General features: G+C 42.1%; 47 protein-coding genes (2 of these 47 cut by a window edge). 29 read left to right on the plus strand and 18 right to left on the minus strand.

The annotated features are described in order from the left end of the window. Together BW976_RS24960 and BW976_RS24965 are read left to right on the plus strand one after the other, a co-directional pair. Positions 1–1,138, plus strand: partial view of a RagB/SusD family nutrient uptake outer membrane protein gene (locus tag BW976_RS24960; protein ID WP_076377683.1) — the 3' portion only. The gene continues 377 nt to the left of window position 1, outside the view; only the last 1,138 of its 1,515 coding nucleotides appear in the window; the start codon falls outside the window, past its left edge; it ends in the stop codon at positions 1,136–1,138. 179 nt (positions 1,139–1,317) lie between these two features. Next, positions 1,318–1,548, plus strand: a complete 231-nt coding sequence (locus tag BW976_RS24965) for a hypothetical protein (RefSeq protein ID WP_076377685.1) — start codon at positions 1,318–1,320, stop codon at positions 1,546–1,548. Between the two features lie 370 nt (positions 1,549–1,918). Here the strand turns inward: BW976_RS24965 and BW976_RS24970 are convergent, their stop codons facing one another. The 4 genes from BW976_RS24970 to BW976_RS24985 form a co-directional block, all read right to left on the minus strand. After that, positions 1,919–3,535 carry a Na+/H+ antiporter gene (locus BW976_RS24970; protein ID WP_076377687.1) on the minus strand — a complete coding sequence of 539 codons (1,617 nt, stop codon included), beginning with the start codon at positions 3,533–3,535 and terminating at the stop codon, positions 1,919–1,921. Positions 3,536–3,878: 343 nt separating this feature from the next. Then, positions 3,879–5,318 carry an alpha/beta fold hydrolase gene (locus tag BW976_RS24975; RefSeq protein ID WP_076377689.1) on the minus strand — a complete coding sequence of 480 codons (1,440 nt, stop codon included), beginning with the start codon at positions 5,316–5,318 and terminating at the stop codon, positions 3,879–3,881. A 67-nt stretch (positions 5,319–5,385) separates the two neighbouring features. Beyond that, complete coding sequence (locus BW976_RS24980) at positions 5,386–6,192, minus strand: helix-turn-helix domain-containing protein (RefSeq protein WP_076377691.1); 807 nt, start codon at positions 6,190–6,192, stop codon at positions 5,386–5,388. Between the two features lie 518 nt (positions 6,193–6,710). After that, positions 6,711–8,261, minus strand: a complete 1,551-nt coding sequence (locus BW976_RS24985; protein WP_076377693.1) for a DHA2 family efflux MFS transporter permease subunit — start codon at positions 8,259–8,261, stop codon at positions 6,711–6,713. A 298-nt stretch (positions 8,262–8,559) separates the two neighbouring features. On the opposite strand from BW976_RS24985, the gene BW976_RS24990 reads away from it, so the two are divergent. Further along, positions 8,560–9,900 (plus strand): sugar porter family MFS transporter, encoded by a 1,341-nt coding sequence (locus BW976_RS24990; RefSeq protein ID WP_076377695.1) that lies wholly within the window; start codon positions 8,560–8,562, stop codon positions 9,898–9,900. 264 nt (positions 9,901–10,164) lie between these two features. Beyond that, a complete protein-coding gene (locus BW976_RS24995; RefSeq protein ID WP_076377697.1) occupies positions 10,165–13,014 on the plus strand; it encodes a hypothetical protein in 2,850 nt (949 codons plus the stop codon). A gap of 5 nt (positions 13,015–13,019) precedes the next feature. Here the strand turns inward: BW976_RS24995 and BW976_RS25000 are convergent, their stop codons facing one another. Next, on the minus strand, positions 13,020–13,388 hold the full coding sequence (locus BW976_RS25000) for an RNA recognition motif domain-containing protein (RefSeq protein WP_076377699.1): 369 nt from the start codon (positions 13,386–13,388) through the stop codon (positions 13,020–13,022). Between the two features lie 455 nt (positions 13,389–13,843). Between BW976_RS25000 and BW976_RS25005 the strand changes: the two genes are divergently transcribed. The 10 genes from BW976_RS25005 (at position 13,844) to BW976_RS25050 (ending at position 23,214) form a co-directional block, all read left to right on the plus strand. Further along, positions 13,844–15,406: a M20/M25/M40 family metallo-hydrolase gene (locus BW976_RS25005; protein ID WP_084192350.1), complete on the plus strand. Its 1,563-nt coding sequence runs from the start codon at positions 13,844–13,846 to the stop codon at positions 15,404–15,406. Between the two features lie 103 nt (positions 15,407–15,509). Next, a complete protein-coding gene (locus tag BW976_RS25010) occupies positions 15,510–15,974 on the plus strand; it encodes a RidA family protein (protein ID WP_076377830.1) in 465 nt (154 codons plus the stop codon). Positions 15,975–16,090: 116 nt separating this feature from the next. After that, entirely contained in the window at positions 16,091–16,816 is a 726-nt protein-coding gene (locus BW976_RS25015) for a DUF2306 domain-containing protein (protein ID WP_076377701.1), read from the plus strand. A gap of 24 nt (positions 16,817–16,840) precedes the next feature. Beyond that, positions 16,841–17,866: a sensor histidine kinase gene (locus BW976_RS25020; RefSeq protein ID WP_076377703.1), complete on the plus strand. Its 1,026-nt coding sequence runs from the start codon at positions 16,841–16,843 to the stop codon at positions 17,864–17,866. Beyond that, complete coding sequence (locus BW976_RS25025; protein ID WP_076377705.1) at positions 17,863–18,576, plus strand: LytR/AlgR family response regulator transcription factor; 714 nt, start codon at positions 17,863–17,865, stop codon at positions 18,574–18,576. Before BW976_RS25020 ends, BW976_RS25025 begins: the two co-directional genes overlap by 4 nt. 113 nt (positions 18,577–18,689) lie before the next feature. After that, positions 18,690–20,936, plus strand: coding sequence for a TonB-dependent receptor (locus BW976_RS25030; protein ID WP_076377707.1), 2,247 nt, complete (start codon positions 18,690–18,692; stop codon positions 20,934–20,936). A gap of 22 nt (positions 20,937–20,958) precedes the next feature. After that, positions 20,959–21,603, plus strand: a complete 645-nt coding sequence (locus BW976_RS25035) for a hypothetical protein (RefSeq protein WP_139332419.1) — start codon at positions 20,959–20,961, stop codon at positions 21,601–21,603. A gap of 24 nt (positions 21,604–21,627) precedes the next feature. Next, the gene (locus BW976_RS29565; protein ID WP_076377711.1) at positions 21,628–21,876 is read left to right on the plus strand and encodes a hypothetical protein; all 249 of its coding nucleotides are present in this window, start codon (positions 21,628–21,630) and stop codon (positions 21,874–21,876) included. 140 nt (positions 21,877–22,016) lie between these two features. Then, positions 22,017–22,385, plus strand: a complete 369-nt coding sequence (locus tag BW976_RS25045) for a nuclear transport factor 2 family protein (protein ID WP_076377713.1) — start codon at positions 22,017–22,019, stop codon at positions 22,383–22,385. A gap of 52 nt (positions 22,386–22,437) precedes the next feature. Then, positions 22,438–23,214 (plus strand): SDR family oxidoreductase, encoded by a 777-nt coding sequence (locus BW976_RS25050; RefSeq protein ID WP_076377715.1) that lies wholly within the window; start codon positions 22,438–22,440, stop codon positions 23,212–23,214. Positions 23,215–23,243: 29 nt separating this feature from the next. Here BW976_RS25050 and BW976_RS25055 read toward each other — a convergent pair whose 3' ends face one another. Continuing rightward, a complete protein-coding gene (locus tag BW976_RS25055; RefSeq protein WP_076377717.1) occupies positions 23,244–24,404 on the minus strand; it encodes a trans-sulfuration enzyme family protein in 1,161 nt (386 codons plus the stop codon). 2 nt (positions 24,405–24,406) lie between these two features. After that, positions 24,407–25,744 carry an APC family permease gene (locus tag BW976_RS25060; RefSeq protein WP_076377719.1) on the minus strand — a complete coding sequence of 446 codons (1,338 nt, stop codon included), beginning with the start codon at positions 25,742–25,744 and terminating at the stop codon, positions 24,407–24,409. Between the two features lie 280 nt (positions 25,745–26,024). Between BW976_RS25060 and BW976_RS25065 the strand changes: the two genes are divergently transcribed. The 9 genes from BW976_RS25065 to BW976_RS25105 all read left to right on the plus strand — a co-directional run bounded on the left by BW976_RS25065 (position 26,025) and on the right by BW976_RS25105 (position 41,055). After that, positions 26,025–27,068: a LacI family DNA-binding transcriptional regulator gene (locus BW976_RS25065; RefSeq protein WP_076377721.1), complete on the plus strand. Its 1,044-nt coding sequence runs from the start codon at positions 26,025–26,027 to the stop codon at positions 27,066–27,068. Positions 27,069–27,700: 632 nt separating this feature from the next. Continuing rightward, complete coding sequence (locus BW976_RS25070; RefSeq protein WP_084192351.1) at positions 27,701–30,955, plus strand: SusC/RagA family TonB-linked outer membrane protein; 3,255 nt, start codon at positions 27,701–27,703, stop codon at positions 30,953–30,955. 27 nt (positions 30,956–30,982) lie between these two features. Continuing rightward, positions 30,983–32,473, plus strand: a complete 1,491-nt coding sequence (locus BW976_RS25075) for a RagB/SusD family nutrient uptake outer membrane protein (protein ID WP_076377723.1) — start codon at positions 30,983–30,985, stop codon at positions 32,471–32,473. An 18-nt stretch (positions 32,474–32,491) separates the two neighbouring features. Continuing rightward, entirely contained in the window at positions 32,492–33,181 is a 690-nt protein-coding gene (locus BW976_RS25080) for a hypothetical protein (protein WP_076377725.1), read from the plus strand. Between the two features lie 24 nt (positions 33,182–33,205). After that, positions 33,206–34,174 carry a DUF5007 domain-containing protein gene (locus tag BW976_RS25085; protein ID WP_221283442.1) on the plus strand — a complete coding sequence of 323 codons (969 nt, stop codon included), beginning with the start codon at positions 33,206–33,208 and terminating at the stop codon, positions 34,172–34,174. 130 nt (positions 34,175–34,304) lie between these two features. Beyond that, entirely contained in the window at positions 34,305–34,982 is a 678-nt protein-coding gene (locus tag BW976_RS25090) for a basic secretory protein-like protein (protein ID WP_076377727.1), read from the plus strand. Between the two features lie 17 nt (positions 34,983–34,999). Beyond that, positions 35,000–36,406, plus strand: coding sequence for an alpha-L-fucosidase (locus BW976_RS25095; protein WP_076377729.1), 1,407 nt, complete (start codon positions 35,000–35,002; stop codon positions 36,404–36,406). A 62-nt stretch (positions 36,407–36,468) separates the two neighbouring features. After that, positions 36,469–38,754 carry a GH92 family glycosyl hydrolase gene (locus BW976_RS25100; protein ID WP_076377731.1) on the plus strand — a complete coding sequence of 762 codons (2,286 nt, stop codon included), beginning with the start codon at positions 36,469–36,471 and terminating at the stop codon, positions 38,752–38,754. A 9-nt stretch (positions 38,755–38,763) separates the two neighbouring features. Next, complete coding sequence (locus BW976_RS25105) at positions 38,764–41,055, plus strand: GH92 family glycosyl hydrolase (protein WP_076377733.1); 2,292 nt, start codon at positions 38,764–38,766, stop codon at positions 41,053–41,055. Positions 41,056–41,274: 219 nt separating this feature from the next. Here the strand turns inward: BW976_RS25105 and BW976_RS25110 are convergent, their stop codons facing one another. Then, the gene (locus BW976_RS25110; RefSeq protein WP_076377735.1) at positions 41,275–44,190 is read right to left on the minus strand and encodes a glycoside hydrolase family 38 N-terminal domain-containing protein; all 2,916 of its coding nucleotides are present in this window, start codon (positions 44,188–44,190) and stop codon (positions 41,275–41,277) included. 195 nt (positions 44,191–44,385) lie between these two features. On the opposite strand from BW976_RS25110, the gene BW976_RS25115 reads away from it, so the two are divergent. Further along, positions 44,386–44,766 (plus strand): hypothetical protein, encoded by a 381-nt coding sequence (locus BW976_RS25115; RefSeq protein ID WP_076377737.1) that lies wholly within the window; start codon positions 44,386–44,388, stop codon positions 44,764–44,766. Positions 44,767–44,828: 62 nt separating this feature from the next. Here BW976_RS25115 and BW976_RS25120 read toward each other — a convergent pair whose 3' ends face one another. Beyond that, entirely contained in the window at positions 44,829–47,153 is a 2,325-nt protein-coding gene (locus BW976_RS25120; RefSeq protein WP_076377739.1) for a family 20 glycosylhydrolase, read from the minus strand. 230 nt (positions 47,154–47,383) lie between these two features. On the opposite strand from BW976_RS25120, the gene BW976_RS25125 reads away from it, so the two are divergent. The 5 genes from BW976_RS25125 (at position 47,384) to BW976_RS25145 (ending at position 51,631) form a co-directional block, all read left to right on the plus strand. Further along, positions 47,384–47,752: a nuclear transport factor 2 family protein gene (locus tag BW976_RS25125; protein WP_076377741.1), complete on the plus strand. Its 369-nt coding sequence runs from the start codon at positions 47,384–47,386 to the stop codon at positions 47,750–47,752. Between the two features lie 169 nt (positions 47,753–47,921). Next, positions 47,922–48,326: an EVE domain-containing protein gene (locus tag BW976_RS25130; protein WP_076377743.1), complete on the plus strand. Its 405-nt coding sequence runs from the start codon at positions 47,922–47,924 to the stop codon at positions 48,324–48,326. Next, complete coding sequence (locus tag BW976_RS25135) at positions 48,326–49,471, plus strand: carbohydrate-binding family 9-like protein (RefSeq protein WP_139332420.1); 1,146 nt, start codon at positions 48,326–48,328, stop codon at positions 49,469–49,471. The genes BW976_RS25130 and BW976_RS25135 overlap by 1 nt, the downstream gene beginning before the upstream one ends. A 5-nt stretch (positions 49,472–49,476) precedes the next feature. Beyond that, on the plus strand, positions 49,477–50,559 hold the full coding sequence (locus BW976_RS25140; protein WP_139332421.1) for a family 10 glycosylhydrolase: 1,083 nt from the start codon (positions 49,477–49,479) through the stop codon (positions 50,557–50,559). Between the two features lie 88 nt (positions 50,560–50,647). Next, positions 50,648–51,631, plus strand: a complete 984-nt coding sequence (locus BW976_RS25145; protein ID WP_076377747.1) for an aldo/keto reductase — start codon at positions 50,648–50,650, stop codon at positions 51,629–51,631. A 120-nt stretch (positions 51,632–51,751) separates the two neighbouring features. Here BW976_RS25145 and BW976_RS25150 read toward each other — a convergent pair whose 3' ends face one another. From BW976_RS25150 to BW976_RS25185, 9 genes are all read right to left on the minus strand, one after another. Beyond that, the gene (locus tag BW976_RS25150) at positions 51,752–52,201 is read right to left on the minus strand and encodes a MarR family winged helix-turn-helix transcriptional regulator (protein WP_076377749.1); all 450 of its coding nucleotides are present in this window, start codon (positions 52,199–52,201) and stop codon (positions 51,752–51,754) included. Positions 52,202–52,285: 84 nt separating this feature from the next. Next, entirely contained in the window at positions 52,286–52,462 is a 177-nt protein-coding gene (locus tag BW976_RS29570; RefSeq protein WP_175614177.1) for a C1orf53 family protein, read from the minus strand. Between the two features lie 373 nt (positions 52,463–52,835). Then, entirely contained in the window at positions 52,836–53,771 is a 936-nt protein-coding gene (locus BW976_RS25155) for an MBL fold metallo-hydrolase (protein ID WP_076377751.1), read from the minus strand. Between the two features lie 95 nt (positions 53,772–53,866). After that, a complete protein-coding gene (gene coaE / locus BW976_RS25160; RefSeq protein ID WP_076377753.1) occupies positions 53,867–54,499 on the minus strand; it encodes a dephospho-CoA kinase in 633 nt (210 codons plus the stop codon). A gap of 108 nt (positions 54,500–54,607) precedes the next feature. Continuing rightward, positions 54,608–55,555: a CdaR family protein gene (locus BW976_RS25165; RefSeq protein WP_076377755.1), complete on the minus strand. Its 948-nt coding sequence runs from the start codon at positions 55,553–55,555 to the stop codon at positions 54,608–54,610. A 137-nt stretch (positions 55,556–55,692) separates the two neighbouring features. Further along, on the minus strand, positions 55,693–56,022 hold the full coding sequence (gene yajC / locus BW976_RS25170; protein WP_076377757.1) for a preprotein translocase subunit YajC: 330 nt from the start codon (positions 56,020–56,022) through the stop codon (positions 55,693–55,695). 14 nt (positions 56,023–56,036) lie between these two features. After that, a complete protein-coding gene (locus BW976_RS25175; protein WP_076377759.1) occupies positions 56,037–56,492 on the minus strand; it encodes a DUF1573 domain-containing protein in 456 nt (151 codons plus the stop codon). Positions 56,493–56,503: 11 nt separating this feature from the next. After that, positions 56,504–57,451, minus strand: a complete 948-nt coding sequence (locus BW976_RS25180) for a transcription antitermination protein NusB (protein ID WP_076377761.1) — start codon at positions 57,449–57,451, stop codon at positions 56,504–56,506. A gap of 48 nt (positions 57,452–57,499) precedes the next feature. After that, positions 57,500–57,671: the 3' end of a Glu/Leu/Phe/Val family dehydrogenase gene (locus tag BW976_RS25185; RefSeq protein ID WP_076377763.1), read on the minus strand. The gene runs 914 nt beyond the window's last position; 172 of the gene's 1,086 nt are visible here — the last part of the coding sequence; its start codon lies beyond the right edge, outside the window; its stop codon occupies positions 57,500–57,502.

Below are 57,671 nucleotides of genomic sequence, written 5' to 3' on the forward strand. Positions count from 1 at the left end.
GGATGGCTCCCTTAAAAACCGTTACCTGGGCGAAGCCTATTTTTTAAGCGGTTTGATGTATTTTCAAATGGCTTATAACTATGGTGATGATCGCGCCGGGTTACCCATCATTACCCGTGCTAACAACAACGACCCAAATCCTACACCAAGGGCGGCTAACGTTACTGAAAACTATAATTACATTGAAGGTGAGCTGAAAAAAGCGGCTAACCTGCTACCATATTTCGATCAATTGAGTTTAGCTGATCAAGGCAGGCCACATAAGGTAGCTGCCTGGGCTTATCTTTCAAAAATGTACCTGTTCAAAAAGGATTATGCCAATGCCCAAAAATATGCCGACTCGGTGATTAACCAGGGCAAACGTGCCTTACTGCCTAATTTTGCCGATGTTTTTAAAGCGGCCAATAACTTCAGTACAGAATATATCTGGTCGGCGGTGAGTACGGCGAAGGGTTCCAGCGGCTGGGGCAGTATACTGCCTGGCGTTATGCTGGAGAACAAGGGTTGGGGACTATTTAACGGCTGGGGCTACTATCAACCCACCAAAGAACTGTATGATGCCTTTGAGGCAGGTGACAAACGTCGCGAAGCCACTATCCTGAAACCGGGCGACGTGTTTCAGTATTTTGGTGCGCCAAAAACGTATGCTTCGGTAAACAGCTTATCCGGTTACCAGTTCAACAAGTATATGGAGCCATTCTCCTATGCCAATCCGGTAGGCTCATCTATCAGCCCTAATGGTGATCACCCGACCACCAACCTGAACGTACCGTTGATGCGTTATGCCGAGGTTATCCTGATTAAAGCGGAAGCCGAACTGATGCAAGGAAAAAATGCCGACGCCGAGATCAACATGATCCGTCAGCGCGCGGGTTTGAAAGCTATTCAGGGGGCTACCATGGCCGATCTGAAAAACCAACGCCGCTGTGAACTGGCCGGCGAATGGGCCGACCGTCACCGCGACCTGGTACGCTGGGGTGATGCCGCAGCCGCCTATGCCAAACCGCTGCACGGTTATACCGGTTCGGTGATATGGCCTGCACGTAACTTTAACCCAGCCGTAAATAATGTTTGGGCAGTACCCCAAAAAGAAATTGACCGCAGTAACGGTGTTATCAAACAAAACGCCGGCTGGTAATAAATAAAAGGGGAGGCTATGTGCGAATCCCCTCTGAAGAGTAATAGCCCATCAATAGACATTTTCCTAAAAAGGGTGTCATGCTGAGCACCGTCGAAGCATGGTGGGCAGGCCTCTACGCACGCCCTTCGACGGTGCTCAGGGTGACAGCCCGTCTTTTGTGATATTATTGATGTACTATGTCTACTCATGGGTTATTACTCTCAAGAGGGGAGCTGAAACACATAACAAAGGCCGCCGGTTATCCGGTGGCCTTTGTTGTTGATTACGGTGGCGATTTTTTTCTTTCTCTCAGCAGAACAGCTTCGGACGAAAGCAGGCAGAACAATGCAGGCCCGGTGCGGTTGCAGTGGCATAGCAAGTTTTTGCTGAGGCGTTGGGAAATGTGCGAACGAAGTGGAGCAAAATAATTGCAGCCTGTGGTTCTGTCGGCTTTGCAGGGCAAAGGCCTTGTGCGGCAAAGAAGCATTTCTACTGAAAGCCTTTTTGGATACTTTTGTGGCGACAAAAGTATCTGGCCCTCCCCGCAATGTCATTAAGTTAAGCACATGGAGCCCCACCTAAATCCTCCCCGGTAGGGAGGACTTTAAAAAATTGAAGCTAAGTCTCCCCTTCCGGGGGAGATTATTACATGAGGGCTTCGCCGTTTAGAGGGGGCTTTTGCGGAATTGCTTTTGCGTTTCCCCTTAACTTAATGACATTGCCCGCGGCCAAGAGCGGGTATACGCCTGATAAGTAGTTTGTACAGTTTAGAAATTACTTTACTTCTTCGCAATCCAATCACTCATCATCAAAAGAAAAATGCTGCCGCAGTTTTTCCTGCTCCAGATCAAGTAAGGCCAGTTGCTGCTTGATAATATCGTCATTGATGTTTTCCTTTTTGTTCAGTGTTTTCAGCAGGTCACGCTGCTCCTGCATCATATCTTCCAGGATCATGATATAGTCGCGGTAAAAGGCTTCTGCGCGGCCTTTTCCATCGGCCTTGTCCCAGTCGGCCAGTAGCTCCATGTCGGCATCTATCTTGATCTTGATCGCTTTCACCATATCGTTTTCTTTGAGGTGTTTGGCGTATTTTTTTTGGAGCAGATTCAATGTTACCACCGCAAGTTTTTTCCGTACCAGTTGTCGTTGCTGTTCAAAGGAAACGGTATAGTCTGGGTCAGGCATATCAACCCATTTAATCAATAGGGGTAAGGTAAGCCCTTGCAGGATGAGCGTAACCAGGATAACCGAAAAAGTAATAAACAAAATAAGGCTGCGGTTGGGGAAAGGCGCGCCCGAATGAAGCGCCACCGGAATACTGAGCGCTGCTGCTAGTGATACCACACCCCGCATACCGGCCCAGCCCAATAGCAAGGGCCCTTTCCAGCCTGGACGGTTATCGGCAGTGGTAATATACCGGCTGATGAATACAGTAAACACCGAAGCGCCAAAGGTGCTGGCCAAACGGGTAACGATCAAAACAGCCGAAATAATGGCACTGTAACGGATAGCCGGCGCCAGTCCGTTGGGTCCAAGGTCTTTAATGATCACCGGAAACTCCAGGCCGATCAATATAAATACAAAGCCGTTCAGTACAAAGGCCACTGCTTCCCAAACATTGATGCCCTGCAGCCGGCTACGGTGGGTTAAAAAACTGTCGCGCCTGATAGAAAGGAATAAGCCCCCGCTTACCACCGCCAGTACGCCCGAAAAATTAAAGGCCTCAGCGGCCATATACATGGCGTAAGGGGTGATAAAGGTAAGGATGATATCAATATTGGTAGTAGTGGGCAGCCAGCGGTGAATGGCATAAAACACCAGGGCTATGGCCAGTCCAATCAGTATGCCCATCACAATCACCAATGCAAAACTCAGGGTAGCGTGGCCAATGGCAAAAGAACCCGTAACAACGGCCGCCGCCGCAAACCTAAAGATCACCAAACTGGCTGCATCGTTCATGAGGCTTTCACCTTCCAGTATGGTGACGAGGCGTTTAGGGACTTTTACATTTTTAAGAATGGTGGTGGCTGATACCGCGTCGGGTGGGGATACGATACCACCCAGCAAAAAGCCCGCTGCCAGTGTAAAGCCGGGAATCACGTTGCTGGATACCAGGGCCACAACCCCGGCAGTCAAAATAACAATAATGAACGCGAAACTGCTGATCACCCGTCGCCATTTCCAGAAATCTTTCCAGGAGGTGCTCCAGGCCGCCTCATATAAAAGCGGTGGTAAAAAGATCACAAATATCATGTCGGGCTCAATCTCAATACCCCTTAGTCCGGGTACAAACCCCAGGCCCAATCCGGCTATAACCAGTAATATAGGATAAGCAATCTTGATTTTCTGAGCCAGCATCACTATCGCGATGATAATGGCCAGCAGGCAGGTATATTGAATAATAAGATGGTGCATGTAAGTTTAGATGAATTACTAAAATACAATAATATCTTAAAGGTGCACCTGCATAGGCTGATGAAATAAAACCCTTGTGGTAGCGAGGGTAAAGTAAAAGACAAAAAAACACGTCATTGCGGGGAACGAAGACAACCGACCGGAGGGAGCTCATTAATACCGATAAAAACAAACACAATATTAATAATCTCTACATAGGCAGGTCGGCAATGCTTGTTTGCTCTGTACAGTATAGAGATTGTTTCGTACCTCAGCAATGACGCTTGGTACAAAGGACCAAAGCTGAAGAGAGGGAGCCGACAAGTGCAGCGATGCCGGGGTGAGTTGTAACACAGGCATTCCATCACTCCACAATCAAATTTTTAGATTGTGATACGAGTTGCTTGTATGGATTGGCTAAAAAAAGTTTCACGTAATCCGTTCCTTCAACAGAAAAACCCGGGGCATGCCCCTTATTGTGTATAATGAACAATTGGCTATTGGGCATATAGCGTTTAATTAACCGGTTATAAAATGGCCTGCAATCGGGATCAATATCACCAGCTGAGATCAACGCCGGAACGCCCGAATAAACTGGCTGTTTGGCAACTGTAGGTTCGGGCTTTACCTGCCAGCAGCTGCATATGGCATGGTTTACATTATTAAAAGGATATCCGGCTAACCATGGCAGTACCTGGCCCTGTTGTTTTTCTAACTGTGGATCGGCGTAGTTTATTTGTTCTGAGCAATAAACAGAATACCGCATACCCAGGGAAATATGGGTGTCGCCTGCAAAATAGCCATCCAACACTTCCCGCACATATTTATCGTGGCGTCCTTCTATCAGATCGATCATTACACTTGGTATAGTATTAATCTGCCTGGAATTCATCCGGTTTATTACCGCGTCAAGCAATTCATTTTTGGTGTAGGTTACACGGATACTTTTACTGCTATCTTTTTCCTGGTAGGCGAGGGTGAATTTTTTGCCGGTGATAGATGTGAAATACTGATGGAAACTCAACCTTAAGTTTTTATATCTTGTACCGGACGAATCCGTTTCGCAATTATGGAATACCTGCTCCAGCGCTTCGTTGATATTGAATAAAGCGTGTTCTTCAAAGTTTACATAACCCGGAAGCGGTGAATTTAAAATCAGCGTACGAACTCCTTCGGGATGGGTCCGGGCCATGGTAAGCATCAACCCTCCGCTATATGATATACCCACCAGGTTAAGCGAATCGATATTTAACGCTAATCTTAAATCATTGATATCTTCCGCGCTCTCTATCGTATTATAGGCCGATAGATCGATGCCTTGCTTTATAAAGTTGGTCTGGCATTGCTTAACTGCTGCTAATATCAAACTATCCCTGTTTTTGCCCTCTCTGTAACTACGTTTAATGGCCGCTGCTACCTCTATGCAATCCAGGCAGGGTTTTGCACGTTTTGTTCCGCGCTGATCAAAAGCAATAAAACCGCCATAGGCTAACCAGCCGGAATTATAACTGATACTGTCAATATTGGCTGTTGTGCTATAGCCCGGTCCACCTGTTGTATAAAGCGTAATGTTTTTACGTGCATCCTGGTCCGGTCTGCGTACAAATAAAAACGGAACCTTTACCTTCCGCCCGGCGGGTTTATTTCTGTTTTCGGGTACAACCAGGTAACCAGTTTTTAAAATTAACCGGGCGTCTGCTTTAACCATTCGGGGAAAAGGTTCAATAACAGGTTTATACATCTGGCTGTATAAGTTTTGGCAAAAGCACATCGCAAAAAGCAAGGCAACAAATAGTTTTTTCATGAGCGCTGTTTAGCTTACAAATAAAGAGAATGATATTACGCGCTGAAAGTAAAAAACGGACAAATTATCACAAATGCTTCGTCAGTCTCTGGCCGGTAAAGTTAACGATGTCCTTATGGAAATGACTCAGATCGTAATAACCATAATCCATCGGGATAAAATTTTCTTTATCCTTCATAAACGATGTTAAAGCAATTCTTCCCCGTAGGATAGAAAAGTAATTTTTAGGAGCGATACCAATTACCCTATTGAAATAGCGGTTGATAGTTTTGGAAGTAATAAAGAGTTTTTCGGCAACTTTAGATGTATTTAACTGCATGCCTGCGGCTTGATATTCGCCAATACAATCATTAACCATTTTAATATAATGATCGTGGTTATTTAATTGATGGTATGCTGCTAATAGGTAAGATTGAATAATTTCCACCCTTTCTTCAAAGCAGATGGGTTGTTTTATTTTTTGGAGCAACTGCCAGGGCAAAATGTGATGGAGGGGAATGATTTTGTCCATAACCGAAACCTGGTTTAAGCCCAAAATAGCCTCCAAACTACCGGGATTAAATTTAACCGTGAATATATTATCGGCAGGTAGTTTGTGCCTGGTTACATCCTCATTTCGTAATATCAAAACATCTTCGTCTCCTTTTACATAGTGACGGGTATGTTTCAGATCGATATAATACGGGGTACCCAGGTTAATATAAAAAGTAGGCGTCCAGCTCGGGAACATTTTTACGGCAGAAAATTCATGTTTTATATCCTGAGCGGAATGATCTAAAACCGATTGGGAATAAAATTCAACATGCGGAAGCAGTTCTTCACAAGGCTTGCTGAACATATATATTTTACGGATATCCTGGAATATTTCAACCATGCCTTATTCAGATTAACGATATCCGTAAAAATAACCTATTCCAGCAAAATTTAAAAATGGAAGTATGGCGCATGCTACCGCGAGATTAGCGTAGCGTATCTCGTGGTTCGCATGGTTAAAGCTTTCAGCTTTAGTTTCAGCTGAAAGCTGAAGCCATGATCACCACGGGCTGAAAACACTCGGCAGCAGATAAACACACCTGAGACCCGCGTTTGATACTCTCCCCAAAATTCCGTATCTTTATACAAACACCAGCCCGGTTATCCCATAAAAAGGATAACCGGGCTGTTTTGTTAAGAACAAAAGCAGGCCAAAAATCGACTGATTTGTGCGTAGTTATTTGATAGTCAATAAATTAATACTTTTTAAAGTTTCTAAAACTGCTCAAAACCGTATCAGAATTTGTTAAAAAGTGTTAAAATGAGGTTTTTTCAATTGATTTTCACCCGTTTTTACCTCGGTTTTGAGCAGAAAAGTGTTAAAATTTAAGGTTTAAAAAGTTTTTCGAACCCCAAATGTTAATGATCTGACGACGGGATAACCAGCGCTTTCTTCTTATCGCGCTTGGCGACAAAAAGCAGTAAAGGGAGCACCATCGCGAAAAACGATCCAATCAGGAAATAACCATCCAGGTAGCTGGAAAATGATGACTGCTGAATCACCACTTTTTCTACCAGCAGCATCGCTTTCTGTTTAGCATCTAATAAACCGAAGCCCTTTTGCATAAAAGCTGCGGCATAACCGTTTATCCGGTTAATAAAGGCAGGGTTGTCAGGGGTGATATGGGTGATGAGGTCCATCCGGTGTGAGGCGATACGACGGGCCACATAGGTATTGATGATGGAGATACCAAAAGAACCACCCAGTTGCCGCATCATATTGTTGAGAGCGGTTCCCTGGGGCATATCCTTGAGCTCCAGCGATGATACAGCCAGGGTGCCCAGCGGTACGGTTAATAAAGCCATGCCTATCGCCCTGAAAATGAGGTTTAGAGTGATGTCGATAGCCGGGGTTTCCAGGTTGATCCTCGACATCGACCAGTTGAAATAGATAAAACACGCAAAGCCAAAAAATACGATCAGCGCTGCGGAAACACCCTTTTGCAACAGTTTACCGGTGATGATCAATGCTAAAACCGCTACGATAGAGCCGGGCAAAAGTAATAATCCGGATTGGGTAGGGGTAAAATTAAGCAGACGTTGCGCCACCACAGGAGTAAGGTAAATAGAGGTGTACATACCCATACCAGTAATAAAAGTAAGTACCGCAGCAATACTCAACGATCTGAACCGGAGGATGCGGAGGTTCACCACCGGGTTTTCCGTATACAGCTCCCAGATAATAAAGCCCGTGAGAGAGAGGGCAGCTACAACGGTTAAAAAAACAATGTATCCTGCAGCAAACCAATCGTCGGTTTGGCCACGCTCCAGTACTACCTGTAAGGAGCCTATGCCGATGATGAGTAAGATGATGCCCAGCCAGTCTATCTGTTTGATCTTTTGTTTGATAGCGGGCTCGTACAGTAAAAAATAGCAGGAAACCGCAGCGGCTATACCAATGGGGATGTTGATATAAAAGATCCAGGGCCAGGAATAGTTTTCGGTGATATAGCCACCCAGTGTAGGGCCTATAGTTGGCCCGATAAACACACCAATACCAAACAGGGCGCTCGCGGTAGCTTGTTTCTCCTTCGGAAAAAGCTCATAAACCACCATTGCCGAAACGGAAAGCAAAGCGCCGCCGCCCAAACCCTGCAAAAACCTGAAGCTGACCAGCTCCCATATATTAGTGGCATTACCGCACATAAAAGAGCAAAAGGTAAACAGGATAATGGAGCCTATATAATAATTCCGGCGGCCCAGGTTATTCACCAGGAAGCTGGTCATGGGGATGATGATCACGTTGGCGATGGCGTAAGAGGTGATCACCCAGGAAATATCTTCGAGGGTGGCACCCAGATTGCCGCTCATATAGTTGAGCGCTACGTTTACAATGGAGGTATCAATGAGTTCCATAATAGCGGCGGCTATTACCGTGATCAGGAGGATTTGTCGTTTGATGGGGTTCATAATATATATTATACCAATTGGTATTTTTTATGGTAAATTTTTTTATGATTGAATTAAACGGATAGATTGCGGATGTGACCAGATCTTATTCATGACGACAAATATACCAATCGGTATATTTATAATGCACTCTATCGGATTAAATAACAATTTGCTGACAAAAAGAAGATGACTGAAAATGAACTAACTAAATATGCAAGGGAATGATATATTTGTAAAGCGGCGAATTTTGCACTGCTAAATCGAGTTTATAAACCAATTACCCCTACTGGGGCTTTACCGTTAACCAATCTGCTATATGAAAAGTTATACCATTTTAATTTCCATTGTGGCTGCCCTGGGCGGACTATTATTTGGCTTTGATACCGCCGTAATAGCCGGCTCGCTGCAATACCTGAAACCCTTTTTTCATCTTAATGATGCCGAAATAGGCCTGGTAGTAGCAGCGGCTTCTATAGGCTGTATCCCCGGTGCCCTGTTTGCCGGTGGCCTGGCCGATAAGTTTGGGCGTAAAAACCTAATGATCGTAACCTCGATATTGTATGTTATTGCTGCTTTGGGAAGCGGTATAGCGGGTAGTTTTGTACAGTTGGTAGTATACCGTTTTGTAGGAGGGGTGGCTATAGGTATGGCGTCTACACTGGCGCCTATTTATATATCAGAAGTAGCGCCGCCAAAATTCAGGGGCAGGCTGGGTATGCTGCAGCAATTAGCGATTGTTACGGGGATTCTGCTATCCTTCATATCCAATTATATCATAGCCAAGGCTCCTTTTGACTTTCTGAACGACAGCAATATCTGGCGGTACATGCTGGCGGCAGCGGTAGTGCCCTCTGTTATTTTCTTTATCCTGCTGTTGCTGGTACCCGAAAGTCCACGCTGGCTGATCGCTAAAAACAGAATAAAAGATGCCCAAAGGGTGTTTGATCATATTTATTCCAAAACAGAAAGTACAGAGCAGGTTGCCCTGGTTACCAAAGATGTAGCCTCGGAGGATAGCTCTCCTCTGAAAGAGGTATTTACGCCGCGCTTCAGAAAAGTAGTGATCATTGGGTTGGTATTTGCCTCTATAGCCCAGCTAACGGGTATCAATATTGTGTTTTACTATGCGCCATTGATATTTGAAAAAGTGCATGTGGGTGGCAGTGTTTTGTTTCAAACTATGCTCACCGGGGTGGTTAACCTGATATTTACCCTACTGGCTTTCCCGCTGATTGACAGGCTTGGGCGTAAAAAACTCTTGCTTATCGGTTCGGTGATCATGGGGCTTTGCATGTTTGTGCTGGCCGCCCTGTTTCACTTTAACCTGCTGCAGAATTACTTTGTATTGGTCACCATATTTGTTTACATAGGCGGCTTTGCCTGTACCTGGGGTGTGGTGCTGTGGGTGTATGTGGCCGAAATATTCCCCAACAGGGTTCGTGGTACGGCCACATCTATAGCGGTATTTGGTAACTGGGTAGCCAATTCTATTGTTTCGCTTACATTCCCCGTGATGCTTGCGCAGCTGGGGCCGGTGTATACTTTTGGGGTTTATGGTATCATCAATATTAGTATGATCCTGTTTGTGAGTCGTTATGTGTTTGAAACCAAAGGTGTTCCGCTTGAGAAAATAGAGGAGTTATATGCGAAGGTTTAATTCTGTGGGCTAAGACTCAATAGGCGTCGCTTTGCTCGCCGAACCTATCTTCAGCTTCGGCTCCTTCTCTCCACGCGTCATTGCGTAGTGTGGCAATCCCCAATTAGCAGAGCCGCTCTGTAAGTAGGGGATTGCCACGTCGTACCTCCTCAATGACGCATGGGGAAAAGGCGGGGTGAGTCGATGCAGTGCGACAATTTAAAATACCCTCAAATAGCCCATCGCTTATTCTTTTTTCTGTAACTTTAAATTATTCACATTTATATGTTCCGGCGTTTACAGAATTGGGTCAACCGTCATTTTTCGTCTATTTTTTCATTATTGCTGATGGCCTTGCTGGTTATCGGCAGTATGACACTGAAGGATAATTACCTTATCGTAACCAAATACACGCCCTCTGGTATCATCAACTGGGAAATCAACATCAGCAATGCCCGCCGGGATTCCATCTTAAAAGAATGGCAGGCCGGGTTCAAGAAAAACCAGATCTATACCCGCGAAACTACTTATCCCGAAACCGTAACCGGTATCGAAACAGCGGTTTTCCGGAACAATGCCGACTATAGTTTTATCGGGGTTTATGTAGGTATCCTGCTCATCCTGATCTTCCGGATAGGGAGCCAAAAGGCCAATCGGCGACGACGGGTGATCTCACAACGTTCTGTTGCCGTATTAGGCGCATTAGTGATCCTTGCGGCACTGTTAGATGTGTTTGAGAACATCATGACTAACCGGGCACTCCTGCACTTTAAACTGAAGCTACCACTGCCCGATGCCTGGCTTATCGGCTTGCCGGCATGTGTCAAATATGTGCTGCTGGCATTTATAGTTTGCAAATTGCTGTATGAGGGCTTTAAATTAGGTAAGCCCCGGTTTTGGCTCGAGTATACAACGGCCTGGATAGGACGCTTACTTACCTATTCCTGGCGTTTCCGTATTGTATTGATTATGCTGTTAACTTTTTTCCTGGGGCTTTTTGTCAGCGCCCAGATCCAGGATATGCTGCTGTCTATCAATACCTCGCGATGGGCCAGTTTTTATTTTCTGCTGGCCATAACTTTGCTCGCGCTAATGTGCTGGCATTTGCCCAAGGTTATTGATAACTCCATCAAAGTAAGCTATAAACGGTTTTTTATGGGACCGGTTGATTTTGATACCAGTCGTTTACCCGCAGGTTCAAGACCATCGCTCAAGGTAGATACAGCCAGGTTGTTTGGGGCTGCCGCTTTCCTGATACCCGCTACCGGGATTCTGCAAACCATGAACGCCTACCAGATCGATTATATGCTTAAAGGAGTACCACCGCTGGTATTGCTGCTGGCTTCGCTCATATTTTATAAGATTGTATTGAGATATAAATGGCTCGATAAGCTATTCAAATCGGAGGGTAAAGTGGTTCCATGGCGTTTTTGGGCAAGCATGGTCGCTTTGATATTGCCCATGATCATCTGGGGAAGTATTGATGGAAAGCGAAATCGGGAACCACATTTTTTGGCCTTCTTATCGCTTGATCTGTTCTTTTTATCAGCCATGTTTGTGATCACAACGGCTTTGCGTACAGGTATACCGGGCATCCGGAAATGGCACGCAGCACCCTGGATAACCTTTGGCGGAACGATAGCCATGCTGTTCTTTATCTTATGCAATTTTACACCATTTTTAAATGAATTAACCAGCAATAACCGGTATTATACCATGCCGGTGGTATTGTGCGCGGCAGCGGGTTACCTGTTGTTCTTTTCTTTTTTATTGTTCGCCGGAAAGAAAACAGGGTTTAGTTTGATCACCTTTTTGCTGATGTTTACGCTGTACCGGTCGATAAGTACCATCACTACTTATCACGAGGCTTATATTCAGAAGCAAAAAAACTATCATAAATCCCTGGATTCTTTAGACCGTTATACTGAAAATTGGCTCAAAAGCCGAAAGCAGGAAATTAAAGCTTTTGTTGCCCGAAACCCAGGTACACCTTACCCGGTGTTTTTTGTAAACGCTTATGGCGGTGGACTACGGGCTACAGTTTGGACAACCATGGTTGTAGGAACGCTGGATAGCCTGGTAAAAGAACGCTATCGCGATGGGATCAATAGCCATGACTTTCAGCATTATGTATTCTCCTATTCCGGGGCATCGGGCGGTACTATTGGGCTGTCTCTGCTTTGTAGCGCCCGGTATCAGCACCGGCACAATCCTGTTAATGATACCGTTTTTTACCCGGTTAATTCATTGGCTATCTATCGCAATGATTATCTCACCTCAAACATAGTAGCCTTGTTGGGCAGGGATATGCTGGCATCGTCTCTGGGAATAGCCCCCTGGGCAGATAGGGCAAGATTGATGGAGGAGGATTGGGAAAGGCATACCCAGGCGCATCACCTGGATATGAAAGTTACCTTAGGCAGGATGTGGAAGGGCCACAATTATGAAGTGCCCTTGCTATTTGCCAATACATTTGACGTGGACAGCGGTAAAAAAGGTATATCGGCACCTGTTTTACTGGATAGCCTTGATTTTCCTTCAACTATACAGCTGGAGCAGGAAATTGAAGATCCCGGAGATCTGCGCCTGAGCACCGCTGCTTTTTTGAGTGCAAGGTTCCCTTATGTAAGCCCCACCGCTAAGCTAAATGGTAAACACCACTTTACGGATGGGGGCACCTGGGATAATTCGGGCGCGGAAACTTCGCTGGGGGTGCTCACCGTTTTTGAACGCGTACGAGCCAAATTAATTAAGGAAGATACTCTATTTAGTCATATCCAGCCGCAATTCCTGTCGCTGCCTAACTCGGTACGACAGACAGAAGACGCGGGAAAACCCGGTAATTTATTTGAGCCACTGGCGCCACCTGTGGGGATTTTGAATAGCCGTATAGGGTATATGAAAAAATCAGAAGACTGGAATTACTCCATTTCGCGTATAAAACACTATGGTTTTTACCTTTTCCGCCCAACTGCCGAAAGGGTCCCGAATACCCATATCTGGCCCGTATTACCGCTAGGCTGGCAAATATCAGACTATGCCATGACCCGTATGCGGTTGAGCGTATTGCGTGACAGCGTCACCATTAATAAAGTGATGGAGCGTTTTGGTAATGCAGAAAAAATAAAACGGTAGAAGACCTATATCCTTGGGCGTTTTTTTACCGTGGTGCCCCCGGTAGTACTGCCAGTAGCACTCCGGTCTGTTTTAATATAGTTGCTTTGTTGCGGGCGAAAGCTGCGTTGCTGCATTGGTGGTTTGGCAGCAGGTTTATCAGCCGCTTGTTTTACACTGAGTACGCGGTCGCCCATTGGGGTGCCGTCAAGTCCTTCAATAGCGCGGTCGGCACCAGCCTGGTCGGTCATTTCCAGGAAGGCGTATCCTTTGCATTTACGGGTTTTTTTATCCCGTACTATCTTGATCGTATTAACAGTGCCATAGGAATTGAATATTTTAACTAATTCAATTTCTGCTATATCAAGAGGAAAGCCGCCGACAAATAATTTCATGGTAAATTTTGATGTTTGGAAATAACAAATATAGGTTATCCGGACTAAAAAGTATGATATGCCACAAATTGTTTGCTCAGAAGTTAATTTGTGAATAAAAACTTATTAATTAAATGTGAATTTGGGAATAAGAAACTCTCCATGTCATTTCGAACGAGGTACGAGGAGAAATCTTTTGCGTTATGCAAAGCTCCAATTGTAAGGCGAAGAAGATTTCTCCTCACCCCAATACGTTGCCCATCGCTGTTTGCCGAAATGACATGGGGGCCATTAAGTTAATGACATGGCTTTAATTCATGGTTTACATATAAACACACTATATGACGGTTATTTGTATGTAATTAATTGATTTTCAAATATATGTACAAATGTTAACCCAAAAAAGTGTAAACCATGTAAACCCACTTTGTAGAACAAAATTATAAAGGGCCGTTCAATTTTTATAAATTAGTTTCATGAAAACCACTGATCTTAATCTACTCACAAATTGTTGGCGTAAAGCCATCCCATTGATGGCAGCTGCCCTGCTTTGCAGCGGTATTAGCCAGGCACAATCCAGCAAAGCGGTCATTGACGGCATCATGCAGGAAGAAACCAATAACTCACAGCTTGAAAAACTGGCGCATGAGCTTTTTGATGGCATTGGCCCCCGTTTGGTGGGCACACCTCAAATGAAACAAGCCAATGACTGGGCCATAGCCAAGTATAAAAGTTGGAACATAGATGCCCATAACGAAAAATGGGGCGAATGGCGCGGATGGGAACGGGGTATATCACATATTGATATGATATCGCCGCGGGTAAAATCATTGGAGGGTACCCAACTGGCCTGGAGCCCGGGCATGGGCAAAAAGACGGTGAATGCGGAAGTAATTATACTGCCGGATCTGGCCGATTCTGTTGCTTTTCAGCAATGGCTGCCTAATGTAAAAGGTAAATTTGTGATGATATCCATGTGTCAGCCAACCGGCCGGCCCGATTATAACTGGCAGGAATTTGCCCTCAAAGAATCATTTGAAAAGATGAAAACCGAACGCACAGCCATGATCGATGCCTGGCGCAAACGTATCAGCAAAACAGGATATAATACTCATACGCTTCCTGTAGCGCTTGAAAAAGCGGGTGCAGCCGGCATATTGACCAATAATTGGTCAGCTGGTTTTGGGGTTGATAAGATATTTGGCGCTTATACCAAAATAGTGCCTACGGTTGATATCGCGCTGGAAGATTATGGAATGCTGTACAGGTTAAGTGAATCAGGCGGTAAACCGGTGATCAGCATGCACACCGAATCAAAAGAACTGGGTGTGGTACCCACATTTAATACCATTGCTGAAATAAAAGGCTCCGAGAAACCTAACGAATACGTAATGCTATCCGCCCACTTTGATTCCTGGGATGGTGGTACGGGCGCTACAGATAACGGTACCGGAACGCTTACCATGATGGAGGCCATGCGCTTACTGAAAAAATATTATCCTCATCCCAAACGTACCATACTGGTTGGGCACTGGGGCAGCGAAGAGGAAGGCCTGAACGGTTCACGTGCTTTTGTAGAGGATCATCCCGAAATTGTACAGAATTTACAGGCCCTGTTTAACCAGGACAATGGTACCGGTCGAGTTGTAAATTTATCGGGGCAGGGTTTTGCCGATGCCAAGGATTATTTAAGCCGCTGGTTGGAAGCAGTGCCTGATACTATTAAAAACCGCATCAAAACCAACTTCCCCGGTCAGCCTGGAGGAGGTGGATCTGATTTTGCTTCGTTTGTAGGAGTTGGTGCACCGGGCTTTTCGTTAAGCTCACTAAACTGGTCGTACGGTTCGTATACCTGGCATACTAACCGCGATACCTATGACAAAGTAATTTTTGACGATTTGAAGAACAACGCTATACTGGCCGCCATTATGGCCTACATGGCCAGCGAGGATCCCGCTAAAACCTCTACCACAAAAACAGAAGGCATTAAATGGCCCGTGCAGGTTAAAGCTACCCGACGAGGCGGATTGGATAAATAAATCCGGAATAAGAATTATTGGCTGGCATCCTGAATATGGGGATGCCAGCTAATTTGTTAAACTCAGTTGCCAAAAAAGATTGGTAATTATGAAACATCTCACTATGAAAAAACATTTTTATTTTATCCTGCTGCTCATCTCGTCAGCCGGTTTCGCGCAAACAAGTGATATCACATTTATAAATCCCTCCTCAGTAATTACGCCTAAAGGATATTCACAAGCGGTTACGGTTGATATGGGCAAAAGCACGATGCTTATCCTATCCGGACAGGTTGCCTTTGATAAAGACGGTCATCTGGTAGGTAAAGATGATATTACTGCCCAAATTCAACAGATATTCACCAATATCAAAAATATAGTGGAAGCAGCAGGAGGCAACATGAACGATGTTGTAAAGCTTAATTATTATATGACCGATGTTTCGCAGGTACAGGTGCTGCGCACTATCAGGGGTAAATTTGTGAATACAGCCCATCCGCCAGCCAGTACCTTGGTGCAGGTTAGCAAGCTATTCAGGGATGATATTTTGGTTGAGATAGAAGCTACCGCCGTCATCCCCAAAAAATAGCTTAAGCATTATCTATATACTTTACTTATTTGTCTACACAGTTTCCTGTTTGATCTATTCTGTGTCGATGTAAACTTTTATGCGGGTAGCTTTACCTAATACTAAGCTATCTATGTATGAAAAAGCCAGCATCACCCCCTCGTTTATTATATGGCATTATTGCTTTTCTATCGCTCATTGGAATTGTTATTGTAGTGCGCCGCATGCTCACCTCAATACCTGTGCTGATCAATGGCTATCATCCGCCGGTGGTTAAAAGTAATTTTACCCAAATAGATGATAGCCTTGCACAGTATCCTTTATTAATTCTTGTTCATATTATCCCCGGGCTTATTTTTGTGCTTGTGGGGCCATTTCAATTCATCCAAAAGATACGAACCCGTTACCCGCGCTGGCACCGGTTTAGCGGCCGCCTGTTTTTAATATGTGGTGTGGTGATAGGTGTAACCGCGTTGATCATGAGTTTTGCCGTGCCGGCTATAGGGGGTGTTAATCAGGCCGCGGCAACGGTACTGTTTTCCGTGTTCTTTCTGTATGCTTTATTCAAGATTTTTCAGCAGGTGCGGCAGCATAAACTCCCGCAACACCGGGAGTGGGCCATCCGGGTTTATGCTGTTGGAATGGCTATAACTACCATCCGGATAATTAATGGGATATTCTTTGCCACTAGTCGGTTTACAGGCTTAACGCCCAAAGAGTTTTTTGGTATCGGGTTTTGGATAGGTTTTGTACTGCACCTTATTGCAGCTGAATACTGGATAGGTAGAACCCGCCTGGTAAAAACTAAAAGTACTATAAATGCGCTAACTAATGATCCCTTTATTAAATTTATGCATCAATAAGGGCCGACGTGTTTATCATATCCAATGAAAGTATCTATTAAAGTACGGTATATTCATATTATGCTCCATGTGCTTATATGGGGCACCGTATTATTGCTGCCTTATTTTGTTTCCACAGCTGCTAATGGGTATGCTATTGGTTCTATCCCAGGCTTGCTCTTTACAGAGGCGGGTATTATTCACCTGGCTATTTTTTACATCAATGCTTTATACTTATATCCCAGGTTTTATAACAAGCGCTCTTGGTTGCTGTATATTATGGGGAGTGTACTGCTCATATTTGGGTCGTTTTGGTTAAAACATCATATCATGATGGGGTGGTTCCCGGAGTTGACAAAAACCCCCTCTGTTTATAAATTTGTTTTTCCTCCCTCCATTGTCGTTTTTGTCATCAGCCTTATCTATTGCAGAATTGTTGACAGCATCCGTACTGAACGAGAGCAAAAGGAAAAACAGGCCACACAGCTACTAACTGAACTCAAATTTCTCCGGTCGCAGATCAGTCCGCATTTTTTATTTAATGTATTGACCAACCTGGTATCGCTGGCCCGTAAAAAGTCCGACAAGTTGGAGCAATCACTCATTATGCTGTCAGATCTCATGCGTTATATGCTGTACGATGCCCAGGGTAAAAAGGTAGCGCTTCAAAAAGAAATAGAATATTTAAGTAGCTATATCGAACTGCAAAAGCTTCGTTTCGGAAACGATGTACAGGTGAACAGCCGGATTGAGTTGGATAAGGAAGATGATCTGTATACCATTGAACCTATGCTGCTGATACCCTTTGTGGAGAATGCTTTTAAACACGGTGTAGGTTACAACGAACAGCCGCAGATTGATATTGAACTATCTGTATATCGCGGCATGATGATATTTGAGGTACGCAATAAGTTTGAAGATGAATCTGTAAGCTCCAAGGATGAAAACTCCGGTATTGGTTTGGCCAATGTACGGTCGCGGTTAAATTTGTTGTATAAAGACAATTATACCTTAACCATCAATAATAACGACGATCTTTTTCATATTACCTTAACTTTGAAGTTAGTATGATGCACTGTATTATTGTTGATGATGAACAATTAGTTCGGGAACTGCTGGAAGATAACATCAGTAAGATACTCTTTTTGCATCTGGTTAAGACCTGCAAAAATCCACTGGAAGCCATCGAAATCCTGCAAACAGAGCAAATTGACCTCATCTTTCTGGATATACAAATGCCCCGATTAAACGGGTTACAGTTTCTGCAAACGCTCAATAGGCCACCCCTGGTTATCCTGGTTACCGCCTATGAAAAATACGCGCTGGAAGGTTTTGAGCTCAACGTGGTTGATTATGTGCTGAAACCCTTCAGCTTTGAACGTTTTTTGAAAGCCTGCAACCGGGCCAATGACTTGTTCAAGCTACAACAAAGCAACAAAACCATAGTTCCCGCTATGCCCGAAGACTTTTTTGTTAATGTAGAATATACCCTGGTGAAAATTGTGGTCGCCGATATTGATTATATAGAAGGCTTGAAAGATTATATCAAGATTCATCTGTCCTCATCAACCAAACCGGTGCTTACCCGTATGACCATCAAGGCTATTGAAGAAAAACTCCCGCCGCCGGCATTCATACGTACCCATAAATCATTCCTGGCGGCAGCCAATAAAATAACCACGGTAAAACGCGATTTTGTTTATATCGGCCAAAAAGAGGTTCCTGTAAGCGAATCCTACAAAGAGAATATTACCAGGATACTGAACAGGTTGGAGCATTAATTTACACACAATCCTGGCTTTCGTCGCTACTCTTTCCCCGCTCGTCTACTCTCCAAAAAAGATAACATCAGGCACCATAGTTTTGATCATCAATAGGTTCAGAACTAAGGGTCATGAAAACTCATATCATCAAATATATAGCAGTTGCCTTTCTGTTTTTACTGGCACCACGATTTGTTTTTTCGCAGTGTCGTATTTCAGGAACGGTAAAAAATAACAACGGTGAGGCCATTCCTTTTGCCAGTATATTACTAAAAGCAACCGGCGAGGGTGTTAAAACCGACACTACCGGCACCTTCAACTTGTCAACCAATGCGAAGGGGAAACAATTGTTGCTGGTAACGTCTGTTGGGTACAAATCGTTTAGAAAAGAAATCGCCCTTGCCGATTCATCCATCTACCTGGATATTGTTCTTTTACAATCTGATGCCCAGTCGCTTCACGAGGTTATTATCAGTGCCGGTTCATTTGAAGCCAGCGATAAGGCAAAAGGTGCATCACTAACCGCTATTGATGCATTTACCGTTGCCGGTAGTAATGCCGATGTTGCTTTAGCGCTCCGGTCATTACCCGGTTCACAACAAATAGGGGAGGCGGATGGTCTGTTTGTACGTGGTGGTACCGGCGATGAAACCAAACAATTTATAGATGGTACGCTGGTTAAAAATCCTAACTATCCTGCGGTGCCTGGCTTGCAACAGTATGCCCGGGTAAACCCTATATTGTTTAACGGCATCCTGTTCAGTACGGGAGGGTACTCGGCATTATACGGCCAGGCCATGAGCAGTGCCCTGATCCTGGAAAGTGTTGACCTGCCTGCTAAATCATCCGCCTATTTCTCTGTTTTTACTGCCAACCTGGGGGCAGGGATACAGGAACTGGCCAAAAACAAGAAGAGCAGTTATGGTGTCACTTTAAGGTATAGCAACCAAGCCTGGTATAACTCCATTATATCGCAGCGTATTAATTATTTCAGCGGACCGGAGTACCTGGAAGGGGACGCCAATTTCAGGATAAAGACCGGTAAAACCGGGATGCTGAAATTTTATACCAACTGGAATACCAGCAATGTAGGGATGCGTAATCCGGATATTGACAGCGCTGCTTTACGCTCCACTTACCAGGTAAAAGGAATGAACAGCTATAATAATTTGAGCTATCGCGATTATCTGAATGATGATTGGAAGCTTGAAGCTGGCGTGGCTTACAGTTATAGCAGGATAAACACCATTCAAAACTTGACCGATGCCGATGGTCAAACCATTAATCTACCTAATTATCCGTTCAACGAAAAAAACAATCATCGGATCATTAATAATGATTTTGCACAGGCAAGGTTAGTATTTACCCTTATGTTCCCGCATAACCAGGCGCTTCGGTTCGGGGCCGAACATTTTTATTCGCATGATCATGGCATATCAAATGATAGCACCATCGCGCTTACAGATAATTTAACAGCAGCTTTTGCCGAGGGTGATATTTACCTGGCTAATAACTTAGCTGTTAAAGTAGGTGTGCGCACAGAACACTCCTCATTATTAAACAAATGGGTTATCGCGCCAAGGGCAAGTCTGGCCTATCGCTTAAATGATGGGGGGCAGTTTAATTTTGCCTACGGTATTTTTTACCAGGAACCGCAGAATGATTTTCTGTATCAAACTACTGATCTCAATTTTTCAAGCGCTACCCATTATGTATTGAACTATACCAAAAAGGCACATAACCGGTTTTTCAGGATCGAGGCTTATTACAAGCAGTATAAGGATCTGATCAAAACAGAACCGGTTATTAGCAACGACGGAAAAGGCTATGCCCGGGGTATTGAACTGTTTTTCAGAGATAAAAAGACCTTCAAAAATCTTGATTACTGGATCTCCTATACTTACCTAAATACTAAACGTGATTTTTTAGACTATCCGGGGGAGATACAACCCAATTTTGCTACGCCGCATACTGCCACTGTTGCTATAAAAAAGAACTTACAGGATATTAATACCTATGTAAATATTTCATATGCCTTTGCTACCGGCCGGCCTTATTATGATATCAGATACGATAATGCCAGTAATGCATCCAGAATTTACGACCAGGGTACTACTAAAAACTATAGTGTGTTGAACCTTCAGGTGGCTCACCTGATGTCGTTATTCAAAAGCTGGAAACAGAAACCGTTTTCGGGCTTTAGCGTAGGGGTTAATAATTTATTGGGTACCAATCCGCTATTTGGCTATAACTACAGCGCCAATGGCGATATCAAAATGCCTTTAACCTTACCGGCACGACGGTACTATTACGCGGGGTTCTTTATGAGCTTCGGCATTAATCGTACCAGTGATATTCTTGATAATAACAATAATTAAAAACCATATAAAATCAATCAACATGAAAAAGTTAGTTATTTCGGGTTTAGCCATATTGATGTGCTGTTTATCAGCATTGGCTCAGCAAACCAACCTACAAAATGCCGTTACCAAATTAGACAAGGCTAGAACGGTTAAAGATTACGCCGCAATGGAGCAGGAATTTGCAAAGATAGCAGCCTCTCAACCCAAAGACTGGCTACCCAACTATTACGCTGCATATTGTAACGCAAGGATAGGTTTCCTGTTACAGGATGACGGTGAATCTATTGAACCGTATAGCAACCGGGGAGAAACACAGGCTAAAAAGGCAGAATCGTTGCTGGATAAGGTTAATCAAAAGAAGGAGTTGGCAGAGGTGTATACTGTGATGAGTATGATTAACCAGAGCAAGGTATTCATTAACATGATGACCTATGGACCTAAATATGGCCCGCTTGCCCAGCAGTACTTAAACCAGGCCAAACAATTAAATCCAGATAATCCCAGGACTATTTACCTGGCGGCATGGTTTAAATATAATACCCCAAAAATGTGGGGTGGCGATAAAGATCTGGCCAAACAACTGGCTACGCAAAGCCTTAAAATGCTTGAAAATACGGATACAGGAATAAACCCGCATTGGGGTAAAACCGAGGACCAGGAACTTTTAAGCAAATACAAATAATTGTTCACCATTAAATTTACGATCATGGGATTTGGAATCATCATCATACGGATATTGTTTATTACCTGTATGGTATTTATTATCGGTTATGTTTTTGGTGGGTTTTCAAAAAAGTCCGCTTTAACAAGTATTACAAAAGTGGCTGCTATTTTGGTTATTATACTCTTTGTTGCTACCAACATGCTGTTTATGATAAACAGATTTGAGTATTTCAGAGGTAAAGGTCACAGGCGGCAATGTGATACTGTTTACAGCCGGGGAAAGCATACTTAATAAACGTAACTTCTTCATGGCAAGTTAATATAAGGGCATTGTTAGTGTTTTGGCATTAACAATGCCCTTTTTGTTTTTTTATGAAACATTAGGGTTGTTTTAGTTATTACTATATAATAATGATTTGCCTGAATAATAATATGAAAAACGAAATGGTAGAATTAACTAGAAATTCAAAAGAAGTGGTATTGGCCTTTATAGATGCGATGAATAAGGAAGATTTTGCCATTGCCAGGAAATATTTAGCAACGGATATGACTTTTAAAGGAGTACTGGGTGCGCGTGATGGAGCGGAGGCATATATGAACGATATGGAGAAGATGAAATTTAAATACGATCTGAAAAAGACCATTGCCGAAGGAGATGATGTGTGTTTGTTTTATGATATTGATATGGGACGGGTTACCGTATTCGGTTGCGGATGGTATCAGGTTAAGGGCGGTAAAATAAGCTCTTTTAGAGTGATTTTTGATCCACGGCTGGTTTTGGAACAATCAAATAAAAATTAAAATAATTCATCGAACCTAACCTTATTAATTATTCATTACAAAAGCTTAACGGATGAAGAATGTATTAGTGACAGGAGGTACTGGCCTGCTGGGGAAAGAAGTTGTAGATCAGTTATTATCCATTAAATATGGTGTTACTGTATTAAGCTCAAAAAAAAATGCAACTGTCCCTGCCGGTGTGCAGTTAATAAAAGGCGATCTGGCTTCGAACAGAGGTTTAGAAGAAGCCACAAGGGATGCTGATATTATTGTCCACTGTGCAAGTAATCCTAAAGATACTCAAAGTGTAGATATCAAAGGGACACAAAACTTATTGAACGCGATAGACCGGGATAAAACCCTTCATTTTGTTTATATCTCTATTATTAACGTTGATAAAAGCAACTATGCATATTATCAAACTAAAATACGGGTAGAGCAAATGATAGCAGCCAGCGGGATTCCGTTTTCCGTTTTGCGTACTACTCAGTTTCATAATTATGTACTCTCTATTTTAAAAACATTTGATAAAAAAAATGGTACACTAGCCATTCCCGATGGTATGCATTTTCAATCTATAGAAGTAAAGGAGGCAGCAACCTTACTGGTGGATTTAGCACAAAGGGAACCGGTAGGATTAGTGCGTGGAGTAGGGGGGCCGGAACTGCTTAAATTTGAAGAAATGGCAAAAACATATCTTCATGTACTCAGCCGGAAAGATGAACTAAAAGTGCGACCACTTCAGAGTGAAGAATATGATCGTTATCGTTCTGAAAATAATATTTGGCCAACCAATAGCTATGGACGGGTAACATGGGAAGCTTTTTTACGGCATGATTTAGCAAGTTGATATGATTGAAAAAGCTTGCATCTATTTGATTAAATCTTAGCCAATGCCTGTTGAAGATCTTGAATCAGATATCCGGTATCTTCTAAACCAACATACATCCTAATCAATTGAAGGCGTTCATCTGTTGCTGTGTATTCCTGCTCCGAAATGGATGCAATTGATGGTAGTATCAAACTTTCGTGCCCACCCCAGGAAACAGCTAATAATATATGTTGCAGGTTATTACAAAATGCTTCTATTTTTTTAAAGGAAGAATTTTTTAAACTAAAGCTAAATAATCCGCCGCAACCCTGCATTTGTTCGTGCGCCAATTGTGTTTGTTTAAAACTCTCACTAAAAGGCCATATCAGTTGTTGTATGTGCTCATGCGCTTGTAACCATTTGGTAATAACTCCGGTACTTTCAAAGCTGCGTTGTAAACGTAATGGCAAAGTTCTTAATCCCCTTAACAGCAACCACGCAGAATGTGGAGAAATGGCTGGCCCCAGGTTCATGAATTCGTGGTCAAATATCTGCCTGATTAGTTCCCTGCTACCTGTAAGCACACCGGCTACTACATCTGAGTGCCCTCCGATATACTTAGTGGCCGATTGCGCTACCAGGTCGATACCCATGCTAATAGGTTGCTGGTATATAGGGCTGCAATAACTGTTATCAATCATGGTCACAATACCACGCGATCTGGCAAATTTTGCAATCTTTTTAATATCCTGTAATTCGTAACTAAAGGTATTAGGGCTTTCTAAGAATATTAATCGTGTTTGGGGGATAACGGCTGTTTCAAAATTGTCATAAACAGTGCCGTCAATAAAAGTGGTGTTTATGCCAAATTTGGGTAAAAACTCTTTAAAAAGTTTTATGGTCCAGCTATAAGGGTTCTCGACGGCAACAATATGATCACCTGATTTTAGTAATGCAAGTAAGGGGACACTTATAGCGCCGATACCGCTGCTAAATACCAAAGCATCGTCTGCCCCGTCAAGAGCGGCCAGCTTTTTTCTTAATATACTCAGTGTTGGGTTTTGACCCCTGGAGTACAAATTGGTGTCAAATTCATCGGCCATGGCCTGTCTGAGATCTGTTACCGTATTAAAAGTGAAATTGCTTGATTGTATGATGGGAGGCGAAACCGCGTTGAAGTAATTTTCTCTTTCTTCTCCCAATTCATTTAATATAAATGAAAGCTCCATAGTTAAGGTATTATAATGGTGTTCTGGCTGTTTTTAGTAATAAAATATATAATAAGACCGGCAACAAATGCACAAAGGCATATCAACGCAGCCAAAGGGTTTTCGATAAAGATGCTTATGGTAACAAACCAGTAAGCAACAATAAAAATAATAGGGATAACAGGGTACCATTTCATGGTGTAAATACCAGTCCCATTAAGATGTTTGGTTTTTTTTCTTAAAATAAAAATAGTAACCGCCGCAGTGGAAAGCCCAATAGTATCAAAAAACATAACATAGCTGAGCATTTTTTGAAACGAACTGATAAAAAACAGTATAAGAAGTACTGCGGTTACAAAAAAGCTCAAGCCAAATTCCTGCACTTGTGTTTTTTGGTTAACACGTTTAAAACGGTTAGGTAAGATTCCGTCCTCGGCCATGGCGTAGTATACTCTTGGATTGGCCATGATATTAACATTGATAAAAGCGAGTACTGATACAAACATCAGCAATGAAATGATCTTATAGCCAACTGCTCCAAAAATAGCACCGGCCAGGGTAGCAGCCAGAGCGGTTTTATGCTGAAGGCCCTTGATACCTAAAACCGAATAATAGGCAAAGTTAATAAGCAGGTATAGGAATATAACTGTTATCATCCCCGTAAATATTGCTTTAGGGATGTTCGTTTTGGCATTAATAATGTCGCCTCCAAAGTTAATAGTTTGTTGATAACCGCCATAAGTAAAGAATACGGCAACCAAACTTATCCCAAACGCACTCAAATTATATTTATTATCGCCAGGTGGTACAATAATTCTATAGGTGGTGGGTGTTATATGACTTTTAAAAACGGCCGTGCAGAGAATAAGGATCATGCTTATTTTAAAAATGGTAAGCGCATTTTGGGTTCTGGCACTCATTTTAATACCTAAAAAGTTAATAATATACAAAATAAGTACTGATGTGATAGTCATGATCTTAATGCCCAGATCATTTTGCAGGCTTGCAGGCATAATTATTGGGTTAATATACTCTGCACCTATAAGTGCAACAGCGGCCACTGAAGCGGCGTTGCTAATCACCAATATCCAGTTGATCATAAAAGCGAAAGCCGGATGAAAACAATATGAAAAAACTTTATAGAACCCGCCGGTTGTTGGATAGCGTGCCCCTATTTCGGCAAAAGTAAGGGCTCCGCATAAACTAACTGCACCTCCAAAAAACCAGGCTCCAAAATAAAGGAAAGGATTGCTTGAACTAGTAGCTACTTCACCGGGTGTTGCAAAAATCCCCATTCCTATCACCAGACTGATAACGATCATGGAAAGATCAAAGCGGGTCAGTTTGGGCGTAATGCTCATATCAATTGTGGTAAATCAATGTTTAGTATTAAAGGGATGTTAATTTAAAATGGTAATTTAAGCATATTTATTAATTAAAATCTGTGTTACTAAAAGGTTTTACTAACCTTAAGCAACTCATATATTATTTATAGAAAAAGAACGTTTATGATAAATCACTGTAATAAAATAATAAGTGTAGCAGCATTGTTATAAATTTATATTTTTGATAAACCGGGTATTTGCCTAATTTGTTGCTGTTAATACAGTACACCTGAAAATCACAAGAGACTAACAAATAATGATAAATAAAAAAATATCCATAAAGGATATCGCAAAACTTACCAATACCTCCATTACAACGGTATCATTTGTTTTAAACGGCAAGGGCCGTATTAGTAAAGAGATAACCAAAAAAATATTGGACGTAGCTGCCAAAAATGGGTATGAGCCCAATCGGATGGCAGTAGGCCTTCGTACCGGCGTTTCAAAAGTAATCGGCCTGGTGGTTGAAACCATCGGCGGCCCGTTTTTTGGGGCGATGGCCAAAGTTATAGAGGAAGAAGCCGAAAAAGAAGGGTACAGAATTATTTATTGCAGTACTAACAATAATATCCAAAAAGGAAAGGATGTAATCAGGATGCTTTCTCAACAATTGGTTGATGGTTATATCATTACACCGATGAAAGGATTAGAGAAAGATATACAAAGCCTGGTAGCTAATGAAAAACCCGTTGTATTAATAGATGGTTATTTTCCGGGCTTGGATATTCCTCATGTGCTGGTTGATAATCATGGTAGCGCTTTTAACGCAGTAAATCATCTTTTAAAGGTTGGATATAAAAAGATAGGCCTGATAACTGCCGATCTGGACCTGATCCAATTGCAGGATCGTACCCGCGGATATAAAGATGCTTTAAAAATTAATAATATAAAGGAAGATAAAAAACTGATATTTAAATTACCTTTTGATACCGATAAGGATAAGGCCATAAACTCCATAAAGGCCTTTATAAAACAACAGAAACAGATGGATGCGGTATTCTTTACCACAAACTATTTAGGTACAATGGGCTTGGAAAGTATCAAGCAGTTGGAGTTAAATATTCCACAGGATTTAGCTATGGTAAGTTTTGATGATAATGAAATATTTAGTTTGTATCCACCCGGAATCACAACTATACAACAACCTACATATGAGATAGCAAAATCGGCTATTGATCTTTTATTGGCACAAATGGGGGCCGATCGGCATAATATATCAAAAATTAAACTGCAGATACCTTCTAAACTTATAGAGCGGGGATCAACAGCAGAAAAGAAAGAGGTATTGGTGAAAAATTAAGAGTTTCTGCTTATCAAAATCTATCTATTTTAAGAATATTTGAATTATCTGGAGTCAACTGTAATTTAAAATTCAAAAAATCAGTTTTTATATTATCATTTTTATATTTTTTAATGAATATTAATGTGCTTGTCGAAATAAATTAAGTTTTTCGATAAAAAATGATCTGAAAATTTGGTAAAACATTTTACTATCTTATATTTGATTATTCTATCTTATACGGTAAAACATATTTATATTGATAAAACGTTTTATCAATATTTTTAAAATCTTTCGCTACGGTGAAAGCGCTATTTGTTTTATTAAGGCTGTTGTGCGTATATAAAATTGGAAAACAGCTTACTGGTTCATTTTTTTGGATAAACGTTTTGTTGCTTTTATAGCTGAACTTGGCTTATAGGCATACTTTAAATCGGTGGTTTATCATCGGAGGTTGCTTGTTATGCACTTTTTGATAAAACGTTTTATCATATTTAGTAATTTATTGTTAAATTTAATTCAACTGCATGAAGAAACAAAGACTTACCGCTTAAAAGCAGGTAGCAACTCGCTACCAAAACTTCTTACTACCTCAGTTGCAGGGGCATCACCCTTGTCAAAACAATCTTTAACTGTTCATTTAATTAAAAATTATGATCAAATTTTTCTACGAAAAAAAATTCCTTTATTACACGTGCATCATTCCAATCCTGTTGGTATTGGGAATGCCTGTATTGCAAGCCCAGGACGCTAAAACTACCGGTAACCAGGTTACTGTAGCTGGTTTAATTAAAGATGCCAGTGGCCCTTTGCCTGGCGCATCTATTGTTTTAACAGGTTCTGCTTCGGGTGTGTCGGCCAATACATCGGGAAGATTTACTTTAAAAGTTGAAACCGGTAAATCAATTACCATAAGAATGCTGGGTTATGAGGCACAAACCATTAAGATTACCGAACCTAATACAAATTTAGTAGTTGTACTCAAGACCGATCAAAAGGTACTCAAAGATGTGGTGGTTATTGGTTATCAACAGGTTTCACGCAGAAGCGTAAGCGCTGCAATTACTTCTGTTGACCCTAAAACCATTGCCGATATTCCTACACCAACCTTTGATGCGTTGTTGCAGGGAAGAGTAGCGGGTTTGAACGTACAGAATTTTTCGGGCGAGCCGGGGGTACGGAGTAATGTAACTTTGAGAGGTAATACCTCAGTTAGCCGTAGTATTGATAATAATACAGGGTCTGCATCAGGTAAAGCAAGCTTAGCCAGGGCCATTTCAGGACCACTATATGTGATTGATGGTGTGCCACAAAGCACTGAGGATATAGCCGCAATTAATTACGGTACAGGTACCGGTACAGATGTGCTTGCAGGTATCCCCATTAATGACATTGACAACATTGACATATTAAAAGATGCGTCTGCAGCGGCCATTTATGGTTCAAGGGGAGCCAATGGGGTTATCATTATCACCACAAAAAAAGGTACTGCCGGTAAAACCAGGATAAACTTCTCAACCTATCACGGTATTGTTGATCAACCCAAGTTAGATAAGGTACTTACCGGGGCCGAAGAAACCAGAGCTAAGTTAAACTTGATTAATCATTATGGCAATTATACAAATCTTAGGAACATCCCACAGATATTAACCGATACTTTAAATCCGGCATTTAATAATGCCAACGATTATCGGAGCGGCATTTATCAAACAGGTAAGGTTGATAACTACGAGCTGTCTATAAGCGGTGGTAATGACCTGGTAACTTACCGTTACGGTTTAAACTATTACAATGAAGATGGAATTATCAAAAAAACGGGCCTGCAGCGTTACGCCCTAAACAGTACAGTTGGTATTAACATATCACCTAAATTAAAGATAAGTACCCAGATCAGGTTTTACCGGGTTGATCGCCCCACCTCACTGAGTGATTTGAGTGGTAACGTAAATCCATTTACCGGGGGATATTATGCTAATAGCCCATTGCCACCATCAAACTTATATCTCACACAGGACAATAAAGATTTTCTTTATGGCAGTTCAAATGTATCAACAGATGCCAATACCAACAATAGTATTACCATTAGCCCTACTATTGACTGGCACATCAATGATCATTGGTTATTTAATACAGTTATTTCGTACGAAAGTGCCGGGAGCCGCAGGGATGCTTATACACCAGGAGTAGTAAGGCAGAGTGGGTTAGGATATGCGTCAAGCTTTGTTGATAACTCTGCCAATTACCTGATGAGTAATAATATCCAGTTTAGTACCACCTTGAATAAGGATCACCATATAAACGTTTTATTGGGTCAAAATACAGAATACCACTCCTATAGAGCAACTGATGCTGAGGCGGATGGAATTCCTAATGATCAGATATCCATTGTTAAAGTATTAAACAAAAATAATTCCACAGCCTATTCAGATTTGATTGAAAGCGGCATTCAAACCGGTTTCCTAAGGTTAAATTACGACTTTAAAGGTCGCTACCTCATATCAGGCGTGTTTAACGCCGATGCGTCATCTAAGTTTGGTGCAGGGCAACGGGTAGGTTATTTCCCTTCCGTATCTGCAGGTTGGATCATCAGTGATGAGCCCTTTATGAAAAGTACCAAAAACTGGCTTACCTTATTTAAGCTGCGCGCAAGCTATGGTATCACTGGTCGTCAGCCAGATAGTGGCGATAATTATCTGTCGTTCAATACTTATAATATAGGTGCAGGTGGTTTTACGGGTAGCAGCAGTCCGCAAACCGGGCAAAATCTTTCCAATACTTATAACGGTATTGCAGCGATATCCCCTAATTTTAACGGCGGTTTAAGCAATAAAAACTTAACCTGGGAACATTCAAAACAGGCAAATCTTGGGGTCGACCTTACTTTTCTTGATGGTCGTTTTAATTTTGTTGCCGATGCTTATGTTAAAAACACCAGTAAGGGTATTTTTAGTTTGAGCTTGCCGGTAACTACCGGTTATACCACCATTGTAACCAACTCTATTGGTACACAAAACCGCGGTTTGGAAGCATCTTTTATTGCACATTATTTTAATCCTAAGAGTGCTTTTCAGTGGGAAACCGATTTTAACATTGCTTATAACCAAAATGAAATTACTTCATTGCCAAACGGTGGACGCGATATTTATATAGATCATTATGTTTTAAGGCAGGGGCAACCAATTAACGAGTTTAACCTGTTTCAGCAAACGGGGGTTTACAAAACAGATAAGGATGTTCCTATTAACCCGGTAACAGGGCAACCACTAAGTTTTTATGGCTATCCGTTTAAAGGTGGCGACCCGATATGGAAAGATTCAAACGGCGACGGCGTTCTTGACCAAACAGACTATGTGCCGGCAGGAAATCCCAATCCTAAATTCACCGGCGGGTTTAATAATATTTTTGGCTATAAAAACTGGACCGTATCAGTATTCTGTACTTTTACGCTTGGACGCGATATTTTTAACGATTACCTGGTTGGTAAATTATCACATCTGGTGCCAACTGACGATGGTAATTCTGACCCGTACCATGATATTACTAATAATGCTTTTCCTGATCTAAGCGGCATTAATTACTGGCAAAATCCTGGTGATAATGCAAAATACCCCTCACTAAGTTCGGTAAGCGGAACCAGGTATAAATATGCTGCATCAAGTTCGGCCTGGGTCGAGAACGGAAGCTATCTGCGTGTAAAAACGGTTTCCTTATCCTACACATTCAATCCAGCTGTTTTAAAAAATCTGCACCTGAGCCGCTTAAGGGTATATGGTATGGTTGATAACCTGCATATTTTCCAAAAATCAAACGTACCCGATGCCGAAGAAGTTGATGCTTTTGGTATTTACAATGGTAGTGGTTACCCTATTCCTAAAAAGTATACCCTGGGTGTTGATGTAAGCTTTTAATATTTAACGGCAATAAAACGAAAAGAAATGAAAAGAAATATAGTAAGATACACAGCCGGATTATTAATGATAACCGGGTTAATTAGTGTAAGCTCCTGCAAAAAAATACTTGATTTGCAGCCGCATAACTCCACCTTTACCAACGCTTATTTTACCAACGGAACAGATGCCAATACCGCCATTGCAGGTGCATATGCGCTTTTGCGTTCGGTATTGCTCAATAATTACTCGTTCCATGTATATGGCGACGCAACTACCAGTGAGTTTAGCATTAACTCGGGGTTTGATGATGCCAACTACAACATCTCAAACGGTGAATTTACCGGGTTAAATGTTGGGCCAGGTATCTGGAACTGGTTAAATTACTACCAGCTTTTACAGCAAATAAACCTGATCATTAACAAAGTACCTGGTATCCCGATAAACAAGTTCAGTAATCAGGATGATAAAAATCAGATTATTGGCGAGGCTTATTACCTGCGGGCGTTTACTTATTTTTATATGACCAGGGTTTGGGGTGATGTGCCTTTAAAACTGCAACCCGATCTGGACGTGAGCCAGGCTGTAAATATCCCCAGAACACCTGCTGCTGATGTACTTAAACAGTGTTTAGCCGATTTGAAGATTGCCGAAAGTAATTTGGTTTTTGGTTATGCCGATGAAAGTCAGCGTGCCGTTAGAGCAAACAAAGGTTCGGCTTTTGCACTGGAAGCTCATATCACAGCGTGGACACATGACTATGCCGCGTGCGAACAAGCTACCGCTCAGGTAATTAATAATGGGCAATATCATTTGGTTACCGATACCTCGCAATTCAGTAAAATATTTATTGGTAAATCAGTAGAGGGGATTTTTGAGATCAATATTGATTATCAGCAAAGCGAAGGTATATCACTCAATAATCCTTATCAAAGTGGATATGCACCTACTATCGCCTACCCCTTTGTTGCACAAAAATCAAATCTGGAATGGCCGGTAAGTACCTTGTATGTGAATACCTTGTTTAAGGATACTACAGATTTGAGGTATAAAAAATACTTTTTTCAGGCGCAATCAACCAGCGGACAAACCATTAAGTACTCGAACATTACTTATGCAGATGGATCAGCAAAAAACGATCCGCGTTTATCCAATAACATTATCATTTTCCGCCTGGCCGACATTATGCTTCTGAGAGCCGAAGCATTAAATCAGTTGGGGCGTGATGGCGAAGCATTGACATTGTTAAACACCATCCGAAGCAGAGCGGGAATAGCTAATTACACCGGAGCCGGTAATGCGCTTGCCAGAACTATACTGGAAGAGCGTTTGCGTGAACTCTTTTATGAGGGCCAATCTTTTTATGACCTGGTTCGTACCAAGCAGATTGGTAACTCCAGCAGCAGTTTCATTAGTGATTATTCACACATTAATGATACGAGGGTAAACCTGGGAGGGAATCTGTGGCCTATCGACCCAACCATGTTTAAGGACGATTTTGTATTAAAACAAACACCTTACTGGCAAGGTAAACTTTAACCGTTAAACAACACAAACATGAAAACATTAAAAATATTTATATCCATCTTATTCGTAGCGGTTGTGTTTTTTTCCTGTAAAAAGGATTATACCATTGGGGGCGATCTGTTTAAGGCCCAGGTAAACATGACCACATACGATTATCTGAAAACCAACCATGCGTTTGACACGCTGGTTATGATGATCAATAAAATGAATCTGAAAGATGAGGTGAACAGCGCCGGAACCTTTTTTGCGGTGACTAATTACTCTATCACCAACTTTGTATTAGCAAAGAAGGCTCAGTTAAGCATCCAGAAAAACAATGAAAACCTGGTTTTTACATTTGACTCGCTCAATTTTGCCTCACTCAAAGATTCTTTAAGAGCCTATATGTTCAAAGATAAAATTACGAGAGATAATTTGTCACAGAAAGGAATATATACCCAGGCTTTGGATGGTGAATACCGGCTAATTCAACTGAGGTCTACAACTGATTATACCAATAGTATTTTCACCACCAATCCGCAGTATATATACCTTACCAAGGTAGTACCATTGACACCCGGAGGACCGGTACCGGTTGATATAAATGGGGTACAACAGGTTGATCCAAGACAGCTGCTCTCCACGCTGTGCCAAACAACAGGTATACTAACTACAACAGGTGTGTTGCATGTGTTGAACAATAATCATACGTTCACTTATTTCAACAATGTCAACAATTGATAAATTTTTTAGATAGCTAAGAAAATGAAAAAAAACTATAAAATACTTTTTGTTATTTTAATGGCAGCCGGAGTTATTGGCTGTGTTAAAGCCCCTCATGGTTTTTTAAGTAGCCAGATCAGGTATCGCGACAATCCTATCCAGGTACAGCGGGGGGTCATAGTTCAGGGCATAGCAGTTGACAATGATGGCTCAAGTGCACCCGTAACTTATCAGGTATTGGACATCAGGGATGCGGTAACTCATAAACATGCCGATTCGCTTTATAAAAACAGGGACAGATATGTATACACCTCACAGTTTGATCCGAATGTGGATACAACGGTTGCTTTGCTCAATAGTATCCGTAAAAATGTAAATCTTCCAAGTTTTGATTTTAATACACATACAGGAGCGTTTACCTTTTATAATACCACCGCAAATGTGCCACTGGGGACATATGAGTTTGATATTTCTGCTTCTAATGAGAATGGAACTAAGACTTTTAAGAATATCGCAAATCTTAATTTCTTTGAAGGTGATGTGGCCGAAATTGATGCAGGTGGCGGAGCCTGGTTTCAGGATGGTACTACTACCAGTGGTGACATCGGTGAACCCAAGGTTACCATTACCAAATTATCAAACAAAGGGACATTGGCTATTTTAAAAATAGTTGATGAAAATGGAGTAGCCTTTAATCCTAAGAATGGCGAGTACATCAAGCGTGGCGATAGGAGCAGTTTCGAAACATTTGCCAAGTTCCATCCTTTGATTGCTTCCGATACTTCATTAACTTGTAATTTTGAGGTTACTCCATTCCCGGTTCAAGGAGCAGCACAGGGCTTTACTATTTATTACCGCATACCGAGTCAGTTTGTTAGGATAGATCCGGGTTTTACACCAACTTCGGCAAAAATTTATAGTGCCAACCCAAGGTTTACCTTCCGGTTGTTTCAGGAAGGGGTTTATCTGATCACTGTTAAACTTCAACACGCCACCAGGAGCCTCAATTAAAATAACCTCAAACCCGGCACAGCAGAATTTGATTTGTGCCGGGTTTTATAATACGTCTGCGTGTTTTTGAACGGCTCAGCTAAATTTTAAACATTATTAACCTCATATTTATTTAACAATTATTTATCCAATGAAAAAAGTTTTTCTTTTAGGCGCACTATTTACTTTATGTTTTGCCACAAATAGTAATGCCCAACAAACCGAAGTATTTGAAAAAAAAGGGTACAAATTAACTTTTGAAAACCAGGATGCCAATTTTAGCCCCGAGCTTAAAAATAAATTGGTCGAAACCTTTTATACCGTTTATCCTAAACTGGCAAAGGCCTACAATAAAAAGACCTTAAAGAATGTAACTTTTGTTATTGATACCGCTTACAATGGTGTTGCCGCTACAGCCGATGGCCGTGTTGTTTTCAGCTCAAAATACATGACCAAACACCCACATGATATTGATGTGGTTACGCATGAGGTAATGCATATTGTACAGGATTATGGCCAAAGCACCGGCCCCGGGTGGTTGACTGAAGGTATTGCCGATTATGCCCGCTATAAATTTGGAGTTGATAACGAAGGCGCCAAATGGGCACTGCCTGCTTTTAAAGCAACCCAAAGCTATGAAAATAGTTACCGCATCACGGCCCGTTTCCTGGTATGGATAGAGACAAGTGTTAAGCCAGGCCTGGTAAAAAATTTGGATGCCCAACTACGCAACCATACCTTTACCAATGATAGCTGGAAGCAAGAAACCGGCAAAACATTAGACGAACTTTGGACAGCCTATGCGGCTAATCCGGTTATTGGAGCGTAACCCATTCACAACATTATATGAAATTAAGCAATAGTATAAAAGCAATTTGCCTGGGGTTGTTTTGCAGCCTGGGCATATCTGCGTATGCGCAAAGTAACAAACCTGTAAAAACACTGGCGCAGCTGCAACAAGAGTTTGTTGATCTGCGTTTTGGCATGTTCATCCATTTTAACATTCCAACTTACATGAATCAGGATTGGGCCGATCCTGAAGCATCACCTGCCATTTTTAATCCAACAAAGCTCAATTGCGATCAGTGGGCCAAAGCGGCCAAATCTGCTCATATGAGCTATGGCTGTATCACCACCAAACATCACAGCGGCTTTTGTATATGGGATACCAAAACTACCGATTACAACGTAATGAATAGTCCGCTGAAAAGGGATGTGGTTAAAGAGTACGCGGATGCATTCAGGGCCAACGGACTGAAAGTGTTTTTATACTATTCTATCCTGGATACCCATCATCGGTTACGGCCTAATGGCATAACTCCTAAACATATCGATATGATCAAGGCCCAGATCACCGAATTGCTGACCAGATACGGTGACATCGGCGCGCTGATCATTGATGGCTGGGATGCACCATGGTCAAGAATATCTTATGACGATGTGCCTTTTGAAGAGATCTATCGTTTGGTAAAATCGTTACAGCCTAATTGCCTGGTTATGGATCTTAACGGAGCCAAATACCCTGCCGAAGGTATGTTTTATACCGATATTAAAACGTATGAGCAGGGGGCTGGTCAGCACATTTCAAAAGAGAATAATAATATGCCCGCACTTTCCTGCTATCCGTTACAAAAACACTGGTTCTGGAATTTGTCTGATCCTACCGATGCGGTGAAGGATCCCGCTAAACTGGTCAACGATAATATCATTCCATTTAATAATGTGGATTGTAATTTTATCCTGAATGTAGCACCTAATCGTGATGGCCTTATTGATGATAATGCACTTGCAGCCCTCAAAAAAATAGGGGAGATGTGGAAGAATGAAGGTCCTGTGGCTAAGTTGCCTAAACTAGAGGCTCCTATTATATCATCAAATCTGGCTAAAAACCAATTCTCCAATTCCAGTTGGAGCGATGATTCCAATATCATGGATTTTGCCAATGATGATGATTTTCATTCTTCATGGATCTCAAACCCAACCGTAAAAAATCCATGGTACGAGATTGTGTTCAAACGTGATTTGGGATTTAATACCATCGCTATTACCGAAGAGAAACCAAACATCACCAAACTACACCTGGAATATTGTGAAAATGGCACCTGGAAACTTTTGTTTGAAGGCGAGAGCAAAAATAAAGTAAAAATATTCCGCTTTGACAGGGTATGGGGTAGTAAAATACGGGTGTCTGTTGATGCTGCTGATCACCAGGTATCTATTGCTGAAGTTGGAGTTTATAACGAAAGAAGATAATAAAAATAATAATAACACATTAACCTGAAACCTGCAGTTTCATCACAACTAAATTATAACTAATGAAAGCACTTTTTAGCGCCATTTTAGTTTCGCTTTGCGTGAGTACTTATGCACAGCAAACTAAAACAATCGGCAGCCCGGTTGATTATATCAATCCCTTGATGGGCACAGATTCTAAACCCGACCTGTCTAATGGCAACACTTATCCGGCCATAGCATTACCCTGGGGTATGAACACCTGGACGCCACAAACCGGCAAGATGGGTGATGGCTGGCAGTATACTTATGCTGCCGATAAAATACGCGGTTTTAAACAAACCCACCAGCCAAGTCCCTGGATGAATGATTATGGGCAATTTGTAATTATGCCGGTAACCGGTCGTCTGCGTTTTGATCAGGATGATCGCGCCAGCTGGTTTTCGCATAAATCAGAAACGGCCAAACCCTATTATTATAGCGTTTACCTGGCCGATGCTGATGTAACTACGGAGATAACCCCGACGGAACGCGCTGCCCAGTTCAGGTTCACCTTCCCTAAATCTGACAGTTCGTTTGTTGTAGTTGATGCTTTTAACAAGGCGTCATACATCAAAATATTGCCTAAGGAGCAAAAGATCATTGGTTACAGCACCCGCTATGCACGCGGTAAAATGACCAACTTTAAAAACTATTTTGTTATTTATGTAGATAAGCCTTTTACGCTGGCCAAAGCATGGCATGATAAAACGCTTGCCCATGATTCGCTAGAGATCACCAGCGCGCATTCCGGCGCGGTTATCGGCTTTAAAACTACCAAAGGCGAAAAGGTACATTTGAAAGTGGCTTCTTCATTTGTAAGCTTTGAACAGGCTGAACTTAACCTGAAACGCGAGTTGGCAAACGATAATTTTGATGCTACTTGCCAAAAAGCCAAAGCGGTATGGAATAAAACTTTGAGCCGCATTAATGTAGAAGGTGGTAGCATCGATCAAACCCGTACTTTTTATAGCTGCATGTACCGCATGCTGTTTTTTCCGAACAAATTGTATGAGTTGGATGCCCAGAATAAGATAATTCATTACAGCCCGTACAATGGCAAAATAATGCCTGGCTATTTGTTTGGCGGCACCGGTTTTTGGGATACTTTCAGAGCGCTTTATCCGTTCCTAAACCTGGTTTATCCATCCATCAATAAGGAGATGCAGGAAGGTTTGATCAATGACTATAAAGAAGGTGGCTGGCTGCCAGAATGGTCGAGCCCGGGTTATGCCGATATTATGGTGGGTAATAACTCAGCATCAGTTGTTGCCGAAGCCTATTTGAAAGGCTTGCGAGGGTACGATATCAATACCCTTTACGATGCCCTGGTACATGGCGCCAATAATGAAGGCCCAATATCTGCCGTTGGGCGCTATGGTGTAAAATATTATAATGAACTGGGCTATGTACCTTATGATGTAAAGATTAACGAAAACGCCGCCCGTACCCTGGAATATGCTTATGACGATTTTGCCATTTATCAATTGGGTAAAGCCCTGGGCAAACCACAATCTGAAACGGACATTTACAAAAAGCGCAGCCAAAATTACCGCAACCTGTTTGATCCTTCAACTGGTTTAATGCGTGGTAAAAATAAGGACGGCTCTTTTCAAACTCCTTTTAATCCCTTTAAATGGGGCGATGCTTTTACTGAAGGTAACAGCTGGCACTACAGCTGGGGAGTATTTCATGATATTCAGGGACTTATTAACCTGATGGGCGGTAAACAAAAATTTGTGAGCAAATTGGACTCGGTGTTTACGATGCCACCCGTGTTTGACGATAGTTATTATGGTGGGGTGATTCACGAGATCCGTGAAATGCAAATAGCTAATATGGGTCAGTACGCCCATGGTAATCAGCCTATACAACATATGATATACCTGTATAATTATGCAGGTGAACCCTGGAAAACTCAATACTGGGCCCGCGAAACTATGAATCGCATGTACAAAGCCACCCCAGATGGCTACTGCGGCGATGAAGATAACGGCCAAACATCTGCCTGGTATGTGTTCTCGGCTATGGGTTTTTACCCGGTTTGTCCTGCCAGTGATCAGTATGTGCTGGGTGCACCATTATTTAAAAAGCTAACCCTGACACTGGAGAACGGTAAACAGGTAGTGATCAATGCACCGGCTAATAGTGCCCAGAACCGTTACGTACAAACGTTTAATGTTAACGGTAAAACATATAGCCCAAACTGGTTAAGTCACCAAGCTTTAATGAAAGGCGCGGTGATTAATGTAGGTATGGGAGCAATGCCAAACAAAACACGGGGTACACAAGACAAGGATTTTCCATTTTCTCTGTCAGAGAAAAACTAATTATATCATATGAAACATTTATTCACTGCTTTTTTATTGTGCACCGCTTTTACAGCAGGTGCACAAACGCAGCCGGCAGAAAAACTGGTACAATACGTAAACCCTATTATAGGCACCCAACGCATGGGGCACACTTATCCGGGAGCCACCGTGCCTTTTGGCATGGTGCAGTTAAGCCCCGAAACGGATACTGCGAGTTACGAGCTTAATGGCCATTATAATCCCGATGTATATAAATACTGCGCAGGTTATCAATATGATGATAAAACTATTGTAGGCTTTAGCCACACGCATTTTAGTGGTACAGGGCATTCCGATCTGGGCGATTTCCTGATCATGCCTACCGTGGGCGCTTTGAAATTAAATCCGGGCACCGCAGATAAGCCGGGTAGTGGTTACCGCTCAGCTTTTTCGCACCAAAATGAAGTTACCGAGGCCAACTATTACAAAGTGAAGCTGGATGCCAGCAACATCATTGCCGAAATGACTACTACTACACGGGTAGGCTTTCATCAATACACTTTCCCCAAATCAGATCAATCACATATTATTTTGGATCTGATGGCAGGGATCTATAACTATCCGGATAAAAACGTATGGACTTACCTGAGAGTATTGAACGACTCTACCGTGGTTGGCTATCGGCAAACCAATGGCTGGGCGCGTACCCGTACGCTGTACTTTGCTATGAGTTTTTCCAAACCATTCTATCAGCATGGCTACAAAAAGTTTGATAAACGCGAAGTTTACGGCGGTTTCTGGGGTAAGTTCAATCAAACTAAAAACTTCCCGGAGATAGCCGGTCGCCAGATCAGAAGCTATTTTGATTTTAAAACCGAAGAAGGCGAAAAGATCAAGATCAAATTTGCCATATCGCCGGTAAGTATGAATGGCGCGCTTAATAACATGCAGACCGAACTACCGGGCTGGGATTTTGATAAAGTGAAAAACGACGGACAACAGCAATGGGAACAGGAGTTACACAAAATTGTGATACAGGGCAGCAAAGAGACTAAACAGAACTTTTATACCTCCATGTATCACGCCATGATCAACCCAACCATTTATATGGATGCTGACAGCCAGTATGAAGGTCTGGATAAAAACGTTCATAAAGCCGATGGTTTTACCAACTATACTACATTCTCTATGTGGGATACTTATCGTGCTTTGCACCCATTGTTCAATATTATTGAACCTAAGCGTAATGCAGATATAGTACAATCAATGATGGCGCACTTTGATCAGAGCCCGGAGAAGATGCTGCCTATATGGTCAAACTCAGGTAACGAAAATTGGTGCATGAGCGGTTATCATAGCGTAACAGTACTGGCCGATGCAGTTGTAAAAGGTAACGCTCCGTTTGATGCCAATAAAGCGTTGGATGCCTGCGTCGCTACAGCTCGCCATCGCGATTATGAAGGTATAGGTGAATACATAGATAGAGGCTACATCCCAGACGAAAAAAGTGGCGTATCAGTATCCTCAACCCTGGAGTATGCTTTTGACGACTGGGCTATTGCACAAATGGCCAAAAAGCTGAACCGCAATGATATTTACGAAGAGTTTATCAAACGCTCGCAAAATTATAAGAACGTATATGATGCCAAATCTGGTTTCATGCGCCCAAAACTGGCTGATGGTACCTTCCGCCAAAAGTTTGATGCGTTGAGTACTATTAACGAAGGCTTTATTGAAGGTAACTCCTGGAACTATACGCTGTTTGCTCCGCAAGATCCGGAAGGATTGATCAAGCTGATGGGTGGCAATAAACGTTTTGTAGGTTACCTGGATTCCTTATTCACCATGAACCTGCCCGATAAATACTTTGCCGAAACTGAGGATATTACCCGGGATGGCATTATCGGCAATTATGTGCATGGTAACGAGCCATCGCACCACGTAGCTTACCTATACAATTGGACAGACAAACCCTGGAAAACGCAGGAACGTATCCGGATGATATTGCCGCGTATGTACAAGCCAACGCCAGATGGTTTAGGTGGTAATGATGATACCGGTCAGATGAGTGCATGGTACATCTTCAGCTCGCTGGGTTTTTACCCGGTAGCACCAGGATCAGATCAATATTCAACCGGTAGTCCGGCAGTGAACGGCGCGGTGATCAATCTGGATAACGGCAAAACGTTTACCATCAATGTTAAAAACCAGAGCCCTAAAAACGTATATGTACAAAAGATGGTACTGAACGGCAAAGCATTAGATAAGCTATTTATTAGCCACGCCGATATCATGAACGGCGGCGAGATCACTTTTTATATGGGATCAAAGCATAAGTAAAACTATCAATCGTATTATAAAAAAGAGGCTGTATCATCAATCATGATCAGCCTCTTTTTTATTTGATGTATAGTCTTGGGTTGGATTGACTCAAAAAAGTGGGTTTACATGGTTTACACTTTTTATGGTTAACATTGATTTATATTATTGATAATCAATAAATTGTGTATTTTTTTCAAAAAAAGTGTAAACCCACTTTTGCATAAATATTATCGGCTACTATCTCTCTATCCTCACACTCAATACGCCTTTAGCTGGGATAGTGAATCGATCATTTAATGGCTTTAATTTATCCTCCATCAAATTACTTTCCCAAACCTTAATAGTGGATACCGTATTCGGAGTGATGTCCACTTCGCTATCCGTATCGCCACTGTTCACCAGTTGAGCTATTACACCTTGCCCATCATCAGTGGGTTTGAGGGCTTCTACGTAAATGTTATCACCGTTGATTTTCAAGAACAGGCCTTTTTCCGGCGCGCCAGTGGCCGCGGATACAACTAGAGGCTGGTGATTATTCAGCCCTTTTTGATTAGCTTTAAAGTTGTTAAAACCAATTTCATGGGCTTGTATAAAATAATGGAATGTGGCTTTACCTTCCTGATCCGCACGAAAATTGGTATGCCACAGGTTGTTCATCACCCAGGAATATAAAACCGGTGATTGCGGGGTGAACGAAAGCCATTGCGGTGCATGATGCAAGCCACCCAGGAGGTTGCCTGTGGTAATACTGCCTATCTCGAATAAAGGAGCATCCGGGCTCGACCAGGTAATGCCGTACGCGCTGTTAGATACATCAACCCAGCGCTGCATGGTAAACCAGTTGTGATTGGCATAAGGCAATTGATCTGCCTCCGCAAGGGCACTACCCCAGGGAATACTGTAACGCACTTGTGCGCCGGGTACATTAAACGGAAATGCAAAATGCACACTCTCTTTATTTCTGATCGCAGTTTTATCTATGGTATTGATGATTTCTACCTGATCCAATCCGCTCACCAGTCTTACTTCCCGTGTAAGGCCTTGAGTTCCGGGAGCATCAGACGTAATGAGCAAGCTTACCACCAAAGGTCCTTTCTCCTTGATATTGATCTGCGTATTGGTGGTGCTCACGAGTTTCTTTAATGAATCGCCCGGCATATACATATACTGGTTTAACCCGGCAGAATCAGCGGCAACATAATTACGGCTAGTTGCTCCTTTAATAAGCTTTACAATATTGCCGCTTTTAGCATCCACAGCAACCGTATAAATGTCATTGCTTAAACTGTTACCGCTAACCCTGGCCTGCCCATTACTGAATGCTTTACCTGTATAAATGGTATAAGTACTCTTACCCAGCGCCGGTACGGCATTCGCCACAAAAGCCAGTTCGCCGCTGCTTAAGCGTTGTGAGGTGATCTTTTTACCTGTGGCATCTTTAACCAGGTCGCCGGTTTTGCTTAAGCTGGCAGGTATGTAAACCACATCAGTACGAAGCCAGTTGGTGGTATTGTATACATCAATAGCATGGGTTTGCGTTGCAGATGGTTTTAGGGCCTCGGTCATTAAAGAATCTACTTGCTTTTCGGCACGCAGTACATAACCTTGCTTTACATTCCATTCGCTTTTTACCTTTTCGTTGTCAGGTTCGCCTACACTATTATAGGCTCCCCAGGTATGCTCGTGATAGAGTAGCAGGTTTTTCCAGGTATCATCAAAAGCAACAACTGGGTAGGCCGGTTTATTACGGATAGCCCAGATGGCCCCGGTTTGTTTAAGCCGATCGGATGTAATCCGACTCAAAGCCGTTTCCCGTGCAGCAGACGAAACACCATCGGTCCAATACTCCGTATAATCGCCACTGAAGGATGGGATCTCATTTTTGTATTGCTTTTCCAGGTCATTGAAAAACTGTTTTACCGAGGTGATGATCAGTTTGGGAGAAGTATAATGTTCGTTCCAGGCTTTTACGGCGTCGGGTAGTTCCGGGTCGATAGGCGCATTATCGCTCATAGCCCAGGTGAGTATGGTCATGTTATAAGGGAAATTATTCTGTTCCAGATTACCCAGGTATTGGAAAAGGTATGGATTCAGGAAGTTTTCCTCAGGGTGACCGGTATAATAAGGTTTAGGATCATCAATAGTAAAAAAGTTAGGTATTTTGGCCCCTTTAAGCTGATAACCGATGGAGTAGGGCTGGCATTGCCAGAACAATAATTTCTGTTTACCCGATGGTGATAACCAGTAAAAAGGCTTATCCTGCCATTTGGCCAGGTTTCCGATACGATCAGAGGCGTTGGGGCCGGATAAAAAGTAATGGATACCGGTTTGTTCGGCCTGTGCAGCCAATCCCCAGGAAGCTCCCGGCACATCACCCTGGAACATGGTATGGATCTCGATACCCTGCTCGCGCGCCAGCTTTTGCGATTTGGCAAACATCTGCATCAGCTGCCGTGAATCCGTCATACTGGTATTGATATTGCCATAAGCGCCATCCAGGCTTATCCAGCCTTTTTTTACGGCGCTCCAAAAGCGGGCTTTCTTTTCGGCGCTGGCTTGTTTCAAGTAATTATCCACCACCCATATAGCCTCGGTTGTCCATTTGAAACGGGCCTCGGCGGGGTAGTTCTGCGTTTTTTCGGCCAGATCGATAGATTCATCAATATTATCCATGTGCAGCTTAAGTACTTTGGCTTGGGTATTGGTATAACCAATATCAACATGCGAGTGAGGTAGTACATAAACAGTCCAGTTGTCTCTTGCTGGCTCAACAATACAACGGGCCCAATAGGTTTGCCCATTATAGGTTAAGGTAACAGTAAGCTGGGTAGCTATTTTAATAGCAGGGCCGGGCAGTGGCACCTCAAATACATCCAATCCAGTGGCACTGGTTGGTATAGCAATATTATCGGTATGATTATTAAATGAAACGGATAACGTACCGGCATTATAACTTTTACCACTCTTAAAAAGCAGCCGCGCTACACGTCTGTTTTCGCCATGATAGTTTACATAAGCCACCGTAGGCTGCAGCGTTATGGAAGTAAAAGCCGGTTGAGCTTTTTGACCATAAACACCTGTAGCCACGGTGCTCAGTAAAAACAGGATAGTGATAAGGCAAAAGCTTTTTATGCGGGATTGTCGTATTTTCATTATAATGCAAATAGTAAAAATTTAACCGGATGATTTAATATGTTATAATGTACAAACATATAATATAAAATGAATTAATCAAGGTATTTCTTGAGTATTAATCCTTTAAGTTGTTATGCAGTCAAACTGAAAGCTTATTAATGGACCTAATCCGTAAATAGGCATCTTTATCAAACCATAATCTATCTCAAAATCATGAAAAAGTACCTATTTATTGTGTTCCTTAGTTTTATCGCCAGCGGTGCATTTGCGCAGACACATAAAATAACTATCTATAGTTATTTTTCTCAAAACAGTGGTATCGTGGAATATCTAAATTACGATAAGCTTTACCCGGATAGCATCAAGACCACCGTGATGATCGATTACAAAAAGAAATATCAAGTCAAAAGTATCAATACCTTACTTTTGAGAATGAATCTTGACGGCTGGAAAATCCTGGCTACTATCCCGGATGCAAGTGGCATTAATGGAAATGTAGATACTTCAATCAAATATGTAATGGGTAAAGAAATTTTGCTGGATGATGCGGCTATGAAATTGTATCTGCAAAACTTAGATAATCTTAAAAAATAACCGGAAAGAAAAAGCGTTGCATGATTAATTAATCTTGCAACGCTTTTTGATATGATAGCGTATCAATTAAACAGCACCCCGGGCATAATTTCTTTTTTGCCAGCTGAGCCCGGTGGGGCTATAAAAACACGCATCGGTGTTTGCCTAACCCGGTATGCCCCCGGTACAACTACAGGTGCGTTATAAATATATTTTACTTTAATAGCATGAAACCCTTTTGCCAGCGGAAGAGCAGGCTCGCTTTCGGTTATTTTTTCACCATCAATAAATACCTGTGTATCGGTGTAAGATGCTGTGCTGAAATTGTAGGCACCATCGGCAGGGATATTGATAAAGCCATTGTACACTACGCCAAAATTGGGATTGTCCTTTTTAAAAGCTTCGACATTTAAGCGATCGGTAATAGCCGAATCCCGAGCGCTGGCATAATCCAGTTGCTCGGGGGCAGTAAATTTACTTTTGATGAGTTTATAACTCAGACCGGATTTATTAGCAGTATAATTTGCCGCTGGTATTAAGGCACGATTATACATCAGTATGTGGGTAGCTATGCTCCTGCGACCGGTTGGTGTGATCACCCGTGTTTTAAACTCACGTTTTTCATTGGGTGGCACTATAATGGTTACGGGCGAGGTATATTCCCAATCGGTATCCAGTGGATCGCGGCCGTTATAGGTAATGAAGATTTTGGCTCCTGGTACTACAGATTTAGGCGCAAATGTAAATTTATCGCCAAAAACCATGGTATCGATGACAGGCAGGGCGGTTGGCACACGATAATTATAATGCATGGCCTCTAAACGCGCGAAATGTTTAGCCAGACGTACTTCTGAAAAATTGATATAGTCTTTATTTTTAGGCAGGCTCCAGGCTACTTCTGATAGTGCGAACAGTCGCGGTAGTATTTGATATTGTAGTTTGGCCACGGTAGGCACGTACTCTGTCCAAAGATTGCCTTGGGTACCTATCACATATTTTTGTTCATCGGGCGTTAATTCTTTGGATACAGGATCGTAATTGTAGGTTTCGTCTAAAGCCGCGTAGCGACCAAACGAAACCGGTTCCTGCGGTGAACCGCTCTGGTAATGATCAAAGTAATTGCCGGTAGTTTGTGGCGTCATGATCACGTTATGTTTCTGATGCGCGGCGGCAATACCTCCCGCTTCGCCGGTCCAGCTCATCACAGTTGCGTTGGGGGCCAAACCGCCTTCCAGTATTTCGTCCCAACCAATAATACTACGACCTTTAGAGTTCAGGAATTTTTCGATGCGCTGGATAAAATAACTTTGCAGCTCGTGTTCATCTTTTAATCCCTTTTCCTTGATCAGCGCCTGGCAAAAAGCCGACTCTTTCCAGGGCTGTTTACCAGCCTCATCGCCACCTATGTGGATGTATTTGCTGGGAAAAAGTTCCATCACTTCGGTTAGCACATTCTCTAAAAAGGTAAAAGTTTCCTCAGTAGGACAATAGATATTGTTGATGTCCCGGGCCGGGATCTTGGTATCGGCAGGCGGTTCACATCTAAGTTCGGGATAGGCCCGTAAGGCAGCTTCGGAGTGCGCTGGCATTTCAATTTCAGGAATCACATTGATATAACGCTGGGCTGCAAATTTAACCACATCCCGAATGTCATCCTGGGTATAAAAACCGCCGTAGGCTAATGAATCGGGCCAATCGCGGTTGCTGCCAAAGGTGGTTTGCATCCTATAAGCGCCTACCTGGGTCAGCTTAGGATATTTTTTGATCTCGATGCGCCAACCCTGGCCGTCAACCAAATGCCAGTGAAAATTGTTCAGCTTATAGGCCGCCATCAGTTCAATAACTTTTTTAACCTGTGGTACGGTAAAAAAGTGGCGCGATACATCCAGCATCATGCCCCGGTAACCAAACCTGGGGCTATCTTCAATAGTCACACAATTGAACTTTTCGGTACCCGAGGTTTCCACCGGGAATAATTGCATAAGCGTTTGGATACCATAAAACATGCCGGCATCCTTACCAATAATGGTAATGCGGTGTGGGGTTATGGTTAGCTTATAACCTTCCTTAGGTAACGCCGCCGCCCCTTTAGCGGTTAATATAAGCGTAGTCCCTTTAGTAGATTTTACTTTGGAGTTGTATTTGGATACTTTGTTATTGAAATGCCGGTTATTCAACAGAAAATCTTTTAAAAAAGCGACGTTCCTGTCTTTAATATTATCAGCCTTGATCTGGGTTAACTGGCTGAATACAAATGTACCCTGGCCTTTGGTTATGGAAGCCGGTGCCGGGATGATCCCCAAATGAGGGTCATCACCCGGTATTTGCGCATTGGCCTGAAAGGTAAATATCAGGAAGCTTAAAAGGATCAACAAGAATTTTAGTCGGGGCGGATAGCTTTGATTCATGATAAAGGTAAAATGATGAATAAACCGGATAGTTCCCCGCTAAAATACTTTATAATAATTTAATCGTCAGCATAATGGTTGATGTAACAGATTATTGACAATTAAAATAAGGCACATCAGCAAGTATAAAATTCAGCAAAAGGTAACTTAAACTTAAAATGGCTGTTCATGATTTTAAATAGATTATTAATAACTTTAACATCAAGAACCACCAATTAAAACATTCCATTATGAACACACAAGAAGTAGCTAACGCATTAGTACAGTTTTGCCGTGAGGGTAAAAACTTTGATGCCATGAATGAGCTTTATGCCGATAATATAGTAAGCGAGGAGCCCAAAGGGGCTCATCAGGAATTTACAAATGGCAAAGAAGCTGTTATAGGGAAGTCAAAGCAGTGGTTTGAATCGGTAGAAGAGATACATGGCGGCACTGTTTCCGATCCAATTGTAAGCGGAAACTTTTTTGCAGTCACCATGGATACGGATGTCACCTTTAAAGGAATGGGTAGAGTAAATATGCAGGAGATCTGCGTATATGAAGTTAAGGATGGTAAAATTGTTTTTGAAAGATTTTTTTACAATATACCAGAGCACTAAATGAATCAAAACCAATTATAAAGCTAAAACCCCGCGATGCCTGTCGTGGGGTTTTTTGTTGGATTTATGTACGTCAACAGTCATCCATGTTTTTTACAAAACGCTGTTTTAGTTTATCGGCAGATTTTGACATCTTTACAGCTACAAAACATATAATTCAGAAATATTTATGCAGCACTGGTTAGTCAAGTCGGAACCATTTAAATACAGTTGGGAAAAATTTAATAAAGATGGCCGTACTTTTTGGGATGGCGTGCGCAATTATCAGGCCCGTAATAATTTACGCCTGATGAAGGAAGGCGACCTGGTGTTGTTTTATCATAGTAACGATGGTAAAGAAGTGGTAGGGATAGCCAAAGTAGTGAAAGAAGCCTATCAGGACCCAACTACGCAGGATCCCAACTGGGTAGTGGTTGATCTGTCCCCAGTCGAAACTCTTAAAAAGCCGGTAACCCTGGAAACTATTAAGGCCGATGAACAATTAAAAGATGTTGGCCTGGTCAGGCAGGGTCGCCTGTCGGTAATGGGTTTAAAACGTGAAGAATTTGACCGTATATTAGAATTAGGCAGTTAATGAAAATACATATCGTTAACCTCCATTTATTTAAAAGCCGTCGTAAAATGATGGCTTTTACTGTTTTTGTTATGTTGACGCCCTGGCAGCTCCGGGCCCAGGATGTTTTTAAAGGCTTTGAAAACCTATTTACTACTCCCGAAAATTATGTGGTAAAACATACGGATAAAGCTCCTGTAATTGATGGGAATATTGACGAGCAAATATGGCAGCAAGTAAAATGGACAACTAACTTTGTAGATATTGAAGGCAACCTGAAACCCAAACCACCATTGCAAACCAATGTAAAAATGCTTTGGGACGATAGCTGCCTGTATATCGCCGCACGGATGTATGATCCTCAGGTTTGGGCCAAACTCAAAAAGCACGATGAAGTAATTTACATGGATAACGATTTTGAATTGTTTGTTGACCCGCTGAATACCGGGCATCAATATTATGAAATAGAAGTTAATGCGTTAAATACTATTTTCGATCTTTTTTTGACCAAACCCTATCGTAACCGGGGTGCCGCTATATCGGGTTGGGATGCACCGGGTTTGCGTACTGCGGTAAAAATGCAGGGCACGCTCAATAATGCAGCTGATACCGACAAAGGCTGGACAGTTGAAATGGCCATTCCGTATGCAGCCCTTAATCCCGGTTTCAGAAGAACGGTGCCTCAAAATGGAACTTTATGGCGCATCAATTTTTCAAGGGTAGAATATGACACAAATATTCAAAACGGCCAATATATCAAAGTAAAAGATGCGGCTTCGGGTCGTGACCAGCCCGAACATAACTGGGTATGGTCGGCCCAGGGCCTGATCAATATGCACTATCCGGAGCGTTGGGGTTACCTGCTGTTCAGTGATCATCAAGCTGACGATGTGGTGTTTGAAATGCCTTATGCCGAGTTGCAAAAAAAATATTTATGGCTGGTTTATTACAAGCAAAAAGAGTGGCAAAGGCAAAATCATAGTTATGCGCAATCATTAAAAGAATTGGGATTGGAAAGTGGTTATAACATTTTAAAAAAATTTAATAACTTACAGCTCGAAGCTACTAAACACCAGTTTATGGCTTTAATTAACGATGAGGAAAATAAAATAACTTATACCATTAACCAGGATGGATTTGTTGAACCCTTAACCACCAATCACTAAGCATCATGAACAAGCGCGAATTTTTAAAAGCCGGTTTAGTAGCCACCGTAGCAGCTCAATTACCCATAAAAGGTCAGGCAAAAGAACCTGTTACTATCAGTAAGAAAAAGGCCATGAAAAACTGGATCTGGATCAATCCAAACCTAAAGGATACGGATGACGATCTGAAAACCAATTACACGGCTTATAAAGCAGCGGGTATTACCGGGATATTTTTTGAGAACGATAGCGAAAGACATTTCCGCGCCGCAAAAGCTGCAGGTATTGAAGCTCACCGCTGGATATGGACTTTTAACCGTGCCGAAAAGGTAGCTGATCATCCCGAATGGTACAGCAAAAGCCGTAACGGTGATTCTTGTGCCGATAAGCCGCCTTATGTGCCGTATTACCGCTGGCTTTGTCCTTCGCGCCCGGAGGTTCAGGACTATCTCACCAGTACCGTTAATGATATATTGACCAAGGACTATGTAGATGGTATCCACCTGGATTACGTACGTTATTGTGATGTGATACTCCCCGTAAACCTGTGGGATAAATACAAAATTGAACAAACTAAAGAACTGCCAGAGTATGATTTTTGCTATTGCGAAGTTTGTCAGGCTAAGTTTAAAGAACAATATGGTAAGGATATCAAAGCCATTCAATACCCTGATGCCAGTCTTTCCTGGCGCTTGTTCAGGTATGGTAACATCATCAGGGTGGTTAATGCGGTATCGGCTGTGGCTCATCAGCATAAAAAAACAATCACGGCGGCCGTTTTCCCAACTCCTGAAGTGGCGCGCCGCAATGTACGGCAGGACTGGACAAACTTTAAGTTGGATGGCGTTTGTCCCATGATCTATCACGGTTTTTATAAAGAAAACGTAAGTTGGATAGGTGATGCCGTTGCCGAAGGCATTCATGTGCTCAATGGTAAATTTCCGCTGTATGCTGGCCTTTATCTTTCTGATTTTAATAATGACGAAGAGGTTCGCTCCGGTATCCAGTATGCTTTAAAAAATGGAGCATCCGGGGTGTCATTCTTTGGCAGGGTTACGCCATCGGTATTGGGTATTTTGAAGCAGGAGAGTGCGGCGTTTAAAGCATAAGTCTAATAATATTTCCATTATACTATTTGCAAAGGCGTTTTGTTTATCAAAACGCCTTTGTACTTTTACAGCATAGCAAAACTATACCATGAACTACAGGGATTTTAAAGGCACAGCCATTGCCGAAGTGGGGTTAGGTACCTGGCAATTAGGCAGCGCCGACTGGGGCAATGTGAATGAATATGAAGCCATCAATATATTAAAAGCTTATACCGATGCCGGCGGTAATTTTCTGGATACAGCCGATGTATATGGCATGGGTGTTAGTGAAACCGTGATTGGTAAGTTTTTAAAAATTGTTGATCATAAAGTATACGTGGCAACCAAGCTGGGCCGCCGCGACGATGCCCCAAATGGCTGGCCGCAGAATTTTACCTATGATGCCATGAAACGCCAGGTAGAGGATTCGCTCCGGCACCTGGATATTCCCCGGTTATTTTTGGAGCAATTGCATTGTATTCCTACCGAAGAAATGCGTGCGGGCAAGGTGTTCGATCATTTGCGCCAGTTGCAGGAACAGGGACTCATTACCCATTTTGGCGCGAGTGTCGAGACTTCTGAGGAAGCACTGATCTGCCTGGAGCAGGAAGGTTTGGCTTCGTTACAGATTATCTTTAACCTGTTCAGGCAGCATGTTGCTGATGAGGTGTTTGCCAAGGCCGCCGAAAAGGGCGTAGCTATCATTGTGCGTGTACCGCTGGCCAGTGGTTTATTATCTGGCAAATTCACCACGCAAACCAAGTTTGCCCAGAATGATCATCGCCATTATAATGCCAATGGCGAAGCGTTTAACGCTGGTGAAACATTCTCGGGTATTGAGTTTAACGAAGGTGTAAACTTATCCAACAAAATAAAAGAATTGCTACCCGACGACCGGATGCCGCAATGGGCTATCCGCTGGATATTGGATCATCCGGAAGTTACCACTGTAATACCCGGGGCATCCAAAGTAACACAGGTTAATAGTAATGTAGAGGCGGTAAACTTCCCTCACTTATTAGCTGGGACTCATCAACAATTAAGATCGCTATATGATGCAGAGATAGTAGATAAAATAAGAGGACATTTTTAAAGTATATAGCTACCTAGCACTACTTGTCATTCTGAGCGGAGCGAAGAATCTGTTTTAGAGCATACAAAGATCACAAATAGGTCCTTCGCTCCGCTCAGGATGACAAATACAAAGTTTTAACTATCCTCTCAGCTTGTCCAGCAAATCGCTGAGTATAGCTGCCTCATCTTCACTTAAATTTCCTTTGAGTATATCCTTTGTTTTAAATTCATTATCCATTTTTGATAATGTTTGCAAACCCAGTTCGCTGATGCGGATATCAACTGCGCGCCTGTCTTTATTATTGGTACAGCGTGAAACCAGTTCCTTTTGTATCAGGCGGTCAACTATGCGCGATGCGTCAGACATTTTATCAATCATGCGCTCTTTCAGCAAATTAATGGTTGCCGGGTTGGGGTATTGGCCCCTTAGTATCCTCAGGATATTAAATTGTTGTTGCGTAATATTATATTTATCAAAATGTAGCTTAAAGTAGTTGTTTAACCAACCAGAAGTGTAGGCAATGTTAATTGCTACTTTATGATAATTATCTTCAAAATTTGTGCTTTGTATTTCGTCGTCAATGCGCATAATTGGTAACAATCAATAAGAATGTAAATATGTTTAATTATTTTTAATTTAAGCTAAGTCTATACGTGAGCTGAGGATCGTTCATTACACCTCATTTCTATTTATTTCATTTTGAGTATCAGCTATATCTGGTTTACCATAGTTCCAGGGGCAGTGCAGGCATTTATTTTTACAACAATAGCCCCGCTTTAAATGGTACTCTTTTGTAAAAACAAAATTACCATCCTCATTAATATAATAATCTATTCCTTCCTGTAACATTTATTTAAACTGTTTGGCGTAGCCGTTGATGAGCTATACCATCCCCGAAAAATTTCAACAGATATCTAACATTTACACCCGCGATAAAACTTTTTAAACCTTAAATCTTAACACTTTTCGGCTCAAAACAGGGTGAAAGCAACTGAAAAGCATTCAAAAAGCATCAATTTTAACACTTCTTAACACGATTTTGATGTGTTTTGAAAAGTTTTAAAATCGTTAATTAATTGGTAGTTAATAGTTTGAGGTAAATATTACCCCTTTTTGATCACATTTATGCTTAGCTCAACAATAAGTCTCCTCTGGAAAAGAGCGTTAGGACTATTGCTTATACAAATTTACTAAAAAAATTGGTAATTATAAATGCTTTGCTTTAAAGCAGTTTTACAAAAATATCGTTATTAAAATGCGCTTTTAAATGCCGGCCATCGCCATGCAGTGTCCATATTTGTTTGGGTTGGGTGCGGGCTATAGTTTCCAGGATGTCGTTCCAATCCACATGGTCTGAGATAAACAAGGTATCGCGCTGGTTAACCTGCAGGTTTTTCCAGCCCGAGGCAAAAAGGCGGGTTACGCCCGTAGCCCTGATATAGCTATCGAAAGTAAAAGGGGGAACTATGTAAACAAACTCATCCTGTACTTTCATCAGCTTACGCCCATAAATTTGGTGAGGTCCCAGCACAATGCCCAGTTTTTGGTAAATAGCATTGATGGGCATAATACGATGGTGCACCAGTATCTTCTTCTGTGGGGCATGAGTACTGATGAGGTTAATGAGCCGCTGACTTTTGCCCAAACCATAAGCACCCAGTAGGATATTGGTTTTGATAGAACTGATCTTTTGTATTTCGGCAACCGGATCCGGGTGTATCACCTCCGGGTCGGCAAAGGTACTTTCGGTGATCAGTACATCGGTGGTTACCCATTCAATAGGTTCGCAGGTATCATCGGGTTGTAGCTTATAGTCGCCGGTATACAGGTAGCGGGTATCTTCGTATTCCATCAGTACCTGTGCCGAACCCAGCATATGACCGGCTGATATCAGGGTTATGGTTACCCTGCCGATAGTAAAAGACTCATTAAAGCCTACTATATTAAAAACCTTAGCCGCTGTTCGGTCATAACGCAGCTGCATCACACTGGCTGTTGGCCGGGTACAATAAACGTCATGGTTACCGCTTACGGCATGATCGGCATGGGCATGGGTTATCACCGCTGTTTTGGCGGGTAGTTTAGGATCCAGATAAAAATCGCCGTATTTGCAATACAGGCCCTTCTCATCTATCTGTACAAAATCATCAAGTATCATTTTTTTGAAGCTAAAAGCTAAATGCACAAAGCCGAAAGCTAATGCATTGATTTTTATGGATATGGGTAAGCACGTCTTGAATTTTCGACATTTGACTATTTGCTTGATTCTTGACTCTTGATTCCTGACTCTTTATCCGCGGCGAGGGCTAAATATTGCTGGTGCAAAGCCAGCACCTGGGTAATAACCAGCTGTCGGTCATCATTAATGATCACATCATTGGCCAGCTCTTTCTTTTTTTCTTCGGTAAACTGGCGGGCTTCGCGACTTTCCACTTCGGTGCGTGAAATATGATCGCGTTGTATTACGCGGGCTATACGGTTCTTTAAAGGGGCCGACACGAGCAAACTACGGTCGCACATTTTATAAGAGTCGCTTTCAAACAGCAAGGCGGCCTCTTTGATCACATAAGGGGCCGAATGAATGTTGGATGCCCAATTGTCAAAAGCCCTGAAAGTTGCCGGATGCACCAGCGCGTTCAATTTTTTAAGTTCGGCCTCGTTATTAAAAACTATACCGGCAATATGTTTGCGGTTCAGGCTGCCATCGTCAAAATAGGATGCCGGGCCGAAAGTTTGCTTTAAGGCGTCAATCAGTATAGTATCAGTCACCATTACTTTTTTGGCCTCGTCGTCTGCATAAAAAACAGGGATGCCTAAAAGTTCGAAAACTTTGGCTACTGTAGTTTTGCCGCTACCTATATTACCTGTTAAACCTATTTTAAGCATTTTTTGGGGATTATGAGATTATAGGATTTTTGGATTATAAGATTTTTTGAAGTAGGATCATCTAAATCCATTACCCATGCTCCAAAAGTCCTCAAATCTCATAATCTTTTATTTCTTAATAATAAAATCAATATTAGTCGGGCTTATCTTTACAATTTTACAAAACGGGGGCACCCGGGTCAGTTTTACCGGGAGAGTAGTATAGCCGTGGTCGCGCCATAGGTCTAGATCAGCAGTGGCCTCAAACAGTTCCTCGGTCATGTCGGGGTATCTGTTTAGTGACGTTGTGAAGGTAACCTTAACCCGTTGTGGAAACACCTTTACATTATCGTAATTATGATTGTTGATAAGCTTAACCGGCAGATCCAGTGTTTTTTCGGTAAACTCATCCACCGGGATGATTACCTGTACGGTTTTGGGATACACATTTAAATTCCCTTCTTTAACCGATTGCAGGTTGATACGGGTATTCACAGTTTCGCTCACATCAGTCTTCAGCAGCGAATCTGTTTTCCACAGGTTTATTTGTTTTAAACGTTCGGTGGGGCCGCTCACGGTGATGTATGCAGGCTTAATGATCATATTACCTGATACGGCAAATTGCTTGCGGTATTTAATGCCCAGCATCAACTGTACCGGTACCTTTTTTACCAATCGGTTCGAGAAATCAAAATACAGGGTATCCGGATCAATAGATATAATCTGTTGTGTAATATCCTTATTGAGATTGATCTGTTTGAGCTGTGAATTGAGTACTACATAATTCCGGGTCTCCAGTGTCGAAAGATCAATGGTAATGGGCTTGCTTTCCTTATTCATGCTCGAAAAAAGCATTTGCCAGCCGGTGCCTTGTACGGTAGCATTTACAGTATCGGGCTGCAGGGAGTGAAAAGCCCGTTTCTGGGGGGCGTTTTTATAAGTTAGTACCTCCTGAATGGTATAAGGCTGCGGGGTAGACAGTGTAGTAAACAACCAGGCCAAAACAGCCAGCACCAGGCAGGTGAAAAATGCCGATAAGCGCCTTCGTTCTGTAGCCGATAATTTTACTATTGCCATGTTTATTGAGCTTAAAGCAGAAAGCCAAAAGCTGAAAGCAAGAAACGAGATTAATCATTTATAACTTTCAGCCTTTAGTCAATTTACTAAGTTTTTTTCGCTTTAGGCTTTAAGCCTTTCGCTTTCAGCTTCCTTAATTAGCTTTTTACAGCTACCGGAGGAGTATTTAATGCTTTTGAAGCATCTAAAGAAACAGCCGATTTGTCAAAACGGATTTTGCCGTTCTCAACCTCAACTAAAAAGGTGGTGTCGTTCAAATCAATGATACGGCCATGTATACCAGCGGTGGTAACTACCTTATCACCCTTTTTTAATTCCTCAACATATTTCTTTTGATCTTTTTGTTTTTTAACCTGCGGACGGATCATGAAAAAGTAAAACACCACGATGATCAACACCATTGGTATTAACATACCAAAACCTCCGGAACCACCTGCTGGTGCTTGTAATAAAATAGTAGTTATCATTTTTTTAATTATTGTTATTTTGTTAATACCTCGCCAATAAGGTGTACCATGGTTTGAGCCGGTACAGTATTGGCGGTAATGGTTATTTGTTTGTCCTGCAAACCTGTTTTACCAGCACTGTTAAATACCACCTTAATTAAACCGCTTTCGCCTGGTTTAATTGGGGTTTTAGGCCAGTCGGGAGTGGTGCAGCCACAGCTGGCAACCGCATCAGTAATAATCAGCGGAGATTTACCATTGTTAGTGAACTTAAAATCATAACCAACCTTATCACCTTGTTTGATTTTGCCAAAATCATGGCTTTCTTTTTCAAACTTCATGATTGGGGCAGTAGCAGCGTTTGCCGTAGTGGCAGCTGTTTTTGTTGCAGAACTGTCGGCTGTGGTTGATGCCGCGCCCTTGGCGGGTGTTTGGTTACAGGCCGATAATAATACGCCTGCGGTTAATAAGCTTAAAAATAATCGTTTCATCGGTTAAAATATTATTCTATTAATCCTCTTCCTATTTTTTTGATTTTATTCTCTGCTTTCAGGTCAATTAAAATCTTGTCTAAGATACCGTTTATAAATGAATTACTTTTAGGAGTGCTAAACTCTTTAGATATCTCCAGGTACTCATTAATAGTTACTTTAACCGGGATAGAGGTAAAGTTAACGAACTCGGTAATGGCCATCTTCATTAACAAGGTATCCATCATAGCAATACGCTCAGGCTCCCAGTTTTGAGTTTTGGCAGCTATTAATTCCTGGTAAGGCTTATCAAACCGGATGCTTTGATCAAAAAGATTTACCACAAAATCGCGGTCGTCTGTCCAGTTGCCGGTAATTTCGGCCAGGTGGTTCTGTTTGGCATCTTCTGATGCAAAGTTTTTGAATGTTTTAGCAATCAATGCCTGCAATACATCACGGTCAACCGGCCAAAAAATAAACTTGTCTTCAAAAACCTGTTCAGCTAATGACGATTTCAAGATCACTTTTTTGAAGATGAATTTAATGATGTCTTTATCTGTTTGAATGGTATCGCCGGTTTTGGCCAGGTATTCGGCATACTCGGGCGAATTTTTGAGCGTGGTGAACAGCGTTTTGGCCAGTTCGGGCTCAAAATGCCATTCTACTTTATACTTCTTTAACGCGATCAGGTAATCGCGGTTATCGTTAAGGGTAACGATAAACCTGTTGCTCAATATTTTACGATTGGCATTTAAGTCTTCGGCGGTTGGTAAATGCTTATTGGCGCGTTCTTCCGCGTCATTAGCCGCGTAATTGGCCACTTCTGAAATTAATGATAGCATCCAGATATACATTTCAAATACCTGGTCGATGCCATTTAGCATATTTTTTTCGTGTTGCCTTACGTCTTTAGTATCTGACTGATGATACGCGTATAGTGCCTGTAATACCTTTACCCTGAGGTGCCTTCTGTTTAACATGTGTAAGAACGATTTGATCTGCTAACTTGCAGATGGTTAAATATGAATTTAATAAGACGATTTTACTTTTTTAATATCCGCTATCCGTTTTTCAGCAATTTTATTGGCGGCTTTAACGGTAGAAATGTTTTCTGATTTAGAAAGCTTTAAAATAGTGCGTGTTACCTCGTAAATGTTTTCGGTAAGCTGCATGGTGCGTTTTTTGCTGAAACTCATCAAT

The sequence above is a fragment of the Mucilaginibacter lappiensis genome (genome assembly GCF_900155965.1).
GTDB lineage: Bacteria > Bacteroidota > Bacteroidia > Sphingobacteriales > Sphingobacteriaceae > Mucilaginibacter > Mucilaginibacter lappiensis.

Bases quoted from the DNA above. Each gene is read 5' to 3' on its own strand.
- BW976_RS25090 (WP_076377727.1), top strand. From the start codon at position 34,305: ATGAAAAAAGTTTTTCTTTTAGGCGCACTATTTACTTTATGTTTTGCC.
- BW976_RS25005 (WP_084192350.1), top strand. From the start codon at position 13,844: ATGAAAACCACTGATCTTAATCTACTCACAAATTGTTGGCGTAAAGCC.
- BW976_RS25150 (WP_076377749.1), bottom strand. From the start codon at position 52,201: ATGCGCATTGACGACGAAATACAAAGCACAAATTTTGAAGATAATTAT.
- BW976_RS25050 (WP_076377715.1), top strand. From the start codon at position 22,438: ATGAAGAATGTATTAGTGACAGGAGGTACTGGCCTGCTGGGGAAAGAA.
- BW976_RS25120 (WP_076377739.1), bottom strand. From the start codon at position 47,153: ATGAATCAAAGCTATCCGCCCCGACTAAAATTCTTGTTGATCCTTTTA.
- BW976_RS25095 (WP_076377729.1), top strand. From the start codon at position 35,000: ATGAAATTAAGCAATAGTATAAAAGCAATTTGCCTGGGGTTGTTTTGC.
- BW976_RS24990 (WP_076377695.1), top strand. From the start codon at position 8,560: ATGAAAAGTTATACCATTTTAATTTCCATTGTGGCTGCCCTGGGCGGA.
- BW976_RS24965 (WP_076377685.1), top strand. From the start codon at position 1,318: ATGTCTACTCATGGGTTATTACTCTCAAGAGGGGAGCTGAAACACATA.
- BW976_RS25115 (WP_076377737.1), top strand. From the start codon at position 44,386: ATGAAAAAGTACCTATTTATTGTGTTCCTTAGTTTTATCGCCAGCGGT.
- BW976_RS29570 (WP_175614177.1), bottom strand. From the start codon at position 52,462: ATGTTACAGGAAGGAATAGATTATTATATTAATGAGGATGGTAATTTT.
- coaE (WP_076377753.1), bottom strand. From the start codon at position 54,499: ATGCTTAAAATAGGTTTAACAGGTAATATAGGTAGCGGCAAAACTACA.
- BW976_RS24970 (WP_076377687.1), bottom strand. From the start codon at position 3,535: ATGCACCATCTTATTATTCAATATACCTGCCTGCTGGCCATTATCATC.
- BW976_RS25035 (WP_139332419.1), top strand. From the start codon at position 20,959: ATGAAAAAGTTAGTTATTTCGGGTTTAGCCATATTGATGTGCTGTTTA.
- BW976_RS25135 (WP_139332420.1), top strand. From the start codon at position 48,326: ATGAAAATACATATCGTTAACCTCCATTTATTTAAAAGCCGTCGTAAA.
- BW976_RS25000 (WP_076377699.1), bottom strand. From the start codon at position 13,388: ATGAAATTATTTGTCGGCGGCTTTCCTCTTGATATAGCAGAAATTGAA.
- BW976_RS25065 (WP_076377721.1), top strand. From the start codon at position 26,025: ATGATAAATAAAAAAATATCCATAAAGGATATCGCAAAACTTACCAAT.
- BW976_RS25055 (WP_076377717.1), bottom strand. From the start codon at position 24,404: ATGGAGCTTTCATTTATATTAAATGAATTGGGAGAAGAAAGAGAAAAT.
- BW976_RS25105 (WP_076377733.1), top strand. From the start codon at position 38,764: ATGAAACATTTATTCACTGCTTTTTTATTGTGCACCGCTTTTACAGCA.
- BW976_RS24985 (WP_076377693.1), bottom strand. From the start codon at position 8,261: ATGAACCCCATCAAACGACAAATCCTCCTGATCACGGTAATAGCCGCC.
- BW976_RS24975 (WP_076377689.1), bottom strand. From the start codon at position 5,318: ATGAAAAAACTATTTGTTGCCTTGCTTTTTGCGATGTGCTTTTGCCAA.
- BW976_RS24995 (WP_076377697.1), top strand. From the start codon at position 10,165: ATGTTCCGGCGTTTACAGAATTGGGTCAACCGTCATTTTTCGTCTATT.
- BW976_RS25075 (WP_076377723.1), top strand. From the start codon at position 30,983: ATGAAAAGAAATATAGTAAGATACACAGCCGGATTATTAATGATAACC.
- BW976_RS25165 (WP_076377755.1), bottom strand. From the start codon at position 55,555: ATGGCAATAGTAAAATTATCGGCTACAGAACGAAGGCGCTTATCGGCA.
- BW976_RS24980 (WP_076377691.1), bottom strand. From the start codon at position 6,192: ATGGTTGAAATATTCCAGGATATCCGTAAAATATATATGTTCAGCAAG.
- BW976_RS25140 (WP_139332421.1), top strand. From the start codon at position 49,477: ATGAACAAGCGCGAATTTTTAAAAGCCGGTTTAGTAGCCACCGTAGCA.
- BW976_RS25085 (WP_221283442.1), top strand. From the start codon at position 33,206: ATGAAAAAAAACTATAAAATACTTTTTGTTATTTTAATGGCAGCCGGA.
- BW976_RS25015 (WP_076377701.1), top strand. From the start codon at position 16,091: ATGAAAAAGCCAGCATCACCCCCTCGTTTATTATATGGCATTATTGCT.
- BW976_RS25010 (WP_076377830.1), top strand. From the start codon at position 15,510: ATGAAAAAACATTTTTATTTTATCCTGCTGCTCATCTCGTCAGCCGGT.
- BW976_RS25025 (WP_076377705.1), top strand. From the start codon at position 17,863: ATGATGCACTGTATTATTGTTGATGATGAACAATTAGTTCGGGAACTG.
- yajC (WP_076377757.1), bottom strand. From the start codon at position 56,022: ATGATAACTACTATTTTATTACAAGCACCAGCAGGTGGTTCCGGAGGT.
- BW976_RS25145 (WP_076377747.1), top strand. From the start codon at position 50,648: ATGAACTACAGGGATTTTAAAGGCACAGCCATTGCCGAAGTGGGGTTA.
- BW976_RS25070 (WP_084192351.1), top strand. From the start codon at position 27,701: ATGATCAAATTTTTCTACGAAAAAAAATTCCTTTATTACACGTGCATC.
- BW976_RS25100 (WP_076377731.1), top strand. From the start codon at position 36,469: ATGAAAGCACTTTTTAGCGCCATTTTAGTTTCGCTTTGCGTGAGTACT.
- BW976_RS25180 (WP_076377761.1), bottom strand. From the start codon at position 57,451: ATGTTAAACAGAAGGCACCTCAGGGTAAAGGTATTACAGGCACTATAC.
- BW976_RS25030 (WP_076377707.1), top strand. From the start codon at position 18,690: ATGAAAACTCATATCATCAAATATATAGCAGTTGCCTTTCTGTTTTTA.
- BW976_RS25080 (WP_076377725.1), top strand. From the start codon at position 32,492: ATGAAAACATTAAAAATATTTATATCCATCTTATTCGTAGCGGTTGTG.
- BW976_RS25060 (WP_076377719.1), bottom strand. From the start codon at position 25,744: ATGAGCATTACGCCCAAACTGACCCGCTTTGATCTTTCCATGATCGTT.
- BW976_RS25045 (WP_076377713.1), top strand. From the start codon at position 22,017: ATGAAAAACGAAATGGTAGAATTAACTAGAAATTCAAAAGAAGTGGTA.
- BW976_RS25110 (WP_076377735.1), bottom strand. From the start codon at position 44,190: ATGAAAATACGACAATCCCGCATAAAAAGCTTTTGCCTTATCACTATC.
- BW976_RS25175 (WP_076377759.1), bottom strand. From the start codon at position 56,492: ATGAAACGATTATTTTTAAGCTTATTAACCGCAGGCGTATTATTATCG.
- BW976_RS29565 (WP_076377711.1), top strand. From the start codon at position 21,628: ATGGGATTTGGAATCATCATCATACGGATATTGTTTATTACCTGTATG.
- BW976_RS25130 (WP_076377743.1), top strand. From the start codon at position 47,922: ATGCAGCACTGGTTAGTCAAGTCGGAACCATTTAAATACAGTTGGGAA.
- BW976_RS25125 (WP_076377741.1), top strand. From the start codon at position 47,384: ATGAACACACAAGAAGTAGCTAACGCATTAGTACAGTTTTGCCGTGAG.
- BW976_RS25155 (WP_076377751.1), bottom strand. From the start codon at position 53,771: ATGATACTTGATGATTTTGTACAGATAGATGAGAAGGGCCTGTATTGC.
- BW976_RS25020 (WP_076377703.1), top strand. From the start codon at position 16,841: ATGAAAGTATCTATTAAAGTACGGTATATTCATATTATGCTCCATGTG.